Genomic DNA, 47,282 nt, shown 5'->3' with positions numbered 1-47,282 from the left:
TCTCATTTTTGATCTTACCGAAGTAAGATCGGTTTAACTCACTCGTTGTTCAGTTTTCAAAGATCAACTTTTTCTTCATCATCGCCGATCTTGTTGTCAGCGGCGACTTTTATAATATATCATGTTTACCTCGTTTTCGTCAAGAACTTTTTTTAAATTTCTTTTAACGACATTTTTCTGAGGGAACATTTTGTTTTGCCTCTCGAAGGGGCGAGATATAATATATCACGGATATTAGTTAGTCGTCAACCTATTTTACAAAAAAAATTGAAAAACCAAATTAAAACAAAAAAAGGGCTTTTTCGCCCTTTTATTCATTCGAATTATTAGTCTATAGAATAACGAATATGCTCACCACGATATGATACTGTTTCTTTCCAAGCTGGAACTTCTTTCACCAGTTTACGATAAACTAATTTACGTAGTACAAGTGGCAACTCACTACTAACCGGTTCAAGCTCTGGATGCTGCATCAGCTCTTGAATAGTCCAAGGCATTCTTCTACCCCGAAGGATTCTTAGAAGTAATACAGAGCATTCTGCGATTTTCGAAGTCATCGAAAACTCACAAGCAAGTAGTACGAGTTCAATCCGTTGTCCCAAAGTCTCTGTGCTAACCGTAAGTTGTTCATATAATTTTCGAACAGGAGTATTCAGTCCTATGATTTGCTCGAACACCGCAACGTCAGGATGGATCCCCCTCTCGATTAACTCAATCTCAGCCCAGTGTTGTAATCCTCCAATAATAGACTGGTTGGCGTCCATTACACGTCCGTTTTTCATATGTGCTTTAGCATCAACATATTTACGTAAAAAATGAGCAAAAGCGACAAATAACTGTTGTTCTCGCAGTGAACCAGCAAAGCGTAAAAAGTCACGGCGCAAAACGGCTAACCTTCCGTTATTATCATTTATGATTTCACCATTTAAAAAGCATTTTAACAACAGACTATCTTTGCAGTACATAAGAGCCTCCTGCAATTTGTCGATTCCAACATTCAAAACCTGACAACGCTCACCACTAACGATCGTGTGTTGGATCGACGGTTCGTCGATTTCACTTTCATATATAACAACAATATTCAAATCAAAATCGTGGATCATTGAGCCAGTAAAAGTATTACCCGAGTTACGGTAAGCGATAGCTCCCACAGCATCCTCATCAACCGAATTGCGATAATAAAAAGAAAAGTTGGTTAATTCCACGATTCCCTCCATACATTTCTTGGCGAATTTTGGCCAATTCAGTTATAATGTAATTCTACATGCCCATGAAAGTTCCTTCTTTTATAGAACAACTATTTGATGACAGGAGCACTTAATCCATGATCTTTAAAACTGCAAAGATTAACGCTTTTCGTACCTGGGGCTTATTGCTGACTATGATCGGTATGGGGCTTATGGTACTCGGGACAGCTGGTGTCGTCTTTTGGGGACAAGCAGGTAAAATCGTAGCTGGTATTGGTCTGGTACTAGGTCTGATTACGATGATGGGTAGTCTAGGTATCTACTTCTGGGCAGGCATGCTCTCCACGAGTGCTGTACAAATCCAATGTCCTGAATGCGCGAAGCAGACCAAGATGCTCGGAAAAACCGACCGCTGTATGTTTTGTAGAACGATGCTCACACTGGATCCTAACGTGGCCAACATTACAGCCGAAGAGGTCGAAGCTCAGCGGGCTGAGGTTGAATCTTCGGAAACACCGGATTCGAAGATCAATGCCCCTGTATCCACTCATCATGACACTACACAAAAACTCTAAGTATTAGCACCTTTAAGGTGATTCTCACAATGTACACTCATAACAAAGGACCGGTTCCCATTTGGGAGCCGGTCCTTTGTTTAATGTATCAGCATGAATATATGATTACTTATGAATACCATTCAATACTTCCCAAGCTTGTGAAATGCCAAGATTTCGGGTCCATGAGGCTATTCCACCCAGTTCTAACGATTGCGCCATCTCGACCCTAGCTTTTAGGGAAGTTTCATCCTCAATCCAGATTCTCTTTAATGTTTTTTCTTCTTTATATTCGACGTAATTTTGACCGGCAGCTTCATCAAACTGAGTCTGAAGCTTCTTCTCACGAATTAGACTTCGAACCGTGTCCATTCCAACAGCAATCGAAGATACTTTGCCTCCTCCGTCTTCCCCTTGTTCTGTCCATATACGGGTATATAACGGTATACCAAGAATCAACTTAGAGGCTGGAACATCATCTTCTTCAATAATTCGTCTCATCGTGCCTTCAGACCAAGATAAAGAAGATACTGAACCCGCTTTAGGGCTCGAAGCCCAGTGTTCGTCATATGACATGACAATCATATAATCTACAGCCAGAGCCAGCTCACGGCGATCTAGGAAAGCAGACCACATCTCGCTGTTCGACTTTGGCGTCACATCAATCGAAATAATGAGTCCTCTTTCTAGCGCAAGGGGTTTCAATTCTCTCATGAACTGAACCAGGTTTTCTTTATCTTTAGTATAAACATTTTCAAAATCGATATTGATTCCATCGAGCTTGTACTTCTCAGCATATTGCAGCATTTGCGAAATTACACGGGAACGTCGATCATATGTGGATAGAAATGAAGTCGTGATATCCGGATCAAAACTGTTGCTCAAAAGACCCCAAACCTCCATCTTCCGCTCGTGTGCCCATTGAACATATGCTGGATCAGCTTTTGAATCTACTGTTCCTTCACCATCGCCAACACTAAACCATGTTGGGCTGACAACATTAACTCCAGGAAGATCACCGATTGACTTCGGATCTGGTTTTCGAGAATAGACAGCCTCCCACACGAGATTAACAGACTTCCCTTTCCATTCCTTCTCGGCTCTTGAAGAAGGCACATCGAGCACATCAATCTTTTTCTCGCCTAGAGATTCAGTCTCATCTTTCTTCACATAACCGGTAAATCCATTGTCTGTCTGTACAAAATACCATTCTTCTTCCTCGCTCCACACACGAAGCCTCTCACCTTGAGGCATGTCCATGAGAATCGGCGCTTTAATGGAAGCACTCTCCCTAAGAGCAACGGTTTCTCCTTTTTTGGAAGGTTGTGCTTGGGCAAGCGATATACGGTCACCAGCATTCATAAGTATAACCGCGCCTGTATCCGCATCTTGATGCACCGAAATGCCATAGGTCTTTTTCAAAGGAGCCACAGGGATATATACTATTCCATTTAATTGCTCTGGGGCTTCGGAAAAAGCTACCGTTTTACCGTTCCATTTCCCTTCCTTACTGTCCAGCTCCATACGAACAACTGCCTTAGCCGTTGTCAATATGACCGATTTTGATTCTTGTTCATACCGTATATGTGAATCAACAGCTTCCTGTAGTACAGGAAGTGGCAGCTTTAAGTCCTCTCCTGAGCCAATTGCCGCATAATCCATCATGGTTCCTTTTACAAAAATCGGCTGTTTCATACCACGCCAGTCTGGTTCCGTATGTGTTGAATTCGGAAGTAGGTCACTGACGATCCACCATATCCCTGCTGTAATAAGAATAATTCCAAGAAACAAGGATCTCTGTCCTCGGCGGCGTCTGCTCCGCCTCCTACCAGCTGCCAATAATATTACCTCACTTTCATTCCAAAAAAATAAAAACGTGTGGAATCTGTCATTCCGCACGTTTTAGGAAATCGATATTTATTTACAGGACTTGCAGAGCCCATACAACTCCATTCTAAGCCCTTTGACCTGAAAACCCGTGCTCTTCTCGGCCTGAATTTCAACATCCACCAGAGAAGGATAACTAAAGTCTTCTATTTTTCCGCACTTTTCGCAAATCACGTGATAATGATCGGAAACATTGGCATCAAACCGGCTGGAGTTATCGCCGTAGGTAAGTTCACGTACCATGCCCGCTTCGATAAACATTTTCAAATTGTTATATACAGTAGCTACGCTCATACTTGGAAATTTAGGTTCTAGAGCGCGATATATATCATCAGCAGTCGGATGACCCATCGATTCCACCAGATAGGCTAAAATCGCATGACGTTGCGGCGTAATGCGGACACCAGTTGTTTTTAGTTGTTCCAATGCATGTTGCACGGAAGATGACATGAATGTCCACCGCCTTCATATAAGCTAGATTTTTATTACAATACCACAATGCAGCTTTTTTTCATTGTACGGCTAATTTCTGAATTTTGTCAATGAGGAAGGGGAGTTTGCCCTCTCTCAGAAGTAGTATTCTTGTACTTGGGATAGCTCTGATATATGTTAAGGTCACTATTGCCCTCAACCTTGATGTTGTATTCACCCGTACCTTGTTTTCCATTAATGCTCTTCTGATCTATTGTAAAGGTTGGAATTTCCGTTCGAATGCTCCCATAGCCGATAACACCTTCAAATTCATAATCCCCTTCCATTGGGATATGAACATTCATCTCTCCGACCCCGCTGTATACATTCCAATCCCCGTTAATGCTTCCGGAGCGCACATCTATACTTCCATTTAATGATTCAACATTCAAGTTACTTTCTGCATCATACACTTTTACATTCCCATTTCTTGTCTTCACATCGATATCATTCGAAAATCTTTTAACTAGAATATTGCCTACTTGTGTAGATAATGTACCGTTTCCTGAAACGTCATAAGCCTTTACATGTCCACGATTCGTAGACAACTTCACATCACCCAATACATTACGTATATTGAGATCGCCATTTAAAGTTTTACCTGTCACATCTCCATAAATTTGACTTAACGTAATCGGCCCATTACCGCTCTCCACAGAGATAGTATCAATTGCTTGCACACTCAATAATTTCAAAGCTCCATTCATCGTTCGAATATCCAGGTTAAAACGACGATCATCAGGAATTGCAATGTTCATATTCATCCGGGGCTGTCTTTTTCCAGATTGGCCATATGCCTTCCCCTTAGCCCGAATAATGATCGTATTGCCTTCGTCTGCTTGAACCGTCGATTGCTCTGCAATCCCTTCTGCGATTCCTTTCTCCTCCTGATCTACCCAAACCTCAGTTTTCACAATAATCTTATCGACATCTGACCGATAAACCGTAATATCCCCGTTCAAATGATCAATAATTATTTTACTTGTGTTCAGGGAAACAGGGATTTCAAGTGGTTTCAACTTAAAACTATTATCCGCAGCTTCACTATAATCCACTCCGGCCGCAGTCAGATTCAAGCTTACCCTGTTCCAGAGATGTAGGAAATGCTCTTGCTGAGTCACGACAAAAACAGATCCAGCTAAACAGACGGAAATGATAATCCCGCGGAAGTCCCCACGGAACCGGAATTCACCCTTCCGTCTCCGGACATAAAAAATCGTAAATCGTACTAAGTATTCTATCCCCCACATCACAAATAGAGCTGGCCACCATTTTAGAAGCAGAAAAATATGATCCGTCCCGTTCAATTCATCTATTAGTAAAAGAACTCCTGTAAACAGGAGTAGAGCGGCAGCTGTGTATCGTCCGATTCTAATTCTATGCTTCATCACTCTTCCCCCTACTCATATCCGGGCTATCTAAAGTTAATTACCCAACCCGATTCCGCAATGCTTCTCGGATCGTAGCTATAATACTGCCAATAATAAGCAGCACCGCACAGATTACGGCACCATAATCACGTATTCCGATTTGCAGCCACACTGGTTTCTGGTGAAACAGAATAAGAAGTCCCCCACCAGCTATAAGCATCAATCCAAACGAAAGACCGCGTTCCCCTTGAAAAGGATTTCTCCCCTTTGATACTTCTTCATCATCAAGGGCATCTGCAGCAGAAGCTTCACCACGTCGACGTCGTGAAAGTATAAAATCTGCTGTTTGGAGCACATCGTATACGTTATAAAAATAAGCGAGCGGAATAAGTAGCCCAAGTATGATAAGCAGGGGAACATTGATTTGCATGCCGATGGATGAGAAGTATAACATCGCAGATACATCAAGCATGAGCAGCATAATAAATGTAATTCCCTTGCGGTATAACCCCAAATAAACATGTCCCATTCCTGGAAAGAGAGCCGCTAGCAGGAGTGCGGGAAGTTTCCGTTTTCGCCGGAGCAAGCCCGGATGTTTCTTCAGATTCATCCTTCTCTTTGACTTCTGTTTTTGAGCTATTGCCTGATGTTCCGGTACACTCACGAGTACATCCCCTCCCCGTCCATTAGAAAGTATTCATGTCTTGATAGTACCCCAAACCAAAAGCAGAGTAACTGTAAATTAACTGGATATCTCACAGATACAAAGAAAACGCCACTGCCCTTGTTGTAAGGGAGTGGCGTCTATTTGTGATCTATTCTGCGGTCACCATCGTCACTCCGCCCATTTCACGGATCTGTGTAGTCAGTTTAACAGGATCGAATTTCCGATCCGTAAGTACCTGCAGAGAGATTTCAACACCTGCTATAGCCGGTTGAAGATCTCCGTATGGGATAGCGCTTCTTTCGTTAACGATCAATTTTTTAATTACACAATCTTCATCTTTAAGCATCGCAGATATACCGTCTAGAAGACCAGGAGTATTTGCAGCATGAATCGTTATCAAATGCAGCTTACTTCCGCGAATATAACGCTGCTCAAGCTTGTTAAACACAACCAGGTTAAGAAGGATCAGCAACGTCGAAACGATAGCGGCAAAATAAAAACCCGCTCCAATAGCAAGTCCCACTGCACCAACCACCCAAATCGACGCCGCGGTCGTGAGCCCGGTAATTGATTTACCTGTAAAAAGAATTGTTCCCGCACCTAGGAAACCGATTCCCGTAATGACAGCTGTCGCCAAACGTGCTGGGTCAATTCGGACATTCACTTCAGCTACAAAATCCGTAAAACCATAGATCGAAAGCAACATGATAAGGGTGGAGCCTAAACAAACCAAAATATGAGTTCTCAGTCCTGCTGCATGATTGGAACGTTCCCGCTCCCAACCAATCAGTCCTCCCATTAGCATTGAGAGCAACAAACGTACCAAAATATTAAAATTGTCAATAACCCAAGGATTGCTCAAATATAATCCTCCTTCCTCAGATGATAACACCCCGTTCTATAATTAAGCCCTTTTGGTGAGGTGAAACTCGGTAAGTTCTACTCCAGGCGCCACTTCAAAGACACCCTTTGGTTTAAAACCAAATTTCTCATACAATTTAACAGCGGGGGTGTTTTTGCTCCCTGTCGATACCGTAAAAAGCGAGGAATTTGAATACCTCTCCAGAACATGCCGTATGAGTCTCGCTGCTATCCCTGCTCGAAAATGTCCCGGATGAACCATCATTCTTGAAATCGTAACTTGATTGTCTTCAGGTTCTATGGCAATAGCACCGATCAATTCTCCATCTTCATCAAAGTCACCATAAAAAACTTCACCGCTTGAAGAAATAGAGTCGAACGTGTCCATGAGCGGAGGAATTTCCGTAAATCCAATCAATTCAGCCTCGAACGGATAAGCCATGTGCTGCAGCGCCCATATTTGTTGTATCGTGTCACGATCATCTAGTGATAAAGTATGGATCATCCCTCTAACCTCCTGTAATACCAACTTATATCTTAGTAAGCCAGTACTTATATATAATCCCTATAAGAACAAATCATAACAAGAAGTACATGGAATGGAAACCGGTTACTTGGAAGAACCAGAAGTTCGACCCCTATTTTTGGGTGATCAGAAAAAGAACTCGCCTGTTATTACAGGCAAGCTCTTTATCATACTTTCGATTAGCTATTTAGCACGTCAATCAGTAATTTATTAACGAGCGCAGGATTCGCTTTACCTTTGCTCTCTTTCATAACCTGACCAACGAGGAAGCCAATAGCTTTCTGTTTGCCAGCTTTGTAATCCTCAACCGATTGAGGGTTCGCAGCGACTACTTGTTCAACGATAGCTTTAATTGCACCCTCATCACTGATCTGAACAAGCCCTTGCTCCTCAACGATCACTTGAGGAAGTTTACCACTCTCCAGCATCGCTTTAAAGACAGTCTTAGCTATCTTGCTGCTAATGGTACCTTTCTCAATGAGACCGATCATCTCACCAAGACCCTGACCGGTAATCTTAACCTCAGCAAGTTCAAGGTTATTAGCGTTCAAGTAACCCATTAGATCACCCATAATCCAGTTGGATACGGCTTTTGCATCTTGAGTATAGTTGAGGCTGTCCTCAAATAGATCAGCAAGTGATTTCGATGAGGTAATGACTCCCGCATCATAATCAGGTAAACCGTATTCTGAAGTATAGCGAGCTTTACGTGCATCCGGCAGCTCAGGAATGGTAGCGCGAACCGCTTCCTTCCACTCATCACTAATTCGTACAGTTACCAAATCCGGATCTGGGAAGTAACGATAGTCATGCGCTTGCTCTTTGCCTCTCATGGAAAGGGTTTTTCCTTGCGCTTCATCCCAGCGGCGAGTTTCCTGAACGATAACACCGCCTTCGTCAAGAATTTCAGCTTGACGGTACTCTTCATATTCTAAGCCGCGCTGTACACCGCGGAATGAGTTCATGTTCTTAAGTTCGGCCTTCGTTCCAAGCTCTTTCTGTCCCCATGGACGAAGACTGATGTTAGCATCACATCGAAGTGAACCTTCTTCCATCTTCACATCAGATACGTCGCAGTATTGCATAATAGCACGCATTTTCTCCAGATAAGCTTTAGCTTCTTCCGGTGAAGCAATTTCCGGTTCAGAGACGATTTCTACAAGTGGAGTACCAACCCGGTTAAAATCGACCAGCGATGCATAACCTCCATCAACATGCGTCAATTTACCCGCATCCTCTTCCAAGTGAAGACGCGTGATGCCAATCCGTTTTGTTTTGCCATCTACTTCAATATCAATCCAACCATTCAAACCTATTGGCTGATCATATTGCGAGATCTGATATGCCTTTGGTGAATCTGGGTAGAAATAGTTCTTACGGTCAAACTTGCTGACGTCTCCAATCGTACAATTGAGAGCCATTGCTGCTTTGATCGCATATTCTACAGCCTGGCGGTTCAGTACCGGCAGCACACCGGGATGCCCCAGACAGATCGGACACGTATGTGTGTTGGGCGGGGCGCCGAATTCGGTGGAGCAACCGCAAAATATTTTGGATTTCGTGTGTAGCTCAACGTGAACCTCAAGCCCGATTACCGTTTCATATTTAGATGTGGACATGTCTCGTTTCCCTCCTCTGACGAGCATTTTACAGCGTAGGCCGCTGCTTGTGGTGTTCTGTATTTTGTTCAAACGCGTGTGCAACACGCAGTACGGTAGACTCGTCAAAGGCTTTACCTATAACCTGCATACCTACAGGCATTCCTCCTGCAAAACCACAAGGCACACTAATCGCAGGTACTCCTGCGAGACTGACCGGAATGGTCAGGATATCATTCAAATACATCGTCAACGGATCATCCACCTGCGCGCCCAGCTTGAAAGCCGTCGTTGGTGCTGTAGGTCCGATGATAACGTCATATTGTTCAAATACTTTATCGAAGTCCTGTTTAATCAGAGTCCGAACTTTCTGTGCTTTTAGATAATACGCATCATAATAGCCTGAGCTAAGCGCATATGTTCCAAGCATGATCCGGCGTTTCACCTCATCACCGAAGCCATTACTGCGGGATTCGTGATAGAGATCGAGCAAGTTCCCTGTATCAGCACGCTGTCCATAGCGTACGCCGTCAAAACGGGCCAGGTTCGAAGATGCCTCAGAAGAAGCGAGCAAATAATAAGTGGCAACAGCATATTCGGTATGAGGCAAGGACACCTCTTCCCAAACTGCGCCTAAACCTTCAAGAACCTTCAGGGCGTTCATTACGCTATCTTTCACTTCAGCGTCTACACCTTCACCCAGGTATTCTTTAGGCACTGCAATACGGAGGCCAGAAATATCACCAGTAAGCGCCTTATTGTAATCAGGAATATCTACTTTTGCCGAGGTCGAGTCCATAGGATCATACCCCGCGATTGCCTGAAGCACATAAGCGGAATCTTCGACATTTTTGGTCAAAGGTCCGATCTGGTCCAGCGATGACGCAAAAGCGACCAAGCCAAAACGAGATACGAGGCCATAAGTTGGTTTCAAGCCAACAACCCCACAATAAGAAGCAGGTTGACGGATGGAACCGCCTGTATCCGATCCCAGAGTGAAGTATGCTTCACCCGCAGCAACAGCTGCTGCCGATCCACCGCTCGAACCTCCAGGCACACGCTCCAGATTCCATGGATTACGAACTGGATAGAAACTTGAATTCTCATTAGATCCGCCCATAGCGAATTCATCCATGTTCAGCTTACCAATCGTTACGGTATCAGCCGCACGCAGCTTGGAAGTAACGGTAGCATCATAAACTGGATTAAAGTTCGACAAGAATTGGCTTGCGCATGTCGTGCGGAGCCCTTCTGTCACGATGTTGTCCTTAATACCAACAGGCAGGCCGAACAACAGACCACGAGCTTCACCCGAAGCCAGCTTATCATCAAGCCGCTTAGCTGAAGAACGAGCTCCATCCTCATTCAGTGTAATAAAAGCTTTTACTCGATCTTCCCGTTCGCCAATACTTTTGAACGCCTGATCCACCAAATCCGTAACGGATAGCTCCTTCTCTTGGAGCTTGTTATGTATCTCTGATAATTTATAATCAAACAGACTCAAGACTGTATCCTCCCTTCGTTTTCTATTCCAGTACCGCTGGTACTTTAAACTGGCCATCTTCCTCGTCCGGAGCATTAAGCAGTACCTTCTCAATCGGCAAGCTCTCACGAACCTCGTCATCCCGCATCACATTGCTAAGATGCAGTACATGAGTTGTTGGCTGAATTCCTTCTGTGTCCAATTCGTTTAACTTCTCGGCATATTGTAAAATCGCGTTCAGCTGACCGGTGAACATTTGCTCTTCCTCCGGTGTCAAATTCAGACGGGCTAGCTTGGCCACATGCTGAACGTCTTTCGGTGTAATGTTCATGAATTTCACTCCTCTTCGTTCCCCTTCCATATTAAAGGGATAAAGTCTGCGGATAACTTTTCTCATTATATTGTAGAAACATGCACAATTCAATCATAAGGGGTCGCAAAAAAGAGCCGGCCTTAGGCCGACTCTCTTAAATCCATGCTCGAAGATTCACTTGTTTGATGAAGTCAGCCTGAGACAACGTTTCCTTCGTCTCTTCTTCCTCGGCAACGGATTCCAATTCCCCGTTCATCACTTGACGAAACAGCTTTTCATTATATGTCGACAGGGCAAAATCGATAAGCGCTTCTCGCTCGACACGTTCGGCTTCCTGTTTCAACACGACAGATTCCAGCTCAATATCACTCGCTGGAACGAAAAAATTACGGTTGAGAAACGGAACTCGAATCAAGTAATCGAACGCGTTGTCCGGATTTCTGTCATATGCTATGACAAAAGCATATTGACCGAGCGGAAGATTCTGCTCAAAGGTGTCCTCGACGATTGTAACCTTTTCCCCTAAACGCAGCATCGTCTACCTCCATAGATGTCATTCTTTTTTATCTCAATAGTCTACTAAAAAGTAATAGAGATGTCCATGGTGTTATAAAGAATTCATCATTCTATTGTCCTAGTCGAGGACGTACTAGGCCCATACAATAAAAACGCCTTACTCTGTAAAAACTTATCTTCATCCCGGAATCGTATTTTTTCTAAGCAAGCTAGCGGCTGCTACTACCGATAGAATCATTATCAATATGGCAGATAGCACTGGTAGATAAGCTATCCCGCTTCCTACTGCGATCCATTCGGCCGCTAAACTGCTAAGACGTCCCGGGCTCCAATTCATCTGGGAGGGAAAGAATCCAGATAACATTGATGAAAGGGCTGCTATTCCCAAGCTAATAAACGCCGCTGCAGGTCCTCGCAGTACGGTGCCAAGAGGAAGAACGAGGCTAAGTATCCAAGCAAGCCATATTGTATATATCCCACCCGAAACTGCGACTCGGCTCCATTCCAGCGGACCAATCAACTCGGCAGTATAGTAGGCCGATCCTGCAAGTCCAAGCCAAAAAGAGATAACAAGCAGCGTCATCAGTGCACCCCATTTAGCAACAATGATGGAAGCCGGGGATATAGCTCGTGCAAGCAAGAGCTCTCCAGTACCAGAAAGCCGTTCACCAGCAACGATATTCATTCCTGCCAATACAAGTACAAGCAGGCCGATCATACTATATTGATTGAGCGTCTGAATCACTACTTCCCCAGAAGAAGGCTTCTGAAATAATGCCAAGGCTTCTTCCGGGAGATTGGCGGACATGGAGAGTATCTCAGGTAAATAGTAGGTTGAGATCGGCTGCGTGATCCCTAGAATAAGAAAGACAGCTGGAATCCAAATAAATTTATAACTGCGTATCATATCAAGCATCTCTTTTTTATAACAGATCCATAGACCGTTCACTGGCTCACCACCTTCATAAACATATCTTCCAGCGATGAACTACCTACTTCAAAGCGAACAAGAGGTATCCTGTTCAACGTTATCTCTTCCATTAATTTATTTCTCACAACTCCTACATCATTCACAGTTAATTTCGCCCAATCTCTTCCCATAACAGCTTCCTTTACAAAGCTCCTAGTTTCGAGCGATTGCAGCCACTTCATTCCATTCTCATCGGATTCGATAGAAATAAAAATAATGGGTTGCCGGTATCTTTCTCGCAATTCTGTTAAAGCCCCCTGTTCAGCGATCTTGCCATCCACCATAAATACCATCTCATCACATATCTCTTCGGCATCATGTAATACGTGAGTGGAGAATAGAACGGTTATCTCATCACCGCGTAATTCGCGGATCATCTCCATCACCTCTCTGCGGCCCAAGGGGTCGAGAGCAGAGACAGGCTCATCGAGTAAAAGAATTTCCGGTTCATGAACAAGAGCCTGTGCCAATCCTAACCGCTGCTTCATTCCGCCGGAATAACCGGATATCCGCCGTTTCGCAGCATCCTTCAAACCGACTTGAGCAAGGACCTCCTCCGTTCGCTTCGCTACTTTCTTTCCTCGAAGACCGGATATTTTCGCGCTGAAAGTTATATATTCCGTTCCCGTCATCCATCCGTAAAATTTCGGATACTGCGGTAAATAACCAATTCGATTACGCCAGTTTCCAGTCTGGCTTCCCGAATACTCCACAGATCCACCGCTAGGTTCCATTAGTCCAGCTAACATTCGAAGGGTTGTCGTCTTCCCTGCACCATTCGGACCAAGAAGTGCAGTACAGGAACCCCGCTCAATCTGAAACGATATTCCCTTCACCGGAGAAACACTTCCGAAGTTTTTTCTTAAATCTTGTATTTTCAAGAGACTTCCGCTCACGTTTCCTTCCTCCCAACAATAAAGTACGCAACACTACCAATAATATTAATGAACAAAATAATGAACACCCACATTAGCTTATTTCCTCTGATCGTTCCCTGCTCTGCCTTATACAGTGAGATAAGCGCCGTCACTGCAAGAATGACTTGAAGTGCAACGAGCGGCCAAATTAATTTCCATATATCCATAATGAGTCCTCCTCTGTATCTCTTACTTTGATTCGGATTTATGCCCTGATGGTCTGATGACAATCAACCAATAGAGCAAGAGCGGCAAAGGCATCGTCGTAGAACCCCATATGCCCCAAAACCATGCCATTTTCCCCAATCCTCGTCTTCTCGCATTTATAAAAAGCCATGAGCCTTGCAGGATAACAAGAACCGCGGCTAAGATCAAAACCCAGATCGGAGTATCACTCAGCTCATTCTTCATGATAATCCCTACTCTCTCCCGATCGTAACGATACGATTAAGAACACAGCACCAAGCAGCATACTTATTCCGTGAATCAGCAGCAGCATGCCTGGATTTGTCCATGTTGCCAAAAAAACACCACTGACGATAAACACAACAACGATCATAAAGATAATATTTTCATTTCTCCATCTCCGTCGCTGATTTGCCAGTGTCGTTTCTGCGAGTAATTTAAAATCAACAAATGAATATGCAGGTTCATCAACTGCTGAGTCGATACGATTTAACTCCGCCTTCAATTCGGTTATAAATTGCTCATCTTCTTGATCAGCTCTATTAGTCATTGTTGCTCATCTCCTTTCGCAGTGTTTTAATACCGTAAGCTGTGCGTGATTTCACTGTTCCTGCCGGAACACCTAACATATCGCCAATCTCCTCATAGCTGTATCCGTAATAATGCTTCAATAGAATAGCTATCCGGTGGTCGTCAGATAAACGGGATAATGAATCCATGAAATCGCTCCAATCTTCATTACGGCTTTCAAGCTGCCATCGCATTTTGCGAATACCTTGTATCTGTTCATTGAGGATCCACTTCTGCTCACGTTTTCTTCGTCTTACTTTATCTATATACATACGGGTCGCAATCGTAATCATCCACGATGAAAAGGAAGATGAGCCGTTGTAACGTCCTATGTTCTCCATGCAACGAATCATCGTGTCCTGGGCTATATCTTCAGCAATTGCCTTATTCATAGTTACTTTAAGCAAGTATTTGTATAAAAAAGAATAATGTTGCTGGAACAGCTGTGCCATAGCTGTGGTGTCGCCTTTTTTCGCCCGGCGGATGATTTCCTCTTCTTCACTTCTCATAGGGTATTGATCACCTCTTTCACGTTCCTATCGTAATACGTTTTACTGTGTGAAATCGTTCAATTCATAAAAAGAAAAAAATAAAAACAAAAAACGCTTCGTCCCCTCCGCTGCTTCGTGCAACTCCACCTCAAAGACAGACAGCACAAAAAAAACCACTCTTTATTAAAATAGAGGTGTCTAAGCCACTATCTATAAAGGAGCGGTTTCATCTGTGTACTATACTATATACCTTCATATGTAATTATTGATCCTGTCGATAATCGTCCAATCGATCCTGCCAAGGCTGTAATACAGATCCATTTCCTCGAAACAATCTATACCATACTACTGATTTCGTCATCTGAATGTCAGGACCACTTACAGCTGGGCTTTCATGTGTAGAATATCTGGAAGAACTGAATCCAACAAGCTGCGATAATCCATGATCCTTCATACTATTCCCCCTAATGGAAAACATACTTCAAAATGCCCCAGAAAATAAAAGAACGCAAACCGGGAGTTAATCCACAGTCTGCGTGCTTCGCAATGGTTAAAATTCAATTAATCGTATTGTAACAATCTTGTCTTTATTTGTCCAGCAACATTCTCGTTTTTTGTCGTATATTTCCTTTTAACTATTCATAGAAACATACGGATTACGCTGCTTTTCATAACCAATCGTTGTCCGTGGACCATGCCCCGGATAAACCGTAACCTCATCAGGGAACGTATAGAGGATATTTTGAATGGAGTCGATCAAATCACGTTCACGTCCTCCCGGAAGATCCGTCCGGCCAACCCCCATGCGGAATAATACATCCCCAGAGAACAAATCATTCCCACACAAAAAGCTTACGCTTCCCGGTGAATGACCAGGTGTATGGTATACCTTAAAGCTATGGCCGATCATGTTCAATGTCTGACCAGCAGCTAGATCATACTCTGCCGGATCTGTAGATAGCGGAGGACTTACTTGTGGCCAGTTCAAAGAGCCGTTTAATTTCGGATTGCCCAGCCATTCACTTTCCAAGTCATGCAGATAAACCGGACAGCCCTTAAGCTTCCGGATCTCTTCCACTCCGCCCATATGGTCAAAATGAGCATGTGTCAGTAAAATGGCTTCAATCTCAAGATTAGCTATCCGCTTGAGTAGCGGTCCGGGATTCATGCCAGGATCGATAATAATCGCCTTGCCTTCTTCCGAGCCAGTTAAAAGATATGCATTTGTCTGCAACGGTCCTAAGTTGAATGTTTCTATCTTCAGCATATTATTATAACCCTTCGATCAGCTCACGCAGTTCAGCAATAATTACTGCGCTAGCCTCATTTCCTTCCCCATAAGCTTGTATAATATCTTGACGAACAGCTGTCAGCTTCTCCTGATAATCAGGAGCCTCACGATCAGTATTCTCCTTCTTAAACTCAATCATGTATTTCTGCACATGGGCCGGTCTAGGGCCCCACTGACCAAGAACATAGCCTCCAGTATCGGCAAAAATAACAATCGGAACAGAACGTCCTCCCATGGTCAGAAACTGATCCATCACATCCAAGTGCTGCTCCATCACAAGTACTTCTGTCTCCATTCCTGCTGTTTCAAGCGCCCGAAAAACAACCGGAATATTACGAACGACATCACCACACCAATCAGCTGCTAGGATAAGTACACGAATATCGTCCCGAAACTGCAGACTTTCGAAAAATTCACGATCCTCGTCGCTGCTCCATGTAAATTGATCATAGCCTGCTTGAAAAGCTTCCTTGTTCTTCTCCATGCCTTCCATAAACTGCTTCGGTGAAATGCCAGTACCTAACTTGTGAGATAAATCAACTGCCATGTTCAAGACCTCCCTTTTCTGGATCTAATCCATTTGATGACAAAATAAATAATCATTATTGCTAATGCTCCGAGTAGAATCTCCCGTACAAATGGAGCTGCCTTCTGATCAATATGCTCCCATTGATCACCAAGAAGAAGACCCATATATAAAAATAACGCTGTCCATGGGATAACTGCAAGTGTGGTCAGCAGCGTAAAGCGCCATATATTCATTTTGGAAATACCCGCCGGAATAGAAATCGCATGCCGAACGACTGGAACAAAGCGCGCTGTAAATATAACACCAGTTCCGTATTTTTTGAACCAATCCTCAGCATAATCGATATGTTTCTTCTTAATCAAGATGTACTTCCCGTATCTCTCCAAAACAGGCCTTCCACCGTAGCGTCCGATCCAATACACAAACAGCTGTGCAGCAACTCCCCCAATTGTCCCAAAGATCATCGCTCCAATGAAATTGATCTCCCCGCTGGAAACTAGAAAGCCACCATATGCAAGGACAATCTCACTCGGGATCACTTCCATCATCAAACCAAGCATAATACCAAAATAACCTAAACTCTGAATCCAATCAAACAAAGTGCCAACCCAATCGTAAATCAGTTCCACGAGATCCCCCTTTTCATAGCGTTGTGTCTATAATAAAGCCTATTCCAATTAAGCCATGGACATGCCTTCTACTCCGCCCATTTGATAGGCCGCTTGTGACTTCCGCCCGGAATTTCACATATGTTGAGACAAAAGGAGTGAGCACTATGCAAACACCACACACCAAGCAGATTGGCGGACGTCCACCGACACCGAGAGGGATTCGAAGAGCCTGCAGCAAGGAGTTATACCGCACAACAAAGCGGCTCAAGCAGTATATTTCACCAGAGTTGTTGAAACAGGGTGAGGAGCTGTATTACCGCAAAGTGATCGGTAATTTGATCTGGATTCACGATAATTATAGTAATAAAAAACTTCTATGTGACTGGTGGGAAAAAGAGGTGTGCGCTGAATTAGCCGAGCTGTGGCAGCTACCTGAAAAACCGCTGGCTTCCGCTTTTAGAGATGCTTTTGGCGGATAGACAGCGGTTATATGTTACTTCACTAGTGGGATAAAAAATACGGAGTTGTTCAGAACCGTCGCATCGAAATGAGCGTTTTTAGCCTGAATCCAGCTTTTCAGTCTTTCTGCTTCTTGTAAGGCCTGGAGCGTCATTCGGAAATCCCGGTCATTTCTAACGTGAGGATTTCTTAATTGCATTTCAACTGTATGCAGGTACGACTTATAAACTTCCAGAGCGGAATATGCCGTATGCACAGCCGCTCTTTCTTTTCCCGCTGTCCATTGTTTTCGGGCCATATCAGCCAATGAATAGACAGCTTGGGTCTGTTTCTCGGCATTATGCCTATCTCTACTTAAGCTGATTCTGTACCATAACGCTGATTGTTTAGGATCCTCACTACCCGAATGTTGCTCCGCAATCGCCCAAGTGAGTTCAGGATGCCCTGGAGAATGGGAAAGGCTGTTCATCATCAGCCAAACCGCCGCCTTCGACGGAAGAAAATCTGCTAATAATAATGCAGACTCTGTCGAAGCAGGGTTCCAGCGTAAAGCAGATTTTAATTGGTGTTCACGCTCCTGTAGATTAACAGTATGAAGTGCCTGTTCAAAGTCATGATTCGCCCTCCAATAGGAAAAGCCCAGAACGGTCCATGCTGTAATACATGAAATGCCTATCATTAGGACTGGATATTTCCAGAGCTTCAAGTGTGCAGTCGGTTTCCGGAGAGGGAAGCTGCCTAGTAACTTCCTCTTCCGTTTCTCGCTTGGATGTTGAGGTATTTCGAACTCACTGCATTCCCCGCCCATAATAGGAAGCCAAAATATGAGCAGCCAAGTCAATCCGAAGCTCCAATCGAAATCAATGGCACTATGAATAACCAGAACTAAAAAAGAAGGTATCAAACGAGCGCAGCTTACTTTAAGCCGGATCACCGTAACAAACAATAAAATCAACGCAAACAAAAAGCCAATCACACCGGTATTCAACAGCAGGTCGATGTAACCACTATGTACCTCCGCACCTACATAAGCTTGTGACTGAATTGCACGATAAGAAAGGCGCCACGTGTCCCCTCCTTGTCCAAACCATGGAGCAGATAAAAACAACTCCCAAGCATCCTTATATATAAGATAACGCGCACTCACCGTCTCCGTCTCGCCTAGAAGCCTTGGCTTTACAGGCAGAATAATCACGATAAATGCGATGATGTAAAAAATGGTTGCAGCGATAAGGTTGTTACGGCGAGTGCTACCGAAGGCAATCCGACTTAATCGCTCGAGGATGCTGGGGCAGTGGGTGGTAGCGGGCGCGCTGCTGGGAATGCTGGCGGAGTTGCTGCCGGTGGTGTGGCGGGTGCTTCTGCCGGTGGTGCTGCGGGTACTGCTACCGATGGTATGGCGGGTACTGCTGCCAGTGGTGCTGCCGGTGGTGCTACCGGTGGTGCTACCGGTGGTATGGCGGGTGCTGCTGCGGGTGCTGTTGCCGAGGTGGCGGCCGGCGGCGCACTGTGCGCGGCTCCGCTTCGCTGCCCGGCACAGCATCAGGCCGGCTAGCACGCCGCCGGCCCAAAGCCCGGCCAGCCACAGCAGGCCGGGCACCATCGCTGGAGCCAGCTGGGCAGCAGCCAGCTGGCGATAGAGCAGTGCCGCGCCTAGGACAGGCGCGGCAGCAGCCGCAAAGATCGGCGCCGCCCAGCGCCGATCTGCGGCCAGACCGGCCGCGCACGCAAATGCGGCCGCGAGCCAGGCGCCGCGCGACTCCGTAAGGAGCAGCGCGGCGGTGTATGGCGTAAGCGGCAGCAATGCTGCCGCAGCGCCAAAGGATGCCCTCCGCAAGCGAAGCGCGGCGGGCAGCGCAAACAACCGCTCGAGCAAGAAAGCAGCCATTACAGCCCCGAACGTGTTCGGGTACTGCATCAGGCCGCCCAGTCTCGTACCCGTAGCACTAAGCGCAGGATCCATCGTGCGAAATAACCCATACGGTATGTCCCACAATCCGTATACAGTTAACAGAGCACTTCCACATAGAATGATTCCTGTTATGTGCCATATGAATCGAAGGAACCTCCCTGTTTCTCGTTCTCTGCTTACAATCCAGGCAATAAGACCGACCGAACCGAACAATCCCCAGCGGACAATTTCATTTCCTGTTCCTTCCGTGGAAAGCGGTCCGAGCATCCAATGACATGTATAAATAAGAAGGATAATCCCAGCGAAAATAAGCAGTGGAAATACAGGGCTTTTGTATAACATGAAGAATTGTTTGCGACCAGAAAGCTTATATCCTGCAGTTATCAGTATGCAGGTCAATCCCAAGAAGATACTAACGACATAAACATCTCTGTCAAAAAACAGGCCAGTCCTTAAACTAGCGCTCACCATAACAAAGAGTAGCATCACAATTCCCCACCGCCTGATGATCATCGCCACTGCAATTCCTCTTTCCACAGTTAGAATCCATCTCTTCCTTAATCCCTTCTTTCTATTGTCGTCGATCATCTACCAATGTATTCCACCAAACTACCCTTCATTGTAGATTGCCAACGCAAAAAGCGAATCGCACCTTTGGAGTCTAACAACTTCAAAAGTCGATTCGCTTTACTATCGGATTATTTAATTCAATGTCACTTTACTCTTCATCCGCGATTCTTGCTTGCGGAATCAGATCCCGGCAAGCCTTCTCTAAATACGGTGCAGCACTCAAAAAATCTCTAAACGCAACATACTCCTGCCACAACTTATCCTTATCTCCGGCAGTTCCTTTAACCGCTCGAATGAGGATATTTTTCGGCGTATGCTCCATGTCTATGAACTCCAGCAATTGAGTACGGTATCCCATAATGTCGAGCAGTTTAGCACGTATCGCATCTGTAGCAAGTGCTGAGAATCGCTCCTTTAAAATACCATGAGATAAGAGTGGATCCATAACTGGACTCTTTACCTGAGCGAATAACTCATGCTGACAGCATGGAACCGAAAGAATGACAGATGCCCCCCACCGAACTGCCTTTTCGAGCGCAGCATCTGTTGCTGTATCACAGGCATGAAGGGTTACGACCATATCCACCCGCTCTAATTCATCATAATCCGCAATGTCACCGACAAGAAACTGCAAATGTGAATAATTCAGTTTTTTCGCCAGCAAACTGCAGTGTTCGATAACATCTGCCTTTAGATCTAATCCGACGATATTCAGCGATCTTCGCGCAGTAACCGCCAAATAATGATAAAGAGCAAAAGTCAGGTACGATTTTCCACAGCCAAAGTCGACAATTGTCAGTGGACGATCATCAGGCAAATGAGGGAGCACATCTTCTACCATTTCCAAAAAGCGATTGATCTGTTTGAATTTATCGTATTTCCGAGCAAAAACCTTTCCTTCATCATTCATAATGCCAAGCTCAATTAGAAACGGAACAGGTATACCTTCTTCCAGCACATATGACTTTTTACGATTGTGGGCTATGTCTGTTTTTGTCTTGGTTGGTGATTTGGTCAGAATAGACACCTTGTACTTCTTAGATATAAGCACCTGATAATCAGCTTCCGGTGTACAGATGACAGCTTGACGAAACGTTTCCTCCATCAGCTTGGTCATGACAGCTTCGGCTTCCTCGGCTGGTACATTTTGATGCGTTACCTTGGTTCCTGAGTAATAGGCAAACTGATAATGCAGTTTGTTCTTCAATTCGACGGGTTTGATCGTCACTTTCGTATAAGAAATCCCTTCCCGCTTGCGTAGCTGGCTAAGGGAGGCTGTAATCAAAGATGTATCATCAATGATTTGGTGAATAAGTTTACGCAGTGCATCCAAGAGGGTACATCTCACTTTCATGTTGTATTTGCAGCCCATAAAACCACATTAAATATGATAACATCCCCGGTCAATGTTGCCCAAGTAAGACATCGGGTTTTCAGAATGTCTCATGAGGAGTCTATGTCTTCGTCTGATGTGAATATTGCTGCTTCAGTTCCAATAATCCTGCTTCTACCTCGGCAAGTGGAAGTCGCCCCTTTTCCAATAGTTCCGGATTTAAAGCAAGAAGCCTTTGATAAAAAAGTTCCCCTTCCCGATATTCCACTGCCTCATGACCTAATAATCGATAGAGGCTATCCTCAGCTGCAGCATAATCCCCTCTCTGTTCTGTATATGTAAATAAAAGACGTTCTGTCTCGTCTGTCAAACCATAGGGACGAATACGTTCCTGAAGAGAAAGAATTCGTTTCGGCAATTCGAATAATTTCGGATCACCGCCAAATATAGAAGCAGATAAATATAAGTGAAGAACCTTCTCTAACAGAGTATTCCCTTCCTCAGGCTTATCCATATCCAGATAGATTTCGGCTTCTTCTTCGAGCAACCTCGCAGCACTTTGCAGTTTGTCCGCTTCCACGATCTCACCGCTCCGGAATAACTGAACAATTCCCTCTGCTGATAAAGAATTTAATAATTTCGAATTCAAACGAAATTGACGGCTGAGCATCTCATCGATTTCCCATAGAGCTTCTGTATGTTTCTTCTGGTGCTTCAAACCGAATACTTTAGATATGACCTGCGTCATTTCCTCCACAAGACGGAGGAGATAATCCTTTCGATACATCCCGCTTCCTCCATTTCTTGCACTCGTCTAATTCTGCATTATCTCTATAAATTGTAAAAGATCTACAACCATATTACCAGCGCCAGGAATTTCTTCATTTTCTCTGTTCAAAGCATAAAAAAGCCGGAGTCCTTAGCCTCCGGCTTCTACTTGTCCACCCACCCTTATGTTAGGATTAAGACTCGTGAACATGATTTAAAAATGAAAGAATAGCTTCACTCAAATCTTTGGGATTTTCCATCATACTCATATGACCAGATTCCTTTATAACAATCTGAGTCACATTGGCATGATCTGTTGTAAAGACACGTTCAACTGGCATAAGACTATCCTTTTCACCTGCAACGAGGAGAACAGGAAGAGTTGTCGAAGATAGCACATCACGACGATCTGGGCGCTCACGCATAGCAAGCGCTGCACCAATTGCTCCTTGCGGAGGCGTCAGATAACCAATCTCCTTCGCCTTCTGAATACATTCCTTATTTCGATCTTCCATTCCGGGAGCGAACAAGCCAGGAACAAGCCCGTCGATAAAATCAGTAATACCCTCTCCCTGAATGACACTCACCGCCTTCACTCGCTTCTCCTTGGCCTCATCCGAATCCGGATATCCTGTGGAGTGGATCAATCCAAACGCATTTAACCTAAAAGAGTATCGTTGTACAAATGACAACGTTATGTATCCCCCAAGAGAATGGCCAAGCAGCGTAGCTTTCTCGACATTCAGCTCGTCCATTAGAAGCAGCACATCATCAGCCATCTGTTCAATGGTATAAGGACCCATAGGCGCATCTGAACGACCATGTCCTCGAAGGTCCGGTACAATAACCCGGTAACCATTCAGATCATGCAATATCTGTTCCCAGTAAGAAGAGCTTCCGCAGTACCCATGAAGCAAAATTAAAGGTTCTCCCTGCCCAATTTCCAGATAACATATCGTATTACCGTTACACTGTACTTTATCCATTACAATACCCTTCTTTCTATTGTTCGGTGCTACACAAGCACCTATGGTTTTATATAGATGTAATAGTATTAAACCAAAAACTGGTCTGATTGAAACGTCTGCTTCAAGTATTAAGTCCAAAGGCACATGCTGCAGCATGTGCAATTTCTTCAGCCATGTTCATAACCAAGTGGAGCGATGTAACTTGCAGTGTCCAGTAAGGTTTGGGTCCCTGTATATTCACGACTGCAGCAATACTAAAGTGACCTACAGACGGAAGCTGTCTCCCCACAGACTGTGCAGGATGAAGCGGACCTTCCGATACAAAGTAGGAATTGACGGAAGAGGGCTGACCAAGACAAGCATCAATCGCAATCACAATATTCTCTGCCTGAACATCCTGCAACTTGGTCACAAGATTACATGCATCACACGGATCGGGAAGCGTTCCAATTACGTTTGGAAAGCCATATTCCAGCAATCTGCTTCCTGTCAACGGGCCTAGCGCATCCCCTGTCGAACGGTCTGTGCCGATACATATGAATGTGATTTGCTCCAAGGAGTACTGCTGAGATATGTTTGAAAAAAAACTTATCAATTGCTCTCCAGATAGTTTGATTTTCTCTGCAGACTCACCCTTCCCAAATCCCGCGTCATTGCCCATTACCTTCCCCCTTTGCTATGTACACATTACTGCGAACTACATATTAGGCACCATTCACAGTTCTTCTGATTTTACCCTAACCAAGGGATAGTAGCAAAAACATTGGTTCGACTGACTGCAACATGGTACAATACAGGGACGAAATGAGTGAGAGGAATGGTGCCAGTCATGGATCTAAATGTACAATCTCAAGAAAATATTGAGTATATGATCGAACAAATCAAATTAAAGCTCCGCATGGCTTCAGCTGCCGCTATGCAGGCGTCAGCCTTCTCCAAAGATCAATATGAAGATATACGCGATCTGTACGACATGGTTATGAGTAAGAATACACTGAGTATTTCAGAGGTAGAAGCACTTGTCTCCGAGCTAGGTCGTCTCCGCGGAAATTAATCGTTGACTTTATGTTTAAAAGCCCCCACTCGATTCTTCCTATTCCAAGGAAAACCGAGCAGGGGCTTTTATATTTTATTGTATGATTACGGATTATGGTAAATCTATCACGATAAATTCTGCTTCTCCTTCACTTGAAGTACCCTTAAATGAGACTTCAGTGCATTCCTTGATCCTTGCAGCATCTCCAGAGGACAAATCAAATGTTCCATCCTCAGAGGAGATTTCGAGATTGCCCTGTATAAGGTAAACATGCATTCTGCGTCCTTCGGCAATAGAATAACTGATACGCTCCCCTGTCTCCAGTACTGATCCATAAAGAACGATGTCAAGAGCGATTGGAAGCGCCCTTTCATCTCCGCTCCCCCCCACCATCGGCAGCAAACAATTAAGACGTTGGTCTCGAGAAAAAACTTCATTGCACCGTGTTGAAGACATATCAGGGCGATCCGGTAAAAACCACATTTGAATAAATCTAGCTTCCTCTGTGGAATCATTCTTCTCATGATGTGTTAATCCTTGACCTGTACTGATGACTTGAACCGATCCCGGTTCGAGCTGTTGTTTACCCATATCATCCTCGTAATGAATACTTCCATTCAGGACGATATTCACAATTTCCAGGTCATGATGAAGTTCAGAATCTATCATGCCTCCTGGTTTTAATACATGGTCATTATGAGCAAGTAAAGAACCGAAATGCGCATTGTGCGGATCATCATAGTCCGCAAAAGAGAAACTATATTCGCTGTGAACCCATTCTTTTTGTGATGTATGCCTTTCCGCCGCAGTCATGATCTTAATCATGCCCGCTCACCTCCGCATATTCACTTCCCTATAGGAAAGCGAGATAAAGTTTTTCTCCCGATTGGGATTATACTTTAATACCCCGGCGGATTTTAATTTAATCATTGTGCTAAAATCAAATATATTTTAAAGTGAATACCGTTTCGGTTCTGCCTACTTTTTGACCCTCATCATTATAAAGATCTTTGGTATAAGCTTCTCTTAAACGTTCAATCGTGGATCTGTTCTTATAACCGATCTGCTCAAGAATGGACTCTGCCACATATCCCCACTCTTCTTCTGAGCCATCCAAGATTTTAAACGTGACTCCAAGTCTCTCTTTCTTTAAACCAAAACAGTAAACGCCTTTAAATCCACCTTTGGCAACGATGTTCTCATCCTGGAGAAGGATAGTATCCACTCTACCGCTTCCTGCTACCATAAAGGGATTGGAGTTCATCGCCTTCGTTATCGTTTCTACCGCGTGGCGAGTAGCTTCATCCTCAATCCGATCTGGGCAAGCAAGCTTCATATATGCAGTAGCCAGGGCATGAATAGGCAGGGCGAATACCGGTAGACCGCAACCGTCTGTTCCTAGAGTAATCTCATCCTTAGATAAACCACTCATATACGCAATTGTATTCAGTACTTCTTGTTGCACCGGATGTTCAGGATTCTCATACCCTTCAAGAGGGAATCCTTTCATTTGACTATAGGCAAGCAAGCCCAAATGCTTTCCAGCACAGTTATGATAAAGTTTACGCTTATCACTTCCACTGCGGATCAGAGAATATCTTGCTTCTTCATCAAGCGGATAACTTGAGGCACATACGAGTCTACTTTCCCCAATCCCCGTTTTATTCAATAAACCAGCCAGTATTTCCTGATGCTCAAGCTCTCCGCGGTGGGAAGCCGTCATGATTGCAATTTCCTGATCTGTTAAATGATAATAATTCGCTAATTGCGCACGAATGGCAGGAATAGCCTGCAGAGGTTTCGCAGAAGACCGTGTGAACGTTATATAATTTGGGTCACCTGCATACGCTTCGACTTTCCCTTCTTCATTAACGATACATATATGTCCACTATGGGCGCACTCCATAACATCTGCACGATACTCCTTCACTAGTACAGTCTCCATGATGCCTCTCTCCTTCTAGTTCTTAATCCAAAATGATGTCCATCATACAAAGGCACGGGACATACCGAAACGGCTACCAAGACCCTAGTCGCCTAATTAGTATAGTACAAAAATCTACATATATCAGCAGGCAAAAATAATCAGACGTGAGGATAAAGAAATTTGTAAAGCCCCAAAAACTTGAAAATCCAACAATTTTCTTATTGTTTCCATACTGATTGAGCATAAAACTCTGTTTTCCTCTATATCTCATGTTTGTTGTTTCATGAATATCGCTAACGTTTAAATACCAGATAAGCAAGCCTAAACAAGTTCACGACACTCTGAAAAGGAGGCCATCCTATGTGGGGAATAATTATAAGCATCGTAATGGCAATCATTATCGGAATCATCGGTGATGCCCTAGTTGGTAATGATATGCCTGGTGGAATTATCGGATCCATGATTGCGGGCTTCATCGGTGCTTGGCTCGGACCTATGCTTTTAGGTTCATGGGGTCCAGAAATCGGCGGATTCGCCGTTGTTCCAGCAATCATTGGTACGGCTATCTTCGTATTCTTGTTGGGACTCATCTCTAAGATGGTTCGTCGCACAACCTAATTTTACTCGTTTCAACATACTAAATTATATTAATCTAAAGGAGTGAATGTCATGAATCACACAGAACAAGAATATCCGGTACAAAGTGGATCAACTTTCTTTAAAGGTGCTTTCATTGGAGCCTTGGTCGGAGCGGCAGCAGCTCTGCTGTTTGCCCCAAAACCAGGTCGAGAACTCCGTGGAGATCTCTCCGACAAGATCACATTGGTTGGTGATAAAACCAAGGAAGTTGCAAGTGTTGTAGGCGATAAGGCTACAGAAATTGCAAAAACGGTAAGCTCTAAAGCTTCTGATGTCATGACGACAGTGAATGAGAGCCGGGGCAATATCATGTCGAGCGTGAAGCAAGCTTCCAACGATGTGAGTGATGAAGTTGCGACTGCTTCTGAAGACGTCAAACAAGTGACGAAAGATGCTTCCTCTGACGTCAGCCAAGAGACGAAGTCGAGATACTAAACCGTTAAAGCGGTTTTAGCCAGCTGACAAAGCTGGCTATTTTTATTTCATCTTCTCCAAAACCAAGGAAAGAAGGGATAACGATGAGTAAAGCAGCCCCCTATAACCGGCTCGAAAGACCTTTTGAGCGTTCTGACCACGATCAGATTTCTCGAAGACGTGATCAAGACCGAAGAGAACGCCAAGAGTCCACTACGAACTCTGGTGAAGAGAGAAAAAGCCGAAATGCCTACGAGGTCGAAGAACATCCATTTGAGCTAAGACATGAAGTTAAGCGACTAAACACACGACTCGATAAAATTGCCGATTCTCTTGAGCGATCCGACTTTAAAGACATTGTTGAAAACTATATGAACCCAAAAAAACGAATGATTACGAACTTTACCGCAGGCCTTTCCCGAGGATTGGGTATGACTGTAGGAACTTTCGTTGTTCTCGGTCTCTTAGGGTACATTCTGAGTCTTTTTGTAGATTTGCCTCTTATCGGTAATTATATTGCTGAGTTACAAGGATACATCGATCGATCAAAGTAAGAGCATAAAGAAGTCCGGATTGTGACAAGAATCCGGACTTCTTTATGCTCAGCTTTATATGTTTTTGTTTTTGGATTTCACTCGCAGCAAATCCCCTGTCCACCCCTTCACATGCATCCACATATACATGCCTACTGTCATAGCCAAGGTAAACAGGATGGAAGCCGTAAACCCCCAAGACACCTTAATCAACGGCAGATTCTCAAAGTTCATTCCCCATATTGCTCCTACCACAGTCGCCGGTGTGAAGATAACCGTCATGATTGTCAGGGTCTTCATAATTTCATTCCCACGGAAACCGGCAATTGCATCATCGATCGAAACAAGCGTATCGATTTCTCGCTCATAATGCTGAAATAGCTTTTCCATTCGCTCGACCCGATGAAACAATTGTTTATAAAACCGACTATCTTCCAAACTATCGAGATATCCCTCTTTAGCGGCTGCTATTAATTCTTGGAAAGATATAAATAGATTATTCCAATAAATTAGCTCAAATCTGGAGTTCAATATACTATCCATCAAATAGCGTTTATTTTGTTTCTCCATTTCAGATTCCACACTACGCAGTTTCTCTTCAAATCTGTCCATACCTACGTGGAAATAATGCAGGATAGCTCTTGAAAGAACAAACATTCCATCAATCGGCCTTGAACATTGATGCATCATTGAGACTCGGCCTGTTTCTCTCATAACCCCTCTCGTATGTTCATCCAAGTTGAAGGTCATCAATACCTGATCATCGATATAAAAATAAAACTGTTCATTTTTCTTCTCATCATCTATCTCTGTGGTAACCGTATATAGAATAGAGCCAATCATGATTGGATTTATTCCCTCAGGAAAACGAACGGACAAATAGTTTTTACCTCTAAGAGTCGATGCATAATCAAACCATCTTCCTGTGTAGGGAAATTGTTTCCGCAATTCTCCCATTAGTGGCGCATCCCAATCATCGATTTGAAGATCATACCATGTCCAACCACCTGCAAAGGTGTATACATTTTGCTCCTTCTCCAGCTGGAAGGTAGTCATTGAACCATCACACCCTCTTTTAATTTGTCCTATTCGTTAAATTAAATAAGGCACGCTATTCCTGACTGGAATGAGCGTGCCCTTATGTAAAACAACCTTTACATCTGCACTGGATACAGAAAGACTTGTCCATATCAATAAGATGAATTAGACATAATCTGTTTCAACTTCTCTGTTGCCCTCTTCTGAATACGAGATACACTCATTTGGGATACACCGAGCTTCTGAGCGATTGCTCGCTGCGACTGACCTTCTTGGAAAGCAAGCAGCAACACTTTCTGCTCCTGCTCCTTGAGCTGACTTAAAGCCTGCTGTAGATCCATTCGCTTCTCAACAGAATCAAAATCATTCACATCAGAGCTAATCAGTTCTCCAAGCGTGGCACCCGTCTCCTCCTGCGATAAAGGCGAATCTAATGATACATAATGATAGCACTCACGGCCGGCAAGAACCTCTACCGTCTCCTCAACCGTCAAATCCAAGTAATGTGCAATTTCTTTAACATCGGGTGATCTTTCCAGCTTCACTGTCAACTCATCGATAGCTTGCTGTACGAGGGCACCCTTTTCTTTAATTCGACGGGGGACTTGGATATACCAAGATTTATCACGTAAGAAGTTCTTCATATGACCGATCATACTCTTCATCGCGTATGGCTCAAAAGGTATACCTAAACTGATATCATATTGCTGAAGCAACCGGATCAGAGCCATCTGCCCAACCTGATACAAGTCTTCATAGAGGTCGGGCCGATTGCGGGCAATTTTACCTGAAGCCATCTTAACCATCGGTTCATATTTTTTTATTAAGACGGTAGCGATATCGTTATCCTTGGTCTGCTGATATTCCCAGATCAGACTAATCGCTTCATCTTTTGACTCTGGGGGAGTCACTTTTTCACTCATACCGGCTCCTCACTTCTCGCAAGCCGCTTTGTAAGAATAACTTGTGTTCCCTTCCCTGTCTGATTCGTTACACTCACTTCATCCATGAGTGCCTCCATTAAGTAGAAACCAAGTCCTCCAATTTGAACTTCATTCAGTTCTTTATCATGAAGGGTCCCAGGGCTGTCTGCATTATCATCACTGTCGAAACTCTCCCCTTCGTCTCTGACGGTGATAGACAACGAATCAACAGAAACATCAAACACAACTTCTACAACTCCGCCTTCTTGGCCATAAGCATATAATACCGAGTTATTACAAGCCTCTGAAACTGCAACTTTCATATCTTCAATCTCTTCATAGGAAAAGCCCATTTTTGATGCAATTCCGTACAAATTCAATCGAACAATATCTACATATTCCGCACTGGCAGGTAAATTTAGGGTAACTTTGTGTGCATCAGCATTCATTTTTTTCTTTCCTTTCCTAATGGGAATTCTCCTGTGAGGCAAAGAACTTCGCAATTCCAGTCATGTCAAACAGCTTCTGAATTTGTTGAGGAACTTCTTCAACAGCAAAGCGTGCTTTCATTCCATGTCTTGCTTTCAAAATAGATAACAAGATTCCGATCCCCGTACTATCAATATATGTCATGTCTTTCATGTTGACGATCAAATCTAGTTCAGAATTACTCACAAGTGGCTCCATAACCAGTCTAAAGTCAGGAGCAACGGACAAATCGAGTTCTCCACTTAAAAACACAGTGCAAGCATTTTCACTCATGTGAGTCTTGGCATTGAACTTCTCATTCTTATTTGTATTCATAGACATTCTCTCCCGAAATTCGTATTCATTACAAATAACCCTTTATTTCATATGTTGAAACAACCTAGCAATCATTTTTCGATTGTTATTTTATAACATCTTCACATAACGGATTTTCGATCATGAGAAAGGACATGATTATGAATCGTCGGCAGTGCATACTTGTTCAAGACTTCTTTAATACTGTTAATTTTGACCGGCTTACTAATGTAATCATCCATACCTGCCTCTAAACAGCGCGCTTCTATACCGTCCATCACATTCGCTGTCATGGCAACAATGACAGATCTCTTAAAAGGTGACTCTTGTTCACGAATAAGACGGGTAGCCTCTAAACCATCCAGGACAGGCATCTGAAGATCCATAAATATCATGTCATAATGATGTCCGGATCTTACTAACTTTACGGCTTGATCCCCATCTTCTGCTATGTCAGCATTCAGATCTAACTTACCCAGCATGCTAAGCATCAGTTTACGATTAATAGGATGATCATCAACAACCAGTACGCTCGGTGAACATTTCTTTTCATTCATGTCATACATATCATCGGGATATTCCCGCCGATGTAATTGATCGTCCTCTTCATACTTATGAACCTTAATTGTAAAAATAAAGGTTGCACCCGTCTCTTCCTCTGAATCTACTCGGATTTCTCCACCCATCATTTGGACCAGCGACCTACAGATTGCAAGCCCAAGACCGGTCCCACCGTATTTACGAGTCATAGAGGAATCCAGCTGAGAGAACGGCTTAAAGAGTCGATCCATTTTATCGTTTGAAATACCGATACCTGTATCTTTAATGTTAAACTCAAGAGTCAAAGTTTCATTTTCTTTCTCAATCAAGGAAATTGTCAGATATACTCCGCCCTGATTTGTAAACTTTACCGCATTCGATACGAGGTTCATGAGTACCTGACGCAGCCGACCCATATCTCCATACACCATTTGGGGTATCTGATCCTCAATAAAATAGAGAAGCTCGAGATTCTTTTTATTGGCTTCTGCCGAAAAGAGTCCAAAGACCTCCTGCACGCAAGATTTCAGTTCAAATGGATGCTCTTCCAATTCCATTTTGCCAGATTCCATCTTTGTAAAGTCCAAAATGTCATTAATGATAGACACAAGAGCATCTGCACTATTCCGGATAATATCGGCATATTCTTTCTGCTCTTCTTGAAGATCACTATCCATCAAGAGATCAATCATGCCAATGACCCCATTCATGGGGGTGCGTATTTCGTGACTCATCATAGCTAGAAACTCAGTTTTAGCTTTTGCTGCTATTTCAGCCGCATTCTTTGCCAGAACAAGCTCATGATTAATTTTCTCTAATTCTTGCGTCTTCTGATGAAGCAACATTGACTGTGTTTTAAGTCTTTTATTCGTCAGGTACATATCGACGAATCCTTCAATTTTAGACTTCAGAATCTGAGGGATGAAAGGTTTCACCATATAATCAATCGCTCCGGCGGAGTACCCTGCAAAGAGGTGTTCTGCCTCTCTGCTGTTCGCCGAAATGAATATAATTGGGATGTCCTTCGTCTTGTCTCTCGCTTTTATAAGCCGCGCCGTTTCAATTCCGTCCATTCCCGGCATCTGAACATCAAGTACAATCACAGCGAAGTCATATTTCAAGAGACATCGTAATGCTTCTTCCCCGGAGGTTGCTTTAACAAGCGTGTATTGTTCGCTGTCGAGCACCGCTTCCAGCGCGAGCAAATTCTCAGGGCGGTCATCTACCAGCAAAATATGAATCGGATCGTGATACCCCATGGAATCCTCCTAATACCTCTATTTAATCTTCCGGTATATTTTCTCTCCCCGGTCTAGCGCTTCGTATGAATCACTGTAATTCGTAAAATGAATTGACTCTTTTGCTCCCAATACAAGCACACCGAAATGACTTAAGCTCTCATGAAATAGTCCATGCACGTGATTGCGAAGTTCATCGTTAAAATAAATCATTACATTCCTGCAAAAGATGACATTGAATTCATTAAATGATCGATCTGTCGCTAAATTATGTTCCGCAAAAATCATATTTTTCTTAAGAAAAGGCTGAAAAATAACGGAATTATATTTAGCCGTATAATATTCTGAAAACGAGCGTGTACCCCCCGCCTCCATATAGTTCTTCGTGTATTGTTTCATGCGTTTGATATCAAACACACCTTCCTTAGCTTGCTGCAAGGAACGCGAGTTCATATCTGTTGCATATATTCGAGCCTTATCATAAAGACCTTCCTCATGCAGCAGAATAGCCATGGAATACACTTCTTCTCCTGTAGAACACCCAGCATGCCAAATCCGAATATAAGGATAGGTTCTCAGAAGAGGCACTACCTTTTGTCTAAATGTCAGGAACAGGTTCGGATCCCGGAACATTTCCGTTACCGGAATAGACAGATTATATATAAGGCGTTCGAAGCAGGGCCTATCATGTAACACTTTATCTTGTAGAGCGGATATAGAGGACACCCCTTCCGCATGAACATGGTGCCAGATTCTTCGCCTCAATGAAGGGAGAGCATAGTTGCGAAAATCATAACCATAGAATCGATGGATGCCCTCGAGCAAAAGCTCAATCTCAATTTGCTCCAGTTCCCGGTCGTTTTGGTCCTCCAGCATCATATCATTTTCGGTATGCTCATTTAATGTCATTGTTGTACACCGACTTTCTCCCTTTACATTTGTTATCCATATATTGTTTACCCAAAAATATGACTTACGAATAAAGCCAAACGCGCATTAAAGATAGAAGTTGTTCCGTCTGGATTGGCTTCTTCATATAATCCGAGGCACCTGCCTCGATACATTTCACCCGATCTTCTTTCATGGCTTTTGCAGTAAGCGCGATGATTGGCATCTTCTCAAATTGAGGCATTTGGCGCAATCTACGCATCGCCTCATATCCATCCATTTCAGGCATCATCATATCCATTAAGACTAGATCATAATCTGGATTTGCCTGTAAGAGTTCTAAAGCTTCACGCCCGTTTTCGGCAAAAGTCACTTCCATATTGTAACCTTCAAGCACACTTGAAAGTGCAAATACATTTCGAATGTCGTCATCCACAAGCATGATTTTTTTACCCTCGAAGAGCACTTCCTTATTATGCAGCTTCTGTAGTATTTGGCGCTTGTCCTCTGGTAGATTAGCCTCTACTCTATGAAGGAACAGCGTCGTCTCATCAAGCAGACGTTCCGGTGATTTAACATCCTTAATAATAATCGATTCTGCATACTTCCGCAGACGCGTCTCTTCCTTGCTGTCCAATTCTTTGCCTGTATAAATAATAATAGGAAGATCTGTGAGATTCTCATCGTCACGGATCTGATCAAGCAAGTCAAATCCTGTCATGTCTGTTAGCATCAGGTCAAGCACCATACAGTCATAGCGTTGATTTCTCAGCTTTTCAAGAGCTTCCTTCCCTGTCGACACTGCAGTTATCGAGACATCATCATGACCGATAAGCTCGATAATCGAATGACGCTGAATATCATCATCTTCTACGATGAGCAGATATTTCATCGACTGCTCTGAATAGGACTCAATATGAGAGAATGCACCTTCCAATGCTTCGCGTGAAGAAGGTTTTTTCAAGTAAGCGATCGCTCCCATCATGAGCCCTTGTTTCACTTCATCCACAACCGAAACGACATGAACAGGGATATGGCGAGTTACCGCTGAGCTTTTCAGTTCTCCGAGCACAGACCAACCATCCATCACAGGTAATTGAATATCAAGAATAACGGCATCCGGCTTGTAGGACTGTGCCATTTGAAGACCTACATCCCCCTGCAAGGCAACTAACGCTTTAAAGCCACGTCCTCTTGCCATATCCAACAGAATCTTAGCAAATTTATCATCATCCTCAATAATCAACAACACTTTGTCTGTTGGGCCGATGGCATCCCGGTCATCCTCAATCTGAACGGCAGGATTCACTTTCGTTTCTTTTGCCTGCTTAGGTGCCACAAAGCTATTGGTCAACATAAGTCCTCTTTCGGACGGTTGCACCGTCGCTGCAGCTTCCTGGTTCGCAGAATTAACTGTTCGTTCACTAGGTAAATACAATGTAAAGCAGCTGCCTTTCCCTTCTTCGGACTCTACGAATATACCACCGCCTAGAAGGCGAGAAAGCTCTCTGCTTATAGACAATCCGAGACCAGTACCACCATACTTGCGACTTGTTGTACCATCTACCTGCTGGAAAGCTTCGAATATCAAATCTGTTTTATCCGCCGGAATACCGATTCCCGAGTCGATCACAGAGAATGCAATATAATTGCGTTCACTATCCATGAAATATGGAATATTGTCCGGCTTACCATGTGCAATCTTCACTTCAACAGAGCCTTTGCTCGTAAACTTGAAGGCATTGGACAACAGATTTCGCAATACCTGCTTAACCCTGTGGCCATCGGTAACGATGCTCTTAGGCACATCCTCATCGATATGAACCTTGAGTCCAACGCCTTTCTTCAATGCGACAGGAGCAAAGTTCTGCTGAACAAATGCTTCGATCTCCGTCATTTGCACCGGTTCGTTGTTAATTTCCATTTTACCGGCATCTACTTTAGATAAATCAAGAATTTCGTCAATCATTTTAAGCAGATCAGCACCCGACATATAAATCGTCTGAGCATACTCAATCTGTTTAGCAGTTAAATTACCGCCTTTATTCTCTGAAAGAAGCTGCGATAAGATGAGTAAGCTATTAAGTGGTGTCCTAAGCTCATGCGACATATTAGCCATAAATTCGGACTTATACTTGGTCGTGACAGAAAGTTGCATCGCTTGCTTCTCCAACTGTTCACGTGCTTTCTCGATCTCCAGATTCTTCTCTTCCACTTCTTGAACTTGCTCTTCAAGCGCTCGAGTCTTAGCCACAAGTTCTGTATTGTAATGTTCAAGTTCTTCTTGCTGGCGTTGAAGCAGTTCTTCGGACCGTTTAAGCGCCTCTGTCTGCTCCTCCAAATTCTCATTAGAACGACGAAGCTCCTCCTGCTGGGTCTGCAGTTCCTCTGATTGACACTGGAGCTCTTCCGTAAGCGCTTGGGATTCACGCAGAAGCTCTTCCACCCGCATACGGCCCATTATACTGTTAAGTATAGTACCGAGAGACAGAGTTAACTGTGATAATAGCTGCTGTTGTAGAGATGTGAACTCCTCAAATGAAGCCATCTCTAACACGCCGAGCAATTCATCTTCAAACAGAATCGGATAAATCATAACAGCCTTTGGTTTAGATGAACCAAATCCGGATTGAACCTTCATATAATCATCCGGAGGACTGTTTAATGCAATCGATTTTTTATCGAGAGCTACTTGCCCTACCAGTCCTTCCCCGATCGTGAAGGAGGCTCTAGGTTTCTCCCCGCCTTCAAATGCATAAGCTCCTCTAACATCAAGTTTATTCGGATTCTTATCTGCTTCCCGGATATACAGAGCCCCATACTGGGCACCAAGGACCGGTGTGAATTCACTTATAAACCGCTGACCTACCTCTTCCAGTGACTCAATCCCTTCAAGCATTTCAGTTACTCTGGCCAAGTTCGAGTTAATCCATGACTGATCCCGCTGAGCATCCATATAAGTCTTCTCGAGTCTTTGTTTTTCTTCAATATCCTCTGCCATTTGCTTGAATACCTGAGCTACCTGCCCGATTTCATCTTTCGAAGTCACCTTGATTTGCTGAATGGCTTTCATACGGCCCTCACCAAAGCTTTTGATCATCATGTTTACGATATTTATCCCTCGAGTAATGCTTGGTACTACCCACAAAATAACAACCAAGCCTACCAAGAGACCGGCAGCCATAAATAAAGTCGTAATTTGAATAGAGCGCTCATAAGCAGTTTTTGCGTTATCAATATCTTCAATGATTTTTGCGTTTTGGTAGCTCGACAATGAATTCAAACTGTCTAGCATCTCTTCCTGAACGCCTTGTCCTGTTGAGATGCGGTAAGAGTTAGCCGCGGTGAGATTACCCGCAGAGAGAAGTTCCAGTGCCCTGGATTGATATCTTCCGTACTCCGTTCTGGCCTTTTCGATCCGGTTAATTAATTGCTGTTCTTCCGCTGTATTTCCCCTTGATTTAAGTACCTCCAGCATAGCGTCTACCTTTTTGTCCATTGCTTCAATATTCTCTGCTGCTATATTGGATTCCGCTTTATCATTGGTCAGCATCATGTTGGTAAGCGCCCGGGCCATATCGTTCACTTGTCCGCGCACATCACTAGAATCGCGAACTTTCATATAACGATCCGTGTATATTGTATCGAGCTGTTCATTCATAAAACTGATTCGATCGTAACCTATCAAGGTTAAAAAAAGCATGATCGCAAGCAGTGTCGTAAACCCGATAACTAACTTACTTCTAATCTTCATTCTGTTTCCTCACTCCCTTTTAGGGTTATCCAAACGAGGCATTTATCATCTTCGCGTTCCTCTGCGGGATTATCAACAAAAAATCGTTCTTTCATTTCATCTTCTCTCCACTCGTATGATCCAGCCAAATGCTGTTTCAGGTAATCGAGCTTATCCTCATGACTTCCCGATACGAGCTCCAAAATCCCATCAGTATACATTGCGATATGTGCATTACCTTCATAATTGAAGCTTCGTGGCTCCATACCATCAATCCGGTCAAACAACCCTACAGGACAACAGCCCTGATCCATTGTCATCACTGTACCGTCCTCTTGAAAGAACAAAGCTGGTGGATGGCCCGCATTCACGTAATCCACTCGCTTCATCCGCGTATCCACGACCAAATATATGGCAGTAAAATAGTATTGTATTAATTGATCTTCTAGATGAAGCTGATTAAATCTACGGTTTAATTCCTGTATGACTTTCTCAGGTTCCACATATGTTGTCACGGTATCTTTCAATACAGATGCAATAAACATACAGAATAAAGATGAAGATATCCCGTGTCCCATCATATCAAGCAAAACAATGCCATACCGACCTTCTCCCAGCGGATACCAGGCGTATAGGTCGCCAGCAAGTTCCGCCGATGGTTGATATAGAGCATGTACTTCGAACAATTCCTCTTCAATGGGAGAACTTAGCACTGCATTTTGAACCATCGCTGCCAATGTTAATTCATCTTGAATTCGTTGTTCTCTCTCCTTGTGCCAATCTTTCTCATGCTTCAATCGAAGCGCGAGACGAATCCGAGCCATGAGCTCGACCTTATTAATTGGCTTGGTCACATAGTCGACAGCTCCCGCATCAAGTGCTTCAGCTAACTTCTTGGAATCACCAACGGCGGTCACCATAATGATCGGGATATCCTTTAAATGTTCATATTGCTGTACAATTCGGCACGCTTCAATTCCGTCCATTTCAGGCATCATCATATCCAGCAATATTAAATCAATATCCACACGTTTAGGACGAATCTCTTCAGTGCGGTCTCCAATACCTATGTACTCCAGCATTTCTAGGGCTGAAGATGCTGTAACGATATCACGATACTGTTCTTTCTTTAAGATTTCTCGGATGATTATGACGTTAGTCGGATTGTCATCAACAATTAATATTCTCATATTTCTCTCCTTAACGATCCTCTCTATGCGAAGAAATCTTCTCTCAAACTATTATACTATAGAATTACCTGAATAGATTGCTATGAGAACACCTCTGCCCATGAAAGAATCACCTATTTAGAAACATAGATAAGGAATGGGACAGAATTGTCCCATTCCTTATCTATGTTTAAAGCCCTATTTGTTATCCTGTAAAGTAGCAGAGTAACTATTTTAAGGCTGATTTTTTTTAGCAATAACAAGAACCTTTCCGAGATCCAGCTGTTTCTCGTAAAAATCCGCTTCAGCCTCTGTAAAGCCTAAGGAAACAATCTTGGCACGCAGTTCATCTCCACGAGAACGGAATAAATTGGCGATGGAATCAAACACGCCCTCTTCCTTAATTCCAATTTCTTTAGCTTCCGATGCTTGAGCGATCCGTTCTGTTTTTTCGGAGTCGTGTGCAAGTACATAAATGTGCTCAGCCATATATCCTGAAGTTGCTAAGTTCTGTATCTCTTGAACAGCTAATGTCCCATTCTCAACGATTTTTGCATAGGCTTGTTTATTAGTAGTTTCCATATTAAAAACCTCCTAATAGAATGTTCTAGGTTATAGCCCTAGATTATTTAACCGTATTTCAAAGATTTGAAACAGTTTATTCACTGTAATCTATAAACAAATCGACACCGACTATTTCCCCATTATGAGGATCCTTAAACACTTTAATGGCTTGATGATCCTGTACATAAACATCTCCATCCTCTCCTTTAAAAAAAGGGGTCCCAAGAGATGCTGAGACATGACCGGTTGTCAGTAAGATTGACTGATCATTTACCTGAATAGATTTTGCTGAAGGTTCCACATGAACATACTCCGTCAATCCGCCATTCAGTCCAACCGTCATATCACTATAGTGATACTCGGTAGTTCCTAATAACCGGTCATGTGTCACTTCAAGCGGCTCACCCAACTTCCGAACCACATCTTCAGTTCGGTCCGTTAGAGCAATTCCATTAAGAGTCTCATAGCTATCGATCGGCTCTACCTGCTGAGCAGGTGTATCCCAAGACATCGAAGCATGGACTACAGGCACAGTCATTTCAGCAGCGGATACAGGTGGGGTACTTACTCCTCCACTGTAGGGCGAAAGCATACCCAGCAATAGCAGCACGACATCTAACATCATTTTTCACCCTTTCCTTTTCCTTACAGACAACCGGTTCATATCATACGGATGCCTAACCCTTAGCGGGCTTTTTGACGACGAAACTTACTCCAGAGACCTACTGCAACATCAACATAATTCAACCATTTCCCAGAATTAGAAGCTTTTGATTCATGGTACACCGCATCATAAGACTGGAAAGTCCTTTCTTGCGCCGTCATCGGTAGCGAAGGTTGTGAAAGTTCATTTTTCTTATTCTCAACTTTTGGTTGCTTAAAACGGTTAACAACACCCGAAGAAACCTGTTTCACTGCAAAGGTCACTTCGCTCAGGGCTTCACCCAGATTTTTAACCGTATCCATGACCGGATCAATCTGTTTCATTTTGTGCTGAACATCAACGGTAATATCATTCGTGTTACGAATCGTTTGCTTCACTTCATAACTGAGTTCATCAATGGTCTTCTGAACCTCCTGAAGTGTTTGAGTCACCTTATCCAAAGAACTTGTCGCTGCCTTTAGGGTCTTTATTAGGAAAAAGACAAGAACAGCAAACGCAACAGCAATAACCGCAACACTGATTTGTGTTAGCATAGACATGACCTCACTTTCCAGTATGTTTGTCTCGATATTCCTTAGTTACCCTCTCTTTTCTGGCACGAAACAAAGCATCCATAGAGGGATTTGATCACAAGTTCGGCTTTTGTTTCAACAGAAATGGTCCCGGTTAAAGAGAACTACGAGGGGGCAAGTAACAACACTTACGCCCCTATGATTCGAAGCCCTTCTCTATATATGTAATTAGGATTATTCACGAATCAGGAGAAGTGCTTCCAATCCAAAACTATATGGAAAGCTGGGTGAATTTCGATGTTGAAATGGTCGGTTATATTACTTGTAGTTGCACTAATCGCAGGGATATTCGGTTTCTTCGGAATTGTTGAGGCTGCAGCGGGCATCGCCAAAGTACTATTCTTTATCTTCTTGGTTCTGTTCGTGATTTCTCTCTTTACCGGACGCAGACGTTCAATGTAACTGGTTAGCATTACACATACAAAGAGATATGAAAAAGGTTAGTATATATAAAAGGGCTATCTCCAAAGATCCAGGATCTTTAGGGATAGCCCTTTTGTTGCTGACATTTATGTTTTTAAAATAATGAAGGAATAGAAAACCAGTCAATCTTAAACGTAAGTTTCATGCCTTCATCCAGAAAATCAACTTTTTTAACCGTAACAATATTCGGTAAATGTTCCCTGAGAGATACTTCGATTGGCTCCAGTTTGAATACGGATGTCGGAACATCCAGACTTCGAATTCTAGTCGATTGATGTTCCAATACAAGAGCGCTTCCATTCGTCGTCATATCAAACTGTAACGTCGCACCAAAGGGGATAACTCCCCATTTCCCGTTCATATCTGCAGTCACCGTCTGACCATTGAATTCAAAATCAGCACCTGTAATATCCACGCCAATCTTATGGGTATTCATATACTCAATGAGTTTCTTCTTGCTCATCTGAGCAACCTCATCATTACTTAATATCATTTCTGGCTGGCGCGCCTCTAACATTTTCATAATCTTATCTTTTATGTCAATGGACTGATATTGGAGATTCAAGCTTTTTGACGGCGAAATATACCAAATTCCAACCCCTCCAATGACCAAAATGAATATCAATAATCCAAGCAGTATCCGCCCGCCTTTATTCTTTCGGCGACTCATTATAGCTTCCTCCCCTCGGAATTTGATCACATAACTTAGCCTAAAACCTCGTTCCAAAGTATAGCCCAATCCTATCCTCTTGTCACGTTCACCTACAATGATCATGATTAGCTGCAGCAACGAATTCTTAAAATTTGAAAATCACACCTGCTTAATTGGTTCATTTTACCTGTTTGGTGGTTATATCGATAATGTCGCTACATATTTTATCCAATTCCAAGGAGGAGACGAAACATGAAAAAAACAATCAGTATAACCGCGGTGCTCGGCCTTGCTCTATCCATGACAGCTGTAGCAGGTGCAGATCCAATTGAAGCAACACAAGTGGTGCCAGCTACATCAACTACCCCGGTTGTTGAAGGTGTAACAACAAACACAACAACATCAACTACAACAATAATTACTGATGAGCCTGTCATTAAAGCAGATGAGGTTGTGCATAACCCTACTAAAATCATTGAACTGACAGAAGTAACGTATTTCTACGATATGCCAAATGGAAAAATCATCGGATCTCTGGCTCCTCAAAAAGTTGACACGACTACCACCAGCGCTCAAGTGGTCTTGGACGGTGAGTGGGTTGAAATTTACACATGGCTCGGAACAGCTTGGATCTATGTTGACAGCATCTAATATCTAATAACTAATAACTAATATCTAATAACTAATAACAAACAAAAGGACCGCATAATTGCAGTCCTTTTTTTCTTTCTATAGAAACAGATATTATTGTTCCTTCGGCTCCACATGTACGTGAACATTCATAATGTTATGATACTTAACCATTCGTTCTTCAATTACCTCACTAATCCGATGTCCTTGAATAACACTTAGCTCTGGATCTACTTCAATGACGACATCAACCAACACATGATTGCCATGAATTCTAGCTTTCACATCCTTAATTCCTTCTACACCTGGAGTTTTCGCAATCGTTCGTCTCAGATCAAGGAGGCGTTCTTCATCAAATCCATCCGTAAGACTATGTGTACAGTCACGGAAGATTTCCCATGCGGTTTTACAGATCAATAGCCCTACTGCAAGTGCCGCTACGGTATCCAGCCATGGTAGACCAAACTGGGCACCAATGATCCCTACTGCTGCTCCAATACTCACTAATGCATCTGAAAGATTATCCTTCGCTGCTGCCATCAATGCCTGGTTGTTAATCTGTTTGGCTAATCTGACATTATATCGGTAAACGCCATACATCGCAACCGCACACAGTCCGGCTACTCCAGCCGACCATAGATCTGGTGTGGACTTACTCCCCTCAAAAAAGGAGCCTATTGCTTCCATGAGCACTTGAAGACCAACCACTGCCATAATAAATGAGGCGATTAACGCAGCAATGGTCTCTGCTCTAAAATGCCCATAAGCATGATCCGAATCAGGTGGTTTTCGTGAGATCTTCAAACCAATAAGTACCGCCACCGAGGCAACAATATCCGTCAGGTTATTAAATCCGTCGGCAGTCAGCGCGCTGGAGGCAAATATGTAACCGCAGAATAATTTAAAAGCCGAAAGGATTAGATAAGCAATAATACTAATCCATGCTCCGCGCTCTCCCTTTTTGATGTCATCATATACGTTCACCGGGAAATGTCTCTCTCCTTTACTGCTTTCCTCTTTGTCAGAGGCTTTTTTCAAACTTCTTAATTATCCTAGCAAAGGCATGGCTTGTGGGTCTAGAGAAACGTTGTGAGTCTAGAGAAACCTTGTGAGTCTAGAGAAACCTTGTGAGTCTGGCGAAAAAGAGTTGCTCCAAGCAAAAAAACAAGTCTTCCCCGAATATATTTATTGTTACCCTTGCCGTGGGTTTTAAAAACGAATAAAATGAGGACAACTCATAATCCGAGGAGGAAGCTATCATGTCGGAAAATAATGATTCACGCAAGGTGAGTCTCGCCGATGCGATTCGTCAGAAACTGGAGCAGAAGAAACAACAAAATTCTTCTACGAAGCAAGGTTCATTCCAGCCTGCCACTACGCAAAAAATGAAGAGTCAAAACAACAAGAAGCCGAACAACCAACGCCGTCGTACAGGTGTGTAAATCGTCACTTCAATCAGACCAAAAAAGCTGCCCTTCAAAAATGAAGGTGCAGCTTTTTTTATAAACTATTTAGCTTCGGCTGGATACATGCTTTCACGAAGGGCTTTGATCTCTTCGCTCTCCAGATACTCGTCATAACTCATCGAACGATCAATAATACCGTTTGGTGTAATCTCGATAATCCGGTTCGCAATGGTCTGAATGAACTGATGGTCATGCGATGTAAACAGGATTGTTCCATCGAAATCGATCAATCCGTTATTCAGCGCAGTGATGGACTCGAGGTCCAAGTGGTTCGTTGGCTCATCAAAGATAAGCACGTTCGCACCATTCAGCATCATTTTGGCCAGCATACAGCGAACCTTCTCACCACCGGACAGAACGCTCGCTTTCTTCAGAGCTTCTTCACCAGAGAACAACATACGTCCAAGGAATCCGCGTAGGAACGTCTCGTCCTGATCTTTGGAGTATTGGCGAAGCCATTCCACAAGGTTCAAATCCACACCGTCGAAGTATGCGGAGTTGTCTTTCGGGAAGTAAGCTTGGGTAGTTGTTACCCCCCAGCTGTATTCCCCTGCTTCCGCTTCAGTTTCACCAGTAATGACTTGGAATAAAGTAGTCTTCGGCAGGCCGTTCGGTCCAACAAAAGCAATTTTGTCGCCTTTATTTACGACAAAGCTAACGTTATCCAGTACCTTCTCACCTTCAACTGTCTTCGTGATGCTATCCACAGTCAAAAGCTGCTTACCTGCTTCACGCTCCGGCTTAAAGTTAAGGAACGGATATTTCCGGTTCGAAGGACGAAGATCATCCAAGGTAATTTTATCGAGCTGTTTCTTACGGGAAGTCGCTTGCTTGGATTTCGAAGCATTCGCCGAGAAACGCTGGATAAACGCTTGAAGTTCTTTGATCTTCTCTTCCTTCTTCTTGTTCGATTCACGCTGAAGTTCGAGAGCCAGCTTACTGGACTCGTACCAGAAATCATAGTTACCAACATAAAGCTGGATTTTACCAAAATCGATATCCGCAATATGCGTACATACCTTGTTCAGGAAGTGACGGTCATGGGATACAACGATAACAGTACCTTCATAATCCATCAAGAAGTTCTCAAGCCATTGAATAGACTCAAGATCCAAGTGGTTCGTAGGCTCATCGAGCAGCAGGTTATTCGGACGACCGAACAATGCTTGCGCCAAGAGAACACGAACTTTCTCGTTACCGCTCAGTTCTGACATCTTCTTGTCATGAAGTTCACGAGGGATACCTAAACCGATCAAGAGTGCAGCAGCATCTGGCTCAGCGTCCCAGCCATTCAGTTCAGCAAACTCGCCTTCGAGTTCACCCGCACGCATTCCGTCTTCTTCAGAGAAGTCAGCTTTAGCATAAAGCTCGTCTTTCTCCTTCATAATCTTATAAAGGCGTGAGTGCCCCATAATAACTGTTTCCAGAACCGGATACTCGTCATACTCATAATGGTTCTGTTTAAGCACGGCCATCCGCTCATTAGGCGTCATATGAACTTCGCCTTGGTTTGGCTCGATTTCACCGGACAAAATTTTCAGGAAAGTGGATTTTCCTGCACCGTTGGCTCCGATCAAGCCGTAACAGTTGCCGGGAGTGAATTTTATATTTACATCTTCAAATAGTGCTCGTTTGCCATAGCGGAGCGTAATCCCGCTTGTACTGATCATTAAGCATTACCATCCTTTTTAACTATTGGTTTGTGCACATTATAGCATAAGAACTCTTTTTAACGAAGCTTTGCAGGTTAAAAACGAAACTATCCTATTTTCGGATCTACAATTCTTAGTCTTTTACATGAAAAAAGCAGTGACTCTCCACTCATCCGGAGAATCACTGCTTCTTAAACTCTTTTACGTTTACTAATTCATTCTACGAAGTGACACTTCTTCGCTCTGGCTGCACCTTGAAGGTCTCACCATACTTGAGCACCCGAATCTGTTCCTCCTGGATTCCAAGCCGTTTACGCTCAGCTTCCATCCGCTCTAATGCTTCCTGCGCGGTATCATCGGCAAGCCTAAATGTCCCGTAATGCATCGGAATCATCGTCTCAGCCTTCACATCCAGAAATGCCTGGAGCGCTTCTTCTGGATTTACGTGCTGCGATGTCATAAACCATTCGGGCTCATAGGCTCCGATCGGCATCAGGGCAATATGAATATTGAATCGGTTACCGATTTCTTTAAATCCTTGGAAATACCCGCTGTCTCCGGCAAAATATAAATTCGGCGGAAGAACGCGTGAGGTATCATGAGAATCTGTGTCTTTATCCGTTATCTCCTTCTGTTGTAGAGCGGGCTCTAACACAAATCCACCCCAATGGGAAGTATTCGTATCAAACGGCGTACGCCTTGTCCAATGCTGAGTCGGAACGAAGGTAATGCATACACCACCAATCATCGTCGACTCCCACCATTTCAACTCGATCACACGCCTAAAGCCTTTGCTGATCATTTTACGTTTCAGACCGATTGGGACAACAATCGTTGTGCCCTCCCGGTAAAGCTTACGTATCGATGCGAAATGCATATGATCGTAGTGAGAGTGAGATATCAGAATAACATCCAGTGGTGGTATATCAGTAATCGGAATTCCTGGCTCCCCGAGACGTTTCGAAAATCCCATTCTCCGTGCCCATACCGGATCAGTCACGATATTCAAGCCCTCATATTGGATGAAGAAAGTCGCATGTCCGACCCAGGTAACGGAGGTTTCATGCCGATTTCCGTGTAAATATTCAAGATCAGGCGTCAGGTTCGGTATGACGTAAGAGTAGTCTTTTTTCTTAGTACGTCGTTCGTCACGCCACTGCTTAAACTGCTTCAATGTTTTATCTGTACTGACGTTATCGATATTATTATAGCGGATTTTTGGCATTCTTCTCCTCCTTCCATTACCTAATATTTTACCCCATTTTCTCATTTCTGCTCAACTTCGCTCATATTATATCCCCCGTATTCTTAATAAAAGTACATTCTGTGTTATTCTGAAGGGTCTTTATATTTCATGGAATAGACCAACATAAAAGCTACAGATAGCACCACCGTCAGTATAGGTGCAATAAAGATGGTGAAATAATCCACTTTTCTTCATCCTTTCTTACCAGCTCTCCCGAGAATATAATTGGCGTCGAACAGAAATAAACGCATGAGCAGAAATAATGACGGAATCAACACACACAGCCCAAGGACAAACGCTGTAATCATGGAGATCGCCATCGCGTCATTCGTGATTCCCTCATGGATATTGATATATTTATACAAAATATACGGTAAATGTGAACGGCCGTATCCATACCAGGCAAAGGCAAACTGCAGCATAACCATAATGAACGCCAGACCAAGCCACTTCTGCTTCCATACGGCATAAACAGCAAACATAAAACATAAAAAGGACGCAATAAACATCCAAGACATGTCTACCATGGCGCTAAAATGCTCAGGATTTTGCTGATTCAATGTTAAAAACGCGAAGAACGAGCATAAAATGGTCGGTCCGCTCCAAATCAGTGCATATCTTCGGACAACCTCAAAAGCAATCTCATCACCGGCCCGATTGGCATAATAGGACAAGAACATCGCTGAGATGTACAGAACGCTCACCAGTCCTAGCAAAATTACAGACCATGTATAAGGGTTCGCGAAAAAGCTTATCCAATCGATCTGTACCTTGCCATCCGCCAGGTAAATGATGCCCCCCTCCGAAATAGCAAGGACCGTGGAAAGCGCAGCCGGAATGAGTAATCCCGTTGCTCCGTATAGGGCCATATATATTTTGTTATTATCCTTGCTGCTGCCATAAGTATTGTAGGCATAGTAGGCTCCACGGATCGCAAGCAGCACTGTAGCCAAACTGCCGGGAACAAGCAGAGCAGTGCCGTAGTAGAATGCCGCGTCAGGGAAAAAGCCGACAAGTCCAACGACGAAGAATATGAGAAATACATTAGTAACTTCCCACACCGGCGAGAGATACCTTTGAATAATGTTATGTATCTTGTTCTCATGACCCGTCAACACGCTGTAATAGCTGAAAAATCCAGCACCGAAGTCAATCGACGCGACAATGAGATAACCGAATAGAAACGTCCAAAGAATCGTAATTGCCACCACACCGTAGCTCACTTCACATTACCTCCTTTGTCATTTAGTTGAAGAAACTCTATTTCTTCTTCAGCATTTTTATTGCGGAATAATTTACTCAGCACTCGGATCGCTGACACACACAAGACTAAATACAGAATAATGAACAGCACGAGCATCCATCCTACACTCGTCGAAGTTGTCGCTGCTTCAGATACCTTCATATAACCTCTGAGCATCCAAGGCTGACGCCCTACTTCTGCCAAGAACCAGCCCAGCCATATGGCTACCATGGCCAGCGGACCAAGTGCAAGCAGGCTGATTAACAGCCATTTTGGATACGACTGTTTCCCCGGTAGTTTT

Annotated in this window: 57 protein-coding genes (1 of these 57 only partly in view); 11 read left to right on the top strand and 46 right to left on the bottom strand. The window is 43.5% G+C overall.

Annotated elements, in window-relative coordinates; all coding sequences use genetic code 11:
• Nucleotides 1–326: 326 nt before the first annotated feature.
• Nucleotides 327–1,205 carry a hypothetical protein gene (locus ACFQV5_RS06515; protein ID WP_379244821.1) on the bottom strand — a complete coding sequence of 293 codons (879 nt, stop codon included), beginning with the start codon at nt 1,203–1,205 and terminating at the stop codon, nt 327–329.
• A gap of 119 nt (nt 1,206–1,324) precedes the next feature.
• On the opposite strand from ACFQV5_RS06515, the gene ACFQV5_RS06510 reads away from it, so the two are divergent.
• The gene (locus ACFQV5_RS06510) at nt 1,325–1,762 is read left to right on the top strand and encodes a YgzB family protein (RefSeq protein WP_379244819.1); all 438 of its coding nucleotides are present in this window, start codon (nt 1,325–1,327) and stop codon (nt 1,760–1,762) included.
• 105 nt (nt 1,763–1,867) lie between these two features.
• On the opposite strand, the gene ACFQV5_RS06505 is transcribed toward ACFQV5_RS06510, so the two are convergent.
• The 20 genes from ACFQV5_RS06505 to uptA form a co-directional block, all read right to left on the bottom strand.
• On the bottom strand, nt 1,868–3,580 hold the full coding sequence (locus ACFQV5_RS06505; RefSeq protein WP_379244817.1) for a glycosyl hydrolase family 18 protein: 1,713 nt from the start codon (nt 3,578–3,580) through the stop codon (nt 1,868–1,870).
• 78 nt (nt 3,581–3,658) lie between these two features.
• On the bottom strand, nt 3,659–4,078 hold the full coding sequence (gene perR, locus ACFQV5_RS06500) for a peroxide-responsive transcriptional repressor PerR (protein ID WP_379244814.1): 420 nt from the start codon (nt 4,076–4,078) through the stop codon (nt 3,659–3,661).
• An 89-nt stretch (nt 4,079–4,167) separates the two neighbouring features.
• Nucleotides 4,168–5,487 carry a DUF4097 family beta strand repeat-containing protein gene (locus tag ACFQV5_RS06495; RefSeq protein ID WP_379244812.1) on the bottom strand — a complete coding sequence of 440 codons (1,320 nt, stop codon included), beginning with the start codon at nt 5,485–5,487 and terminating at the stop codon, nt 4,168–4,170.
• Between the two features lie 40 nt (nt 5,488–5,527).
• Nucleotides 5,528–6,133: a hypothetical protein gene (locus tag ACFQV5_RS06490; RefSeq protein WP_379244810.1), complete on the bottom strand. Its 606-nt coding sequence runs from the start codon at nt 6,131–6,133 to the stop codon at nt 5,528–5,530.
• Between the two features lie 151 nt (nt 6,134–6,284).
• Nucleotides 6,285–6,998 (bottom strand): MgtC/SapB family protein, encoded by a 714-nt coding sequence (locus ACFQV5_RS06485; RefSeq protein WP_379244808.1) that lies wholly within the window; start codon nt 6,996–6,998, stop codon nt 6,285–6,287.
• A 42-nt stretch (nt 6,999–7,040) separates the two neighbouring features.
• Nucleotides 7,041–7,502, bottom strand: a complete 462-nt coding sequence (locus tag ACFQV5_RS06480) for a GNAT family N-acetyltransferase (RefSeq protein ID WP_379244806.1) — start codon at nt 7,500–7,502, stop codon at nt 7,041–7,043.
• A 200-nt stretch (nt 7,503–7,702) separates the two neighbouring features.
• The gene (gene gatB, locus ACFQV5_RS06475; protein WP_379244804.1) at nt 7,703–9,142 is read right to left on the bottom strand and encodes an Asp-tRNA(Asn)/Glu-tRNA(Gln) amidotransferase subunit GatB; all 1,440 of its coding nucleotides are present in this window, start codon (nt 9,140–9,142) and stop codon (nt 7,703–7,705) included.
• A 28-nt stretch (nt 9,143–9,170) separates the two neighbouring features.
• On the bottom strand, nt 9,171–10,625 hold the full coding sequence (gene gatA, locus ACFQV5_RS06470) for an Asp-tRNA(Asn)/Glu-tRNA(Gln) amidotransferase subunit GatA (protein WP_379244802.1): 1,455 nt from the start codon (nt 10,623–10,625) through the stop codon (nt 9,171–9,173).
• A gap of 22 nt (nt 10,626–10,647) precedes the next feature.
• Complete coding sequence (gatC, locus tag ACFQV5_RS06465; RefSeq protein ID WP_379244800.1) at nt 10,648–10,935, bottom strand: Asp-tRNA(Asn)/Glu-tRNA(Gln) amidotransferase subunit GatC; 288 nt, start codon at nt 10,933–10,935, stop codon at nt 10,648–10,650.
• A gap of 136 nt (nt 10,936–11,071) precedes the next feature.
• Nucleotides 11,072–11,452, bottom strand: coding sequence for an ATPase (locus ACFQV5_RS06460; protein ID WP_379244798.1), 381 nt, complete (start codon nt 11,450–11,452; stop codon nt 11,072–11,074).
• Nucleotides 11,453–11,611: 159 nt separating this feature from the next.
• Nucleotides 11,612–12,382 (bottom strand): ABC transporter permease, encoded by a 771-nt coding sequence (locus ACFQV5_RS06455; protein ID WP_379244796.1) that lies wholly within the window; start codon nt 12,380–12,382, stop codon nt 11,612–11,614.
• Nucleotides 12,379–13,299 carry an ABC transporter ATP-binding protein gene (locus ACFQV5_RS06450; protein WP_379244794.1) on the bottom strand — a complete coding sequence of 307 codons (921 nt, stop codon included), beginning with the start codon at nt 13,297–13,299 and terminating at the stop codon, nt 12,379–12,381. Before ACFQV5_RS06450 ends, ACFQV5_RS06455 begins: the two co-directional genes overlap by 4 nt.
• A complete protein-coding gene (locus ACFQV5_RS06445) occupies nt 13,296–13,487 on the bottom strand; it encodes a PLDc N-terminal domain-containing protein (protein ID WP_379244792.1) in 192 nt (63 codons plus the stop codon). The genes ACFQV5_RS06450 and ACFQV5_RS06445 overlap by 4 nt, the downstream gene beginning before the upstream one ends.
• A 22-nt stretch (nt 13,488–13,509) precedes the next feature.
• Nucleotides 13,510–13,731 (bottom strand): hypothetical protein, encoded by a 222-nt coding sequence (locus ACFQV5_RS06440; protein WP_379244790.1) that lies wholly within the window; start codon nt 13,729–13,731, stop codon nt 13,510–13,512.
• Nucleotides 13,721–14,056: a YxlC family protein gene (locus tag ACFQV5_RS06435; protein ID WP_379244788.1), complete on the bottom strand. Its 336-nt coding sequence runs from the start codon at nt 14,054–14,056 to the stop codon at nt 13,721–13,723. Before ACFQV5_RS06435 ends, ACFQV5_RS06440 begins: the two co-directional genes overlap by 11 nt.
• Nucleotides 14,049–14,585: an RNA polymerase sigma factor SigY gene (gene sigY, locus ACFQV5_RS06430; protein ID WP_379244786.1), complete on the bottom strand. Its 537-nt coding sequence runs from the start codon at nt 14,583–14,585 to the stop codon at nt 14,049–14,051. Before sigY ends, ACFQV5_RS06435 begins: the two co-directional genes overlap by 8 nt.
• Before the next feature lie 244 nt (nt 14,586–14,829).
• Nucleotides 14,830–15,021 carry a hypothetical protein gene (locus tag ACFQV5_RS06425; RefSeq protein WP_379244784.1) on the bottom strand — a complete coding sequence of 64 codons (192 nt, stop codon included), beginning with the start codon at nt 15,019–15,021 and terminating at the stop codon, nt 14,830–14,832.
• A 177-nt stretch (nt 15,022–15,198) separates the two neighbouring features.
• Entirely contained in the window at nt 15,199–15,834 is a 636-nt protein-coding gene (locus ACFQV5_RS06420; RefSeq protein ID WP_379244782.1) for an MBL fold metallo-hydrolase, read from the bottom strand.
• A 4-nt stretch (nt 15,835–15,838) separates the two neighbouring features.
• Nucleotides 15,839–16,405 (bottom strand): thioredoxin family protein, encoded by a 567-nt coding sequence (locus tag ACFQV5_RS06415; RefSeq protein WP_379244780.1) that lies wholly within the window; start codon nt 16,403–16,405, stop codon nt 15,839–15,841.
• Between the two features lie 2 nt (nt 16,406–16,407).
• Nucleotides 16,408–17,016, bottom strand: a complete 609-nt coding sequence (gene uptA / locus ACFQV5_RS06410; protein WP_379244779.1) for an undecaprenyl phosphate transporter UptA — start codon at nt 17,014–17,016, stop codon at nt 16,408–16,410.
• Between the two features lie 146 nt (nt 17,017–17,162).
• Here uptA and ACFQV5_RS06405 point away from each other — a divergent pair, with 146 nt between their 5' ends.
• Complete coding sequence (locus ACFQV5_RS06405) at nt 17,163–17,477, top strand: hypothetical protein (protein WP_379244777.1); 315 nt, start codon at nt 17,163–17,165, stop codon at nt 17,475–17,477.
• 14 nt (nt 17,478–17,491) lie between these two features.
• On the opposite strand, the gene ACFQV5_RS06400 is transcribed toward ACFQV5_RS06405, so the two are convergent.
• Complete coding sequence (locus ACFQV5_RS06400; RefSeq protein WP_379244837.1) at nt 17,492–18,676, bottom strand: O-antigen ligase family protein; 1,185 nt, start codon at nt 18,674–18,676, stop codon at nt 17,492–17,494.
• Between the two features lie 75 nt (nt 18,677–18,751).
• On the opposite strand from ACFQV5_RS06400, the gene ACFQV5_RS06395 reads away from it, so the two are divergent.
• Both ACFQV5_RS06395 and ACFQV5_RS06390 read left to right on the top strand, forming a co-directional pair.
• Complete coding sequence (locus tag ACFQV5_RS06395) at nt 18,752–19,012, top strand: hypothetical protein (RefSeq protein WP_379244841.1); 261 nt, start codon at nt 18,752–18,754, stop codon at nt 19,010–19,012.
• 226 nt (nt 19,013–19,238) lie between these two features.
• Nucleotides 19,239–19,643 carry a hypothetical protein gene (locus tag ACFQV5_RS06390; protein WP_379244839.1) on the top strand — a complete coding sequence of 135 codons (405 nt, stop codon included), beginning with the start codon at nt 19,239–19,241 and terminating at the stop codon, nt 19,641–19,643.
• Between the two features lie 444 nt (nt 19,644–20,087).
• Here ACFQV5_RS06390 and ACFQV5_RS06385 read toward each other — a convergent pair whose 3' ends face one another.
• The 4 genes from ACFQV5_RS06385 to yyaC all read right to left on the bottom strand — a co-directional run bounded on the left by ACFQV5_RS06385 (nt 20,088) and on the right by yyaC (nt 23,669).
• A complete protein-coding gene (locus ACFQV5_RS06385; RefSeq protein WP_379244775.1) occupies nt 20,088–21,293 on the bottom strand; it encodes a class I SAM-dependent methyltransferase in 1,206 nt (401 codons plus the stop codon).
• Between the two features lie 100 nt (nt 21,294–21,393).
• Nucleotides 21,394–22,059: a DUF6483 family protein gene (locus ACFQV5_RS06380; RefSeq protein ID WP_379244773.1), complete on the bottom strand. Its 666-nt coding sequence runs from the start codon at nt 22,057–22,059 to the stop codon at nt 21,394–21,396.
• A 175-nt stretch (nt 22,060–22,234) separates the two neighbouring features.
• The gene (locus ACFQV5_RS06375) at nt 22,235–23,026 is read right to left on the bottom strand and encodes an alpha/beta fold hydrolase (RefSeq protein WP_379244771.1); all 792 of its coding nucleotides are present in this window, start codon (nt 23,024–23,026) and stop codon (nt 22,235–22,237) included.
• 103 nt (nt 23,027–23,129) lie between these two features.
• Nucleotides 23,130–23,669: a spore protease YyaC gene (gene yyaC, locus ACFQV5_RS06370; RefSeq protein ID WP_379244769.1), complete on the bottom strand. Its 540-nt coding sequence runs from the start codon at nt 23,667–23,669 to the stop codon at nt 23,130–23,132.
• A 168-nt stretch (nt 23,670–23,837) separates the two neighbouring features.
• Here yyaC and ACFQV5_RS06365 point away from each other — a divergent pair, with 168 nt between their 5' ends.
• A complete protein-coding gene (locus ACFQV5_RS06365; RefSeq protein ID WP_379244767.1) occupies nt 23,838–24,062 on the top strand; it encodes a DUF1128 domain-containing protein in 225 nt (74 codons plus the stop codon).
• A gap of 93 nt (nt 24,063–24,155) precedes the next feature.
• Here the strand turns inward: ACFQV5_RS06365 and ACFQV5_RS06360 are convergent, their stop codons facing one another.
• Complete coding sequence (locus ACFQV5_RS06360; protein ID WP_379244764.1) at nt 24,156–24,869, bottom strand: pirin family protein; 714 nt, start codon at nt 24,867–24,869, stop codon at nt 24,156–24,158.
• Between the two features lie 115 nt (nt 24,870–24,984).
• The gene (locus ACFQV5_RS06355; RefSeq protein WP_379244762.1) at nt 24,985–25,989 is read right to left on the bottom strand and encodes an asparaginase; all 1,005 of its coding nucleotides are present in this window, start codon (nt 25,987–25,989) and stop codon (nt 24,985–24,987) included.
• A 342-nt stretch (nt 25,990–26,331) separates the two neighbouring features.
• Here ACFQV5_RS06355 and ACFQV5_RS06350 point away from each other — a divergent pair, with 342 nt between their 5' ends.
• The 3 genes from ACFQV5_RS06350 (at nt 26,332) to ACFQV5_RS06340 (ending at nt 27,578) form a co-directional block, all read left to right on the top strand.
• Complete coding sequence (locus ACFQV5_RS06350) at nt 26,332–26,589, top strand: GlsB/YeaQ/YmgE family stress response membrane protein (protein ID WP_379244760.1); 258 nt, start codon at nt 26,332–26,334, stop codon at nt 26,587–26,589.
• A gap of 51 nt (nt 26,590–26,640) precedes the next feature.
• Nucleotides 26,641–27,045 (top strand): YtxH domain-containing protein, encoded by a 405-nt coding sequence (locus ACFQV5_RS06345; RefSeq protein ID WP_379244758.1) that lies wholly within the window; start codon nt 26,641–26,643, stop codon nt 27,043–27,045.
• Between the two features lie 83 nt (nt 27,046–27,128).
• Entirely contained in the window at nt 27,129–27,578 is a 450-nt protein-coding gene (locus tag ACFQV5_RS06340) for a DUF5665 domain-containing protein (protein ID WP_379244755.1), read from the top strand.
• Between the two features lie 54 nt (nt 27,579–27,632).
• Here the strand turns inward: ACFQV5_RS06340 and ACFQV5_RS06335 are convergent, their stop codons facing one another.
• From ACFQV5_RS06335 to ACFQV5_RS06285, 11 genes are all read right to left on the bottom strand, one after another.
• Nucleotides 27,633–28,613, bottom strand: coding sequence for a magnesium transporter CorA family protein (locus ACFQV5_RS06335; RefSeq protein WP_379244753.1), 981 nt, complete (start codon nt 28,611–28,613; stop codon nt 27,633–27,635).
• Between the two features lie 134 nt (nt 28,614–28,747).
• Complete coding sequence (locus ACFQV5_RS06330; RefSeq protein WP_379244751.1) at nt 28,748–29,518, bottom strand: sigma-70 family RNA polymerase sigma factor; 771 nt, start codon at nt 29,516–29,518, stop codon at nt 28,748–28,750.
• Nucleotides 29,515–29,967, bottom strand: coding sequence for an anti-sigma B factor RsbW (gene rsbW, locus ACFQV5_RS06325; protein ID WP_379244749.1), 453 nt, complete (start codon nt 29,965–29,967; stop codon nt 29,515–29,517). The genes ACFQV5_RS06330 and rsbW overlap by 4 nt, the downstream gene beginning before the upstream one ends.
• Nucleotides 29,968–29,983: 16 nt before the next feature.
• Nucleotides 29,984–30,322 (bottom strand): STAS domain-containing protein, encoded by a 339-nt coding sequence (locus ACFQV5_RS06320; protein ID WP_379244747.1) that lies wholly within the window; start codon nt 30,320–30,322, stop codon nt 29,984–29,986.
• A gap of 101 nt (nt 30,323–30,423) precedes the next feature.
• Nucleotides 30,424–32,100 (bottom strand): response regulator, encoded by a 1,677-nt coding sequence (locus ACFQV5_RS06315; RefSeq protein ID WP_379244745.1) that lies wholly within the window; start codon nt 32,098–32,100, stop codon nt 30,424–30,426.
• Nucleotides 32,101–32,118: 18 nt separating this feature from the next.
• Nucleotides 32,119–32,988, bottom strand: coding sequence for a CheR family methyltransferase (locus tag ACFQV5_RS06310; RefSeq protein ID WP_379244743.1), 870 nt, complete (start codon nt 32,986–32,988; stop codon nt 32,119–32,121).
• 64 nt (nt 32,989–33,052) lie between these two features.
• Nucleotides 33,053–36,721 (bottom strand): response regulator, encoded by a 3,669-nt coding sequence (locus ACFQV5_RS06305; protein ID WP_379244741.1) that lies wholly within the window; start codon nt 36,719–36,721, stop codon nt 33,053–33,055.
• The gene (locus ACFQV5_RS06300) at nt 36,718–37,890 is read right to left on the bottom strand and encodes a PP2C family protein-serine/threonine phosphatase (protein WP_379244739.1); all 1,173 of its coding nucleotides are present in this window, start codon (nt 37,888–37,890) and stop codon (nt 36,718–36,720) included. Before ACFQV5_RS06300 ends, ACFQV5_RS06305 begins: the two co-directional genes overlap by 4 nt.
• Before the next feature lie 213 nt (nt 37,891–38,103).
• Nucleotides 38,104–38,451: a YflT domain-containing protein gene (locus ACFQV5_RS06295; protein ID WP_379244737.1), complete on the bottom strand. Its 348-nt coding sequence runs from the start codon at nt 38,449–38,451 to the stop codon at nt 38,104–38,106.
• 76 nt (nt 38,452–38,527) lie between these two features.
• The gene (locus tag ACFQV5_RS06290; protein ID WP_379244735.1) at nt 38,528–39,058 is read right to left on the bottom strand and encodes a hypothetical protein; all 531 of its coding nucleotides are present in this window, start codon (nt 39,056–39,058) and stop codon (nt 38,528–38,530) included.
• A 59-nt stretch (nt 39,059–39,117) separates the two neighbouring features.
• Entirely contained in the window at nt 39,118–39,630 is a 513-nt protein-coding gene (locus ACFQV5_RS06285; RefSeq protein WP_379244733.1) for a DUF948 domain-containing protein, read from the bottom strand.
• Nucleotides 39,631–39,906: 276 nt separating this feature from the next.
• Between ACFQV5_RS06285 and ACFQV5_RS06280 the strand changes: the two genes are divergently transcribed.
• Nucleotides 39,907–40,071 carry a DUF1328 domain-containing protein gene (locus ACFQV5_RS06280; RefSeq protein ID WP_379244731.1) on the top strand — a complete coding sequence of 55 codons (165 nt, stop codon included), beginning with the start codon at nt 39,907–39,909 and terminating at the stop codon, nt 40,069–40,071.
• 115 nt (nt 40,072–40,186) lie between these two features.
• Here the strand turns inward: ACFQV5_RS06280 and ACFQV5_RS06275 are convergent, their stop codons facing one another.
• Nucleotides 40,187–40,762 carry a hypothetical protein gene (locus tag ACFQV5_RS06275; protein ID WP_379244729.1) on the bottom strand — a complete coding sequence of 192 codons (576 nt, stop codon included), beginning with the start codon at nt 40,760–40,762 and terminating at the stop codon, nt 40,187–40,189.
• 234 nt (nt 40,763–40,996) lie between these two features.
• Here ACFQV5_RS06275 and ACFQV5_RS06270 point away from each other — a divergent pair, with 234 nt between their 5' ends.
• A complete protein-coding gene (locus ACFQV5_RS06270) occupies nt 40,997–41,395 on the top strand; it encodes a hypothetical protein (protein ID WP_379244727.1) in 399 nt (132 codons plus the stop codon).
• A 93-nt stretch (nt 41,396–41,488) separates the two neighbouring features.
• On the opposite strand, the gene ACFQV5_RS06265 is transcribed toward ACFQV5_RS06270, so the two are convergent.
• The gene (locus ACFQV5_RS06265; RefSeq protein ID WP_379244835.1) at nt 41,489–42,358 is read right to left on the bottom strand and encodes a cation diffusion facilitator family transporter; all 870 of its coding nucleotides are present in this window, start codon (nt 42,356–42,358) and stop codon (nt 41,489–41,491) included.
• 275 nt (nt 42,359–42,633) lie between these two features.
• Between ACFQV5_RS06265 and ACFQV5_RS06260 the strand changes: the two genes are divergently transcribed.
• The gene (locus ACFQV5_RS06260) at nt 42,634–42,816 is read left to right on the top strand and encodes a hypothetical protein (RefSeq protein WP_379244725.1); all 183 of its coding nucleotides are present in this window, start codon (nt 42,634–42,636) and stop codon (nt 42,814–42,816) included.
• 65 nt (nt 42,817–42,881) lie between these two features.
• On the opposite strand, the gene ACFQV5_RS06255 is transcribed toward ACFQV5_RS06260, so the two are convergent.
• The 5 genes from ACFQV5_RS06255 to ACFQV5_RS06235 form a co-directional block, all read right to left on the bottom strand.
• Nucleotides 42,882–44,510 (bottom strand): ABC-F family ATP-binding cassette domain-containing protein, encoded by a 1,629-nt coding sequence (locus ACFQV5_RS06255; protein WP_379244723.1) that lies wholly within the window; start codon nt 44,508–44,510, stop codon nt 42,882–42,884.
• Nucleotides 44,511–44,712: 202 nt separating this feature from the next.
• On the bottom strand, nt 44,713–45,717 hold the full coding sequence (locus ACFQV5_RS06250) for an MBL fold metallo-hydrolase (RefSeq protein ID WP_379244721.1): 1,005 nt from the start codon (nt 45,715–45,717) through the stop codon (nt 44,713–44,715).
• A 104-nt stretch (nt 45,718–45,821) separates the two neighbouring features.
• Entirely contained in the window at nt 45,822–45,923 is a 102-nt protein-coding gene (cydS, locus tag ACFQV5_RS06245; RefSeq protein ID WP_379244719.1) for a cytochrome bd oxidase small subunit CydS family protein, read from the bottom strand.
• Between the two features lie 6 nt (nt 45,924–45,929).
• A complete protein-coding gene (locus ACFQV5_RS06240) occupies nt 45,930–46,961 on the bottom strand; it encodes a cytochrome d ubiquinol oxidase subunit II (RefSeq protein ID WP_379244717.1) in 1,032 nt (343 codons plus the stop codon).
• A protein-coding gene (locus ACFQV5_RS06235; protein ID WP_379244714.1) for a cytochrome ubiquinol oxidase subunit I crosses the window boundary here: on the bottom strand, nt 46,958–47,282 show its final stretch. 1,028 nt of this gene lie beyond the right edge of the window; the window shows 325 of its 1,353 coding nt (coding positions 1,029–1,353); its start codon lies off the right edge, out of view — the gene reads right to left on this strand; it ends in the stop codon at nt 46,958–46,960. The genes ACFQV5_RS06240 and ACFQV5_RS06235 overlap by 4 nt, the downstream gene beginning before the upstream one ends.

This window comes from Paenibacillus sp. GCM10028914 (assembly GCF_042666275.1).
Lineage (GTDB): Bacteria > Bacillota > Bacilli > Paenibacillales > Paenibacillaceae > Paenibacillus_AQ.
This window is presented reverse-complemented; position numbering and strand designations above follow the sequence as displayed.

Coding starts and splice junctions, on each gene's coding strand:
- ACFQV5_RS06510 (WP_379244819.1), top strand. CDS start 1,325: ATGATCTTTAAAACTGCAAAGATTAACGCTTTTCGTACCTGGGGCTTA.
- perR (WP_379244814.1), bottom strand. CDS start 4,078: ATGTCATCTTCCGTGCAACATGCATTGGAACAACTAAAAACAACTGGT.
- ACFQV5_RS06495 (WP_379244812.1), bottom strand. CDS start 5,487: ATGAAGCATAGAATTAGAATCGGACGATACACAGCTGCCGCTCTACTC.
- ACFQV5_RS06480 (WP_379244806.1), bottom strand. CDS start 7,502: ATGATCCATACTTTATCACTAGATGATCGTGACACGATACAACAAATA.
- gatB (WP_379244804.1), bottom strand. CDS start 9,142: ATGTCCACATCTAAATATGAAACGGTAATCGGGCTTGAGGTTCACGTT.
- gatC (WP_379244800.1), bottom strand. CDS start 10,935: ATGAACATTACACCGAAAGACGTTCAGCATGTGGCCAAGCTAGCCCGT.
- ACFQV5_RS06460 (WP_379244798.1), bottom strand. CDS start 11,452: ATGCTGCGTTTAGGGGAAAAGGTTACAATCGTCGAGGACACCTTTGAG.
- ACFQV5_RS06445 (WP_379244792.1), bottom strand. CDS start 13,487: ATGGATATATGGAAATTAATTTGGCCGCTCGTTGCACTTCAAGTCATT.
- ACFQV5_RS06440 (WP_379244790.1), bottom strand. CDS start 13,731: ATGAAGAATGAGCTGAGTGATACTCCGATCTGGGTTTTGATCTTAGCC.
- ACFQV5_RS06435 (WP_379244788.1), bottom strand. CDS start 14,056: ATGACTAATAGAGCTGATCAAGAAGATGAGCAATTTATAACCGAATTG.
- sigY (WP_379244786.1), bottom strand. CDS start 14,585: ATGAGAAGTGAAGAAGAGGAAATCATCCGCCGGGCGAAAAAAGGCGAC.
- ACFQV5_RS06425 (WP_379244784.1), bottom strand. CDS start 15,021: ATGAAGGATCATGGATTATCGCAGCTTGTTGGATTCAGTTCTTCCAGA.
- ACFQV5_RS06420 (WP_379244782.1), bottom strand. CDS start 15,834: ATGCTGAAGATAGAAACATTCAACTTAGGACCGTTGCAGACAAATGCA.
- ACFQV5_RS06415 (WP_379244780.1), bottom strand. CDS start 16,405: ATGGCAGTTGATTTATCTCACAAGTTAGGTACTGGCATTTCACCGAAG.
- ACFQV5_RS06405 (WP_379244777.1), top strand. CDS start 17,163: ATGCAAACACCACACACCAAGCAGATTGGCGGACGTCCACCGACACCG.
- ACFQV5_RS06385 (WP_379244775.1), bottom strand. CDS start 21,293: ATGAAAGTGAGATGTACCCTCTTGGATGCACTGCGTAAACTTATTCAC.
- ACFQV5_RS06380 (WP_379244773.1), bottom strand. CDS start 22,059: ATGTATCGAAAGGATTATCTCCTCCGTCTTGTGGAGGAAATGACGCAG.
- ACFQV5_RS06375 (WP_379244771.1), bottom strand. CDS start 23,026: ATGGATAAAGTACAGTGTAACGGTAATACGATATGTTATCTGGAAATT.
- yyaC (WP_379244769.1), bottom strand. CDS start 23,669: ATGGGCAATGACGCGGGATTTGGGAAGGGTGAGTCTGCAGAGAAAATC.
- ACFQV5_RS06365 (WP_379244767.1), top strand. CDS start 23,838: ATGGATCTAAATGTACAATCTCAAGAAAATATTGAGTATATGATCGAA.
- ACFQV5_RS06360 (WP_379244764.1), bottom strand. CDS start 24,869: ATGATTAAGATCATGACTGCGGCGGAAAGGCATACATCACAAAAAGAA.
- ACFQV5_RS06355 (WP_379244762.1), bottom strand. CDS start 25,989: ATGGAGACTGTACTAGTGAAGGAGTATCGTGCAGATGTTATGGAGTGC.
- ACFQV5_RS06350 (WP_379244760.1), top strand. CDS start 26,332: ATGTGGGGAATAATTATAAGCATCGTAATGGCAATCATTATCGGAATC.
- ACFQV5_RS06345 (WP_379244758.1), top strand. CDS start 26,641: ATGAATCACACAGAACAAGAATATCCGGTACAAAGTGGATCAACTTTC.
- ACFQV5_RS06340 (WP_379244755.1), top strand. CDS start 27,129: ATGAGTAAAGCAGCCCCCTATAACCGGCTCGAAAGACCTTTTGAGCGT.
- ACFQV5_RS06335 (WP_379244753.1), bottom strand. CDS start 28,613: ATGACTACCTTCCAGCTGGAGAAGGAGCAAAATGTATACACCTTTGCA.
- ACFQV5_RS06330 (WP_379244751.1), bottom strand. CDS start 29,518: ATGAGTGAAAAAGTGACTCCCCCAGAGTCAAAAGATGAAGCGATTAGT.
- rsbW (WP_379244749.1), bottom strand. CDS start 29,967: ATGAATGCTGATGCACACAAAGTTACCCTAAATTTACCTGCCAGTGCG.
- ACFQV5_RS06320 (WP_379244747.1), bottom strand. CDS start 30,322: ATGAATACAAATAAGAATGAGAAGTTCAATGCCAAGACTCACATGAGT.
- ACFQV5_RS06315 (WP_379244745.1), bottom strand. CDS start 32,100: ATGGGGTATCACGATCCGATTCATATTTTGCTGGTAGATGACCGCCCT.
- ACFQV5_RS06310 (WP_379244743.1), bottom strand. CDS start 32,988: ATGACATTAAATGAGCATACCGAAAATGATATGATGCTGGAGGACCAA.
- ACFQV5_RS06305 (WP_379244741.1), bottom strand. CDS start 36,721: ATGAAGATTAGAAGTAAGTTAGTTATCGGGTTTACGACACTGCTTGCG.
- ACFQV5_RS06300 (WP_379244739.1), bottom strand. CDS start 37,890: ATGAGAATATTAATTGTTGATGACAATCCGACTAACGTCATAATCATC.
- ACFQV5_RS06295 (WP_379244737.1), bottom strand. CDS start 38,451: ATGGAAACTACTAATAAACAAGCCTATGCAAAAATCGTTGAGAATGGG.
- ACFQV5_RS06290 (WP_379244735.1), bottom strand. CDS start 39,058: ATGATGTTAGATGTCGTGCTGCTATTGCTGGGTATGCTTTCGCCCTAC.
- ACFQV5_RS06285 (WP_379244733.1), bottom strand. CDS start 39,630: ATGCTAACACAAATCAGTGTTGCGGTTATTGCTGTTGCGTTTGCTGTT.
- ACFQV5_RS06280 (WP_379244731.1), top strand. CDS start 39,907: ATGTTGAAATGGTCGGTTATATTACTTGTAGTTGCACTAATCGCAGGG.
- ACFQV5_RS06275 (WP_379244729.1), bottom strand. CDS start 40,762: ATGAGTCGCCGAAAGAATAAAGGCGGGCGGATACTGCTTGGATTATTG.
- ACFQV5_RS06270 (WP_379244727.1), top strand. CDS start 40,997: ATGAAAAAAACAATCAGTATAACCGCGGTGCTCGGCCTTGCTCTATCC.
- ACFQV5_RS06260 (WP_379244725.1), top strand. CDS start 42,634: ATGTCGGAAAATAATGATTCACGCAAGGTGAGTCTCGCCGATGCGATT.
- ACFQV5_RS06255 (WP_379244723.1), bottom strand. CDS start 44,510: ATGATCAGTACAAGCGGGATTACGCTCCGCTATGGCAAACGAGCACTA.
- ACFQV5_RS06250 (WP_379244721.1), bottom strand. CDS start 45,717: ATGCCAAAAATCCGCTATAATAATATCGATAACGTCAGTACAGATAAA.